Source organism: Microcella alkaliphila (assembly GCF_004216855.1).
GTDB classification, from domain to species: domain Bacteria; phylum Actinomycetota; class Actinomycetes; order Actinomycetales; family Microbacteriaceae; genus Microcella; species Microcella alkaliphila.
On the sequence record NZ_SGXT01000017.1, the window covers coordinates 168,190 to 224,242 of the forward strand.

Annotated in this window: 58 protein-coding genes (2 of these 58 running past the window's edge); 24 read left to right on the top strand and 34 right to left on the bottom strand. The window is 68.3% G+C overall.

Translation table 11 applies throughout. The annotated features are described in order from the left end of the window. The 10 genes from EV140_RS10920 to rpoB form a co-directional block, all read right to left on the bottom strand. Window positions 1–20, bottom strand: partial view of a prepilin peptidase gene (locus EV140_RS10920; protein WP_130283823.1) — the start only. It extends 841 nt beyond the left edge of the window; the window shows 20 of its 861 coding nt (coding positions 1–20); its start codon is at window positions 18–20; the stop codon falls past the left edge of the window. Continuing rightward, the gene (locus EV140_RS10925; RefSeq protein WP_130283825.1) at window positions 10–1,668 is read right to left on the bottom strand and encodes a bactofilin family protein; all 1,659 of its coding nucleotides are present in this window, start codon (window positions 1,666–1,668) and stop codon (window positions 10–12) included. The genes EV140_RS10920 and EV140_RS10925 overlap by 11 nt, the downstream gene beginning before the upstream one ends. 577 nt (window positions 1,669–2,245) lie before the next feature. Further along, a complete protein-coding gene (locus EV140_RS10930) occupies window positions 2,246–2,653 on the bottom strand; it encodes a type IV pilus modification PilV family protein (RefSeq protein ID WP_130283827.1) in 408 nt (135 codons plus the stop codon). 72 nt (window positions 2,654–2,725) lie between these two features. After that, window positions 2,726–3,145 (bottom strand): prepilin-type N-terminal cleavage/methylation domain-containing protein, encoded by a 420-nt coding sequence (locus EV140_RS13560; RefSeq protein WP_130283829.1) that lies wholly within the window; start codon window positions 3,143–3,145, stop codon window positions 2,726–2,728. A 128-nt stretch (window positions 3,146–3,273) separates the two neighbouring features. Then, window positions 3,274–4,497, bottom strand: coding sequence for a type II secretion system F family protein (locus EV140_RS10940; RefSeq protein WP_198674429.1), 1,224 nt, complete (start codon window positions 4,495–4,497; stop codon window positions 3,274–3,276). 5 nt (window positions 4,498–4,502) lie between these two features. Beyond that, window positions 4,503–5,993 (bottom strand): type IV pilus twitching motility protein PilT, encoded by a 1,491-nt coding sequence (locus tag EV140_RS10945; protein WP_130283833.1) that lies wholly within the window; start codon window positions 5,991–5,993, stop codon window positions 4,503–4,505. Between the two features lie 43 nt (window positions 5,994–6,036). After that, window positions 6,037–7,833, bottom strand: a complete 1,797-nt coding sequence (locus tag EV140_RS10955; RefSeq protein ID WP_241971418.1) for a GspE/PulE family protein — start codon at window positions 7,831–7,833, stop codon at window positions 6,037–6,039. Between the two features lie 142 nt (window positions 7,834–7,975). Further along, on the bottom strand, window positions 7,976–8,395 hold the full coding sequence (locus tag EV140_RS10960; RefSeq protein ID WP_130283835.1) for a type II secretion system protein: 420 nt from the start codon (window positions 8,393–8,395) through the stop codon (window positions 7,976–7,978). Between the two features lie 182 nt (window positions 8,396–8,577). After that, window positions 8,578–12,444, bottom strand: a complete 3,867-nt coding sequence (gene rpoC / locus EV140_RS10965; protein ID WP_130283837.1) for a DNA-directed RNA polymerase subunit beta' — start codon at window positions 12,442–12,444, stop codon at window positions 8,578–8,580. 45 nt (window positions 12,445–12,489) lie between these two features. Next, the gene (rpoB, locus tag EV140_RS10970) at window positions 12,490–15,984 is read right to left on the bottom strand and encodes a DNA-directed RNA polymerase subunit beta (protein ID WP_096420483.1); all 3,495 of its coding nucleotides are present in this window, start codon (window positions 15,982–15,984) and stop codon (window positions 12,490–12,492) included. Between the two features lie 309 nt (window positions 15,985–16,293). Between rpoB and EV140_RS10975 the strand changes: the two genes are divergently transcribed. Then, window positions 16,294–17,145, top strand: coding sequence for a spermidine synthase (locus EV140_RS10975; protein WP_130283839.1), 852 nt, complete (start codon window positions 16,294–16,296; stop codon window positions 17,143–17,145). Between the two features lie 12 nt (window positions 17,146–17,157). On the opposite strand, the gene EV140_RS10980 is transcribed toward EV140_RS10975, so the two are convergent. Next, the gene (locus EV140_RS10980) at window positions 17,158–17,526 is read right to left on the bottom strand and encodes a group I truncated hemoglobin (RefSeq protein ID WP_130283841.1); all 369 of its coding nucleotides are present in this window, start codon (window positions 17,524–17,526) and stop codon (window positions 17,158–17,160) included. Window positions 17,527–17,709: 183 nt separating this feature from the next. Here EV140_RS10980 and EV140_RS10985 point away from each other — a divergent pair, with 183 nt between their 5' ends. Together EV140_RS10985 and EV140_RS10990 are read left to right on the top strand one after the other, a co-directional pair. Beyond that, window positions 17,710–18,078, top strand: coding sequence for a PQQ-dependent sugar dehydrogenase (locus EV140_RS10985; RefSeq protein WP_130283843.1), 369 nt, complete (start codon window positions 17,710–17,712; stop codon window positions 18,076–18,078). Between the two features lie 70 nt (window positions 18,079–18,148). Next, complete coding sequence (locus EV140_RS10990) at window positions 18,149–18,604, top strand: SprT-like domain-containing protein (RefSeq protein ID WP_130283845.1); 456 nt, start codon at window positions 18,149–18,151, stop codon at window positions 18,602–18,604. Window positions 18,605–18,654: 50 nt separating this feature from the next. Here the strand turns inward: EV140_RS10990 and EV140_RS10995 are convergent, their stop codons facing one another. Next, entirely contained in the window at window positions 18,655–18,957 is a 303-nt protein-coding gene (locus tag EV140_RS10995; protein WP_130283847.1) for a DUF427 domain-containing protein, read from the bottom strand. Between the two features lie 10 nt (window positions 18,958–18,967). Next, window positions 18,968–19,528, bottom strand: coding sequence for a hypothetical protein (locus tag EV140_RS11000; protein ID WP_130283849.1), 561 nt, complete (start codon window positions 19,526–19,528; stop codon window positions 18,968–18,970). A gap of 35 nt (window positions 19,529–19,563) precedes the next feature. Between EV140_RS11000 and EV140_RS11005 the strand changes: the two genes are divergently transcribed. From EV140_RS11005 to EV140_RS11015, 3 genes are all read left to right on the top strand, one after another. After that, on the top strand, window positions 19,564–20,037 hold the full coding sequence (locus EV140_RS11005) for a hypothetical protein (RefSeq protein ID WP_130283851.1): 474 nt from the start codon (window positions 19,564–19,566) through the stop codon (window positions 20,035–20,037). A gap of 260 nt (window positions 20,038–20,297) precedes the next feature. Next, window positions 20,298–21,848 (top strand): DEAD/DEAH box helicase, encoded by a 1,551-nt coding sequence (locus tag EV140_RS11010; RefSeq protein WP_130283853.1) that lies wholly within the window; start codon window positions 20,298–20,300, stop codon window positions 21,846–21,848. 70 nt (window positions 21,849–21,918) lie between these two features. Further along, window positions 21,919–22,437, top strand: a complete 519-nt coding sequence (locus EV140_RS11015; RefSeq protein WP_157985647.1) for a GNAT family N-acetyltransferase — start codon at window positions 21,919–21,921, stop codon at window positions 22,435–22,437. Window positions 22,438–22,736: 299 nt separating this feature from the next. Here EV140_RS11015 and EV140_RS11020 read toward each other — a convergent pair whose 3' ends face one another. Further along, window positions 22,737–23,279: an NUDIX hydrolase family protein gene (locus EV140_RS11020; protein WP_130283857.1), complete on the bottom strand. Its 543-nt coding sequence runs from the start codon at window positions 23,277–23,279 to the stop codon at window positions 22,737–22,739. A 133-nt stretch (window positions 23,280–23,412) separates the two neighbouring features. Between EV140_RS11020 and EV140_RS11025 the strand changes: the two genes are divergently transcribed. The 3 genes from EV140_RS11025 to EV140_RS11035 are packed head-to-tail and all read left to right on the top strand — an operon-like array spanning window position 23,413 to window position 29,528. Continuing rightward, on the top strand, window positions 23,413–24,093 hold the full coding sequence (locus EV140_RS11025; protein WP_130283978.1) for an alpha/beta hydrolase: 681 nt from the start codon (window positions 23,413–23,415) through the stop codon (window positions 24,091–24,093). Further along, a complete protein-coding gene (locus EV140_RS11030; RefSeq protein ID WP_130283859.1) occupies window positions 24,086–28,747 on the top strand; it encodes an ATP-dependent helicase in 4,662 nt (1,553 codons plus the stop codon). Before EV140_RS11025 ends, EV140_RS11030 begins: the two co-directional genes overlap by 8 nt. A gap of 4 nt (window positions 28,748–28,751) precedes the next feature. After that, window positions 28,752–29,528 (top strand): DNA-formamidopyrimidine glycosylase family protein, encoded by a 777-nt coding sequence (locus EV140_RS11035; RefSeq protein ID WP_130283861.1) that lies wholly within the window; start codon window positions 28,752–28,754, stop codon window positions 29,526–29,528. 12 nt (window positions 29,529–29,540) lie between these two features. Here the strand turns inward: EV140_RS11035 and EV140_RS11040 are convergent, their stop codons facing one another. The 4 genes from EV140_RS11040 to EV140_RS11055 form a co-directional block, all read right to left on the bottom strand. Beyond that, window positions 29,541–30,437 carry a WD40/YVTN/BNR-like repeat-containing protein gene (locus EV140_RS11040; RefSeq protein ID WP_130283863.1) on the bottom strand — a complete coding sequence of 299 codons (897 nt, stop codon included), beginning with the start codon at window positions 30,435–30,437 and terminating at the stop codon, window positions 29,541–29,543. Next, window positions 30,434–31,048, bottom strand: a complete 615-nt coding sequence (locus EV140_RS11045; protein WP_130283865.1) for a DUF305 domain-containing protein — start codon at window positions 31,046–31,048, stop codon at window positions 30,434–30,436. The genes EV140_RS11040 and EV140_RS11045 overlap by 4 nt, the downstream gene beginning before the upstream one ends. A 67-nt stretch (window positions 31,049–31,115) precedes the next feature. Continuing rightward, the gene (locus tag EV140_RS11050) at window positions 31,116–31,508 is read right to left on the bottom strand and encodes a hypothetical protein (RefSeq protein ID WP_130283867.1); all 393 of its coding nucleotides are present in this window, start codon (window positions 31,506–31,508) and stop codon (window positions 31,116–31,118) included. 51 nt (window positions 31,509–31,559) lie between these two features. Then, on the bottom strand, window positions 31,560–32,090 hold the full coding sequence (locus tag EV140_RS11055; protein WP_130283868.1) for a hypothetical protein: 531 nt from the start codon (window positions 32,088–32,090) through the stop codon (window positions 31,560–31,562). A 101-nt stretch (window positions 32,091–32,191) separates the two neighbouring features. Here EV140_RS11055 and EV140_RS11060 point away from each other — a divergent pair, with 101 nt between their 5' ends. Continuing rightward, entirely contained in the window at window positions 32,192–32,707 is a 516-nt protein-coding gene (locus EV140_RS11060) for a thermonuclease family protein (protein WP_130283870.1), read from the top strand. A gap of 198 nt (window positions 32,708–32,905) precedes the next feature. On the opposite strand, the gene EV140_RS11065 is transcribed toward EV140_RS11060, so the two are convergent. The 3 genes from EV140_RS11065 to EV140_RS11075 are packed head-to-tail and all read right to left on the bottom strand — an operon-like array spanning window position 32,906 to window position 34,202. Further along, complete coding sequence (locus EV140_RS11065; RefSeq protein ID WP_130283872.1) at window positions 32,906–33,637, bottom strand: SOS response-associated peptidase; 732 nt, start codon at window positions 33,635–33,637, stop codon at window positions 32,906–32,908. Between the two features lie 17 nt (window positions 33,638–33,654). After that, a complete protein-coding gene (locus tag EV140_RS11070; RefSeq protein ID WP_096420449.1) occupies window positions 33,655–33,951 on the bottom strand; it encodes a Dabb family protein in 297 nt (98 codons plus the stop codon). Beyond that, window positions 33,948–34,202, bottom strand: a complete 255-nt coding sequence (locus EV140_RS11075; RefSeq protein WP_130283874.1) for a glutaredoxin family protein — start codon at window positions 34,200–34,202, stop codon at window positions 33,948–33,950. Before EV140_RS11075 ends, EV140_RS11070 begins: the two co-directional genes overlap by 4 nt. A 36-nt stretch (window positions 34,203–34,238) precedes the next feature. Between EV140_RS11075 and EV140_RS11080 the strand changes: the two genes are divergently transcribed. Then, complete coding sequence (locus tag EV140_RS11080; protein ID WP_130283876.1) at window positions 34,239–35,030, top strand: HAD family hydrolase; 792 nt, start codon at window positions 34,239–34,241, stop codon at window positions 35,028–35,030. A gap of 52 nt (window positions 35,031–35,082) precedes the next feature. Here the strand turns inward: EV140_RS11080 and EV140_RS11085 are convergent, their stop codons facing one another. The 3 genes from EV140_RS11085 to EV140_RS11095 all read right to left on the bottom strand — a co-directional run bounded on the left by EV140_RS11085 (window position 35,083) and on the right by EV140_RS11095 (window position 36,111). After that, on the bottom strand, window positions 35,083–35,181 hold the full coding sequence (locus EV140_RS11085) for a 30S ribosomal protein bS22 (protein ID WP_003792170.1): 99 nt from the start codon (window positions 35,179–35,181) through the stop codon (window positions 35,083–35,085). Window positions 35,182–35,287: 106 nt separating this feature from the next. Beyond that, window positions 35,288–35,482: a helix-turn-helix domain-containing protein gene (locus EV140_RS11090; protein ID WP_130283878.1), complete on the bottom strand. Its 195-nt coding sequence runs from the start codon at window positions 35,480–35,482 to the stop codon at window positions 35,288–35,290. Window positions 35,483–35,607: 125 nt separating this feature from the next. Next, window positions 35,608–36,111, bottom strand: coding sequence for an ArsR/SmtB family transcription factor (locus EV140_RS11095; RefSeq protein WP_130283880.1), 504 nt, complete (start codon window positions 36,109–36,111; stop codon window positions 35,608–35,610). Between the two features lie 69 nt (window positions 36,112–36,180). Here EV140_RS11095 and EV140_RS11100 point away from each other — a divergent pair, with 69 nt between their 5' ends. Then, entirely contained in the window at window positions 36,181–37,638 is a 1,458-nt protein-coding gene (locus tag EV140_RS11100; RefSeq protein WP_422386121.1) for a TrkH family potassium uptake protein, read from the top strand. Next, the gene (locus tag EV140_RS11105; RefSeq protein WP_130283882.1) at window positions 37,631–38,302 is read left to right on the top strand and encodes a potassium channel family protein; all 672 of its coding nucleotides are present in this window, start codon (window positions 37,631–37,633) and stop codon (window positions 38,300–38,302) included. The genes EV140_RS11100 and EV140_RS11105 overlap by 8 nt, the downstream gene beginning before the upstream one ends. A 327-nt stretch (window positions 38,303–38,629) precedes the next feature. On the opposite strand, the gene proC is transcribed toward EV140_RS11105, so the two are convergent. Beyond that, window positions 38,630–39,460: a pyrroline-5-carboxylate reductase gene (gene proC / locus EV140_RS11110; RefSeq protein ID WP_130283884.1), complete on the bottom strand. Its 831-nt coding sequence runs from the start codon at window positions 39,458–39,460 to the stop codon at window positions 38,630–38,632. Between the two features lie 43 nt (window positions 39,461–39,503). On the opposite strand from proC, the gene EV140_RS11115 reads away from it, so the two are divergent. Together EV140_RS11115 and EV140_RS11120 are read left to right on the top strand one after the other, a co-directional pair. After that, on the top strand, window positions 39,504–39,875 hold the full coding sequence (locus tag EV140_RS11115; RefSeq protein ID WP_130283886.1) for a cation diffusion facilitator family transporter: 372 nt from the start codon (window positions 39,504–39,506) through the stop codon (window positions 39,873–39,875). A 45-nt stretch (window positions 39,876–39,920) separates the two neighbouring features. Further along, complete coding sequence (locus EV140_RS11120; RefSeq protein ID WP_130283888.1) at window positions 39,921–40,280, top strand: hypothetical protein; 360 nt, start codon at window positions 39,921–39,923, stop codon at window positions 40,278–40,280. A 27-nt stretch (window positions 40,281–40,307) separates the two neighbouring features. Here the strand turns inward: EV140_RS11120 and EV140_RS11125 are convergent, their stop codons facing one another. Then, window positions 40,308–40,775: a nucleoside deaminase gene (locus tag EV140_RS11125; protein WP_241971419.1), complete on the bottom strand. Its 468-nt coding sequence runs from the start codon at window positions 40,773–40,775 to the stop codon at window positions 40,308–40,310. A gap of 24 nt (window positions 40,776–40,799) precedes the next feature. On the opposite strand from EV140_RS11125, the gene upp reads away from it, so the two are divergent. Beyond that, complete coding sequence (upp, locus tag EV140_RS11130; RefSeq protein WP_130283890.1) at window positions 40,800–41,435, top strand: uracil phosphoribosyltransferase; 636 nt, start codon at window positions 40,800–40,802, stop codon at window positions 41,433–41,435. Between the two features lie 264 nt (window positions 41,436–41,699). Further along, window positions 41,700–42,392, top strand: coding sequence for a winged helix-turn-helix domain-containing protein (locus tag EV140_RS11135; RefSeq protein WP_130283892.1), 693 nt, complete (start codon window positions 41,700–41,702; stop codon window positions 42,390–42,392). Here the strand turns inward: EV140_RS11135 and EV140_RS11140 are convergent. The 6 genes from EV140_RS11140 to EV140_RS11165 all read right to left on the bottom strand — a co-directional run bounded on the left by EV140_RS11140 (window position 42,389) and on the right by EV140_RS11165 (window position 46,125). Beyond that, window positions 42,389–42,808, bottom strand: coding sequence for a DUF1003 domain-containing protein (locus EV140_RS11140; protein WP_241971420.1), 420 nt, complete (start codon window positions 42,806–42,808; stop codon window positions 42,389–42,391). The two genes, EV140_RS11135 and EV140_RS11140, sit on opposite strands and share 4 nt — an antisense overlap. A gap of 124 nt (window positions 42,809–42,932) precedes the next feature. Then, window positions 42,933–43,184 (bottom strand): addiction module protein, encoded by a 252-nt coding sequence (locus EV140_RS11145; RefSeq protein ID WP_130283896.1) that lies wholly within the window; start codon window positions 43,182–43,184, stop codon window positions 42,933–42,935. Between the two features lie 43 nt (window positions 43,185–43,227). Continuing rightward, complete coding sequence (locus tag EV140_RS11150; RefSeq protein ID WP_130283898.1) at window positions 43,228–44,091, bottom strand: metal ABC transporter permease; 864 nt, start codon at window positions 44,089–44,091, stop codon at window positions 43,228–43,230. Continuing rightward, complete coding sequence (locus EV140_RS11155) at window positions 44,088–44,876, bottom strand: metal ABC transporter ATP-binding protein (protein WP_130283900.1); 789 nt, start codon at window positions 44,874–44,876, stop codon at window positions 44,088–44,090. The genes EV140_RS11150 and EV140_RS11155 overlap by 4 nt, the downstream gene beginning before the upstream one ends. Further along, complete coding sequence (locus EV140_RS11160; protein WP_241971421.1) at window positions 44,873–45,805, bottom strand: metal ABC transporter substrate-binding protein; 933 nt, start codon at window positions 45,803–45,805, stop codon at window positions 44,873–44,875. Before EV140_RS11160 ends, EV140_RS11155 begins: the two co-directional genes overlap by 4 nt. Window positions 45,806–45,852: 47 nt before the next feature. After that, on the bottom strand, window positions 45,853–46,125 hold the full coding sequence (locus EV140_RS11165; protein ID WP_130283902.1) for a hypothetical protein: 273 nt from the start codon (window positions 46,123–46,125) through the stop codon (window positions 45,853–45,855). 236 nt (window positions 46,126–46,361) lie between these two features. Here EV140_RS11165 and EV140_RS13565 point away from each other — a divergent pair, with 236 nt between their 5' ends. The 5 genes from EV140_RS13565 to EV140_RS11185 all read left to right on the top strand — a co-directional run bounded on the left by EV140_RS13565 (window position 46,362) and on the right by EV140_RS11185 (window position 50,583). After that, window positions 46,362–46,496: a hypothetical protein gene (locus EV140_RS13565; protein WP_277871112.1), complete on the top strand. Its 135-nt coding sequence runs from the start codon at window positions 46,362–46,364 to the stop codon at window positions 46,494–46,496. A 270-nt stretch (window positions 46,497–46,766) separates the two neighbouring features. Beyond that, the gene (locus EV140_RS11170; RefSeq protein WP_338418550.1) at window positions 46,767–47,204 is read left to right on the top strand and encodes a MarR family winged helix-turn-helix transcriptional regulator; all 438 of its coding nucleotides are present in this window, start codon (window positions 46,767–46,769) and stop codon (window positions 47,202–47,204) included. 63 nt (window positions 47,205–47,267) lie between these two features. Continuing rightward, complete coding sequence (locus tag EV140_RS11175; RefSeq protein ID WP_130283906.1) at window positions 47,268–48,641, top strand: cryptochrome/photolyase family protein; 1,374 nt, start codon at window positions 47,268–47,270, stop codon at window positions 48,639–48,641. A gap of 473 nt (window positions 48,642–49,114) precedes the next feature. Next, window positions 49,115–49,540 carry a hypothetical protein gene (locus EV140_RS11180; RefSeq protein WP_130283908.1) on the top strand — a complete coding sequence of 142 codons (426 nt, stop codon included), beginning with the start codon at window positions 49,115–49,117 and terminating at the stop codon, window positions 49,538–49,540. 119 nt (window positions 49,541–49,659) lie between these two features. Next, entirely contained in the window at window positions 49,660–50,583 is a 924-nt protein-coding gene (locus EV140_RS11185) for an EamA family transporter (RefSeq protein ID WP_130283910.1), read from the top strand. Here the strand turns inward: EV140_RS11185 and EV140_RS11190 are convergent. Continuing rightward, window positions 50,549–51,451 (bottom strand): carbohydrate kinase family protein, encoded by a 903-nt coding sequence (locus tag EV140_RS11190; RefSeq protein ID WP_157985648.1) that lies wholly within the window; start codon window positions 51,449–51,451, stop codon window positions 50,549–50,551. The genes EV140_RS11185 and EV140_RS11190 overlap by 35 nt on opposite strands. After that, complete coding sequence (locus EV140_RS11195) at window positions 51,448–52,359, bottom strand: pseudouridine-5'-phosphate glycosidase (protein WP_130283914.1); 912 nt, start codon at window positions 52,357–52,359, stop codon at window positions 51,448–51,450. Before EV140_RS11195 ends, EV140_RS11190 begins: the two co-directional genes overlap by 4 nt. Window positions 52,360–52,441: 82 nt before the next feature. Here EV140_RS11195 and EV140_RS11200 point away from each other — a divergent pair, with 82 nt between their 5' ends. Together EV140_RS11200 and EV140_RS11205 are read left to right on the top strand one after the other, a co-directional pair. Further along, window positions 52,442–55,771: a type ISP restriction/modification enzyme gene (locus EV140_RS11200; protein ID WP_198674430.1), complete on the top strand. Its 3,330-nt coding sequence runs from the start codon at window positions 52,442–52,444 to the stop codon at window positions 55,769–55,771. 18 nt (window positions 55,772–55,789) lie between these two features. Further along, window positions 55,790–56,053 carry the 5' end (the start) of a DUF3800 domain-containing protein gene (locus tag EV140_RS11205; RefSeq protein WP_130283916.1) on the top strand. It continues 474 nt past the right edge of the window, so the window shows 264 of its 738 coding nt (coding positions 1–264); it begins with the start codon at window positions 55,790–55,792; the stop codon falls past the right edge of the window.

Here is a 56,053-nt window from a genome sequence, read left to right on the forward strand (position 1 = left end):
ACGCTAAGCTCACCCGCCACTCGACAACTCGCGGATGCTGATCCGGTCGCCGAGGTACGCGCCGACGAGGACCTGCTCGTTCGTTGTCCCGCCCGAGAGGTCGATTCCGGGCGGGGACGTCGGCACGAATGTCAGCTTCGCCTGCTGGTTGAATTCGACCTGCCCGCCGTAGAACTGTCCGCGGAAGCCGTCACGGTTACTCTGGATCTTGCACGGCGTGTAGAGGAAGCCAGAGATGCCTGGGCGGAAGTCAGACTCGCTCGTCAGGAGGATGTCACCTTGCCCTGCACCGCAGTCCGGCCTCGGGTTGGTGGCGCTCACGACGTTGTCGGGAACGATCAAGTAGATCTTGCGCTGCGCCGTCGAGGGGTTCGGCTCGGCGCGGAACTTGTCGAGCTTGAACTGGTTCGCGATGATCGCGATGTCCGCTTGCAGCGACAGCGGTGAACCGATGTTGTTACGCAGCTCAATGCCGCTTGCGCCACAGCTCAGGGCGTTCACGACAGTGCTCGAGGTGCGCGTGGACAGCGTGGGCCAGAACGGGTGGCTGCCGTCGACGACGCACGGCCCCGACCACAAGACCTCGGTGTAGCCCTCGGACTGCCACGTCGAGCCGGCAAAGCTCGTGTAGGGAATGTCGACCCAGTTGGGCACGTCAGGCGCGGGCGGAAGCTGAAGCGACGTGACGGCGCTAGAGCGAGTTCCGTTGACGGTCCCCTTGATGTCGAGAGTGCCAGAAGAAAGTACGTTGCCGCGCACCTCCGCGTTGTTGGCGACTTCGAGCACCGTACTCGTGTTTCGCGCAGCCGTGACGTTGCCATCGACGCGCGCACCGCTCGACGCGAGGATGCGGGTGTTGCCGCCGGCGAACACGCTCCCGTTGACGATTGCACCGGATGCGACCCGCGCCGTGTTGGCGTTGCGGGTGCCCGTGGCGGGGTCTCCACCGGCGGCAATGACATCACCCTGAACGCGCGTCCCGTTCCCGCTGACGTGAACGTGCTGCGAGGCGTAAACGGTTCCCGAAACATTGCAGTTGGTGAGGTTGGCGAAGCCATTGGCGAGGATGACGTCGCCGGCGATTCGAGCAGCGTTCTGACAGAGAAGGTTGCCCTCCTTGATCTGAATGTCAGCCGCCACGTTTTCCGCCGAGTCGAGAACGAAGTTCTTGATCTCACCCTCGATCGAGTAGGCATAGATTGCCGGGTCGACCGATGGGATGCTGACGTACTCGGGGATGTACTGGTAGACCGCCTCAACAGTCACGTCGGCAACGCTGCTACCGGCGCCAAAGATGGGCCGTTGGGCGAACCCTTCGGACACGAATCTCACCTGGGTAGCCTCGGCAGGCGGACACCCTTCCACCCAGCCCGCGCCAGCGTCGTAACTGGTTGTCACTCTGTAGGCGGGGTTTCCTGACGACTCGAACACACCGTCTTCGGCGTCACAACCCTCTGCGCGGAGAGCCAGCTCCGCAACGACGACACCGGCATCCGCCGCGGCCCGCGCCTCGACCGAGCCGGCCGTGCTGTTTGTGAACTGCAGGCTGTTCACGGTTGCGACACCGACGGTGATGGCGATAACAGCAGTGACCGCGGCGAGAGATATAACGGCGATCAGGGCGCTACCCGAATCATCGTTTCTGCTGTTCTTTACGAACCGAAGCATGGGAGTGAGACCCTTCCGGTAGCAGGTATGGGTTGGCGAGACACCGCGGTAGTGTCGATAAGTATGGGTGCACCGTCACCATTCGCGATAGTGAACGCGAAATCGACCGCGCGATCAGCAGGGTTGACTGAGAAGAACGGCTTCCCGGTCGCAGGCTGAACGCTGTCTACGATGAGCGTCCAGCTCGCGATGACTTCCGCACTAATCGGAATGGAGTCCGGGCTGATTGTCCACCGGAGGTCGCCGTTCTGGATGGCCCAGGCTTGGCAAAACCAGGCACTTTCATCACCGCCACCGATCGAGCGAGTGCGCAACACCAATAGTCCTGGTTCGGGCTCTGTGAGGTCGACGGCGCTGGCATTTCGGATGCCTTGGCCTATCGATGCCGCAGCGACCTGGGCGTTGCTCGCAGCGGCCGCGCCATCGCGGACCTGCGCGTCCACTCGAAGGGAGTTGATTAAGAATTGGCCGACAAGAGTCAAGACGATGATGGCCAAGAAGCTGTAGATCAAGAGCTCAGCGAGAGTGATCCCAGCGTCACTTCGGGCTCGTTCCAGCCGCGTCCGTAAGCCGTCCATCAGTTGGCACTTTCCACGATCGCGAGCGTTGTCGCCTCCACGCGGACCGCGGTGTCAGGCGTGACGGCGACCGAAACGGTGACGGTGACGGTGCTGGGAAATGTCGTTGCCGGCGTGCACCCGGATACCGTTCGACTCGCCTGATAGCTGGACTGACGGTCGTCCGTGATGGCCGTGATGGTCTGGCTCGCCCAGCTTGCGTAGGCGGCACATGTTCGGTCGACGACCTGAAGCGAATCGAGTTGCTCGCTCAGAACTTGGGTAGCCGTTGCAATTGTTGCATTCCTGACCGTGATGCGCAGCGACTCGATGAGCAGAGGAAGAAATGCTACTGCAAGCAAAGTCAAAAGAAACATGGAAATGACAACCTCAACGAGGCCGAATCCCGCATCATCACTATTTCGCATTTGCAATTCTATCCTCCGAACGGAATGGGGCGTTGCTCAATTCAAGATGAGCAACGCCCCACCGCTGTTCGACTACGGAGCGCAGGCCGTGGTCTGAACGCCGCCGGTGTCAGTAACGGAACGCGTCTCGCCGGTAACTGCCGTGTGGGTTCCCTGCAGACAGAATGCGGTGCCCGAGACCGTCGGAGCCGTCAACTGGACCCCATCGACAGAATAGGAGGTCAGGATCGGCCCGACGAGCGCGGCATCTAGCGTGCCGTTGGGCGAGCCGACCAAGGCCGCGACGACCTCTGTCTTGGCGTTGGTCAGCGCGGACTCTACTGCACTCATTCGGGCTTGCTGCTGCTGGCCAAGGAAGATCGGGATGGCGATCGCTGCGAGAATGCCGATGATGATGACGACGACGAGGAGTTCGATGAGCGTGAAGCCCTTCTCGCCCTCCTCCTCGCGACGAGCCCGGGCCGCGGCCTGGATGTCGTGAAGCTTGAGCATGATGGTTTTCCAATCCTGTTCGTGATTCTTGATTGACAGGTGGCCCCCCAATGATGAAAACAGGCCCCCTACAGGAACTCTCTCAACCCGCGGCGAAAGCGTCACGCCCCAGAACGGGGGGGGTCTGCCTAAATGAGCGTGAAGATGTTGAAGACAGGCAAGTAAAGCGCCAAGATCATGCCGCCCAACAACACACCCATGAAGGCAATCATTAGGGGTTCAATAAGAGCGGTAAGCTGTTCAGTCGTCGATTCAACTTCAGCATCGTAAAAGTCACTGACTTTTGCGAGCATGGTCTCAAGCGAACCCGAGTCTTCGCCCACAGAAATCATTTGCGTGACCATCTGTGGGAAGATCGGCTCGTCGGCAAGGGGAGCAGCGATCGACCGGCCTTGGCGCACGGATTCCTGAACATTTACCAGCGCCTTTTCGATGACGTAGTTTCCCGACGTTGCGCCGACAATCGACAGAGCCTGCAAGATTGGCACGCCCGATCTCATCATCGTGCCGAAGTTGCGGGTAAATCGTGCAATGGCAATCTTGGTTATCAGTTGACCAAAGACGGGCATTTTGAGCTTCAGAGGATCAACGACTTCTCGGACGCGTGGTTGATGCTTGTTTCGGCCCCACCACACGCTAAAGGCAACGAGTGACACGATCAGGGTCGGTAGCCAGTAGATCGCGCTCTCGGACAGGATGACAAGGAACTGGGTGGGCGCCGGCAGCGAACCGCCTAGGCCCTCGAACATGTTCTTGAAGACTGGCACGATAAACACGATCATGCCGATCACACCCAGAATCGCCATGATGAGCACCACAATCGGGTAGGTCAGCGCCGACTTGATAGTGCCGCGCAGCTTGACCTCCTTCTCGTAGTTCTCAGCTACTGACTGCAACGAGCTTTCGAGGAAGCCGCCGGTCTCGCCGGCGCGAACCAGGTTGATGAACAACGGCGGGAAGATCGTGTCGTGCTTGGCGATGGCCTCGGAGAGCGACAGGCCCTGCTCGACGTCTTTGCGAACCTGATCCAACGTTTCTCTCAGCAGCTCATTCTCACTCTGCTCGGAGAGGATCGTCAGCGCCTTCAGCAGAGCCAGTCCCGACGAAATCATCGTCGCCAGCTGCCGACTCATCACCGCGAGGTCTTTGAGGCCGACCTTCTTCTTGAATAGGCCCCCGAGGTTGATCTCGGCATTCAACCCCGTGCCGGCCTGACGCACCGATTCTGGAGTCACGCCCTGCGCGCGCAACTTGGCGCTGACGATGGCCTCTGACGGGCCGTCCATGACGCCGGTGACCTTCTTGCCGGTCGCGTCTTTGCCTCGGTAGGTGAAAGTGAGTGCGGTCGCCATGTCGATCAGCCTGCCACCGAGTGCACATCGCCGAAGTCCATCGCGGCGGCGAAGGTTGCTCCGTCTTCGCGGGTGATGAGGCGACTCAGCGTCTCGTGGTCATGGGCCTTCTCATGAGCGGCCGTCGACGTGATCTGACCGGCGTTGACGAGCTCGGCGAGGTGCTGGTCCATCGTGTGCATTCCCATTCCACGGCCGGCCTGCATCGCCGAACCGATCTGGTAGGTCTTGCCCTCGCGGATGAGGTTGTTGATCGCGGGCGTCGCCACGAGCACTTCGGTGGCGACCACACGGCCGCGACCGTTCGTCTTTTTCACCAGCGTCTGACAGACGACGCCCTGCAGGGTGGCCGCCAACTGTTGACGCACCTGCCCCTGCTGGTGCGGCGGGAAGACGTCGATGACACGGTCGATCGTCTGGCCGGCGTCCTGCGTGTGCAGGGTGGCGAAGACGAGGTGCCCTGTCTCGGCCGCGGTCAACGCGGTCGAAATCGTCTCGAGGTCACGAAGCTCACCGATCAGAATGACGTCGGGGTCTTGACGCAGCACGTGCTTGAGCGCGTTCTGGAACGAATGCGTATCGCCGCCCACCTCGCGCTGGTTGACGAGCGCCTTCTTGTTCTTGTGAATGAACTCGATGGGGTCTTCGACGGTCATGATGTGGTCGGCACGGTTCTCATTCACCATGTCGATGAGCGCGGCCAGCGTGGTCGACTTACCCGAACCCGTCGGGCCCGTGACCAGCACCAGGCCGCGGGGCAGCGTCGAGAATCGACCGACCGTGTCGGGCACACCGAGCGCCTTCAGCGTCTTGATTTCGGTCGGGATGATACGGAAGGCGGCACCGACCGAGCCGCGCTGACGATAGAAGTTGACGCGGAACCGCGCATCCTCGCTCAGCGTGTAGGCGAAGTCGAGCTCGTGCTTCTCTTCGAACTGCGCCAGCTGCGACGGCGTAATGATCGAGTACAGCGCCTTCGTCACGCGGGTGCCGTCCCAGATGCCGCCCGTGTGCGACTGCGCGTTGCGCAGGCTTCCGTCGACGCGGATCATGGGCGGCGCGTTCTTCGAGATGTGCACGTCGGAACCGCCCAGCTCGAGCAGTTCCTGCAGCACACGAATTAGTTCAGGGTCACCCTTCGCCGTGACGGCAGACGCGGCAGACGGAATGTGCTCGACCGCGACGTCGGGCATGATCGGCGCGCGCTCGCGGGGGCGAGTGAGCGGGGCGTCACCCGCGGGCGGCGGAGCCTGGAACGGGGCCTCGGTTGCAGGCGGAGGGGCCACCACGGGCGCAGCCGCGGGAGGAGGCGCACTCGTCGCCGGGGGCGGGGCCTGCAGCGGGGCACCCGTCGCGGGCGGGGGCGCCGACAGCGGCGCGCCGGAGTCGGGCGGCGGAGCCGACAGCGGGCTCGCGCTCGGCGGCGGCGGGGTGGAACCGCCGGACAGCGACCAGCCGCCCGCGTTTCCGAGATCGTGTACGGGTCGGTCGGTCATCGGGTCCCCTTTTCACCGCAGCGCGTGGCCAGCATAAGCACGCTCATGCCACCACTCGCAAGATTTCCTCGACCGACGTCAGGCCAAGAAGCGCCTTCTGCCAGCCGTCTTCGCGCAGGGTGCGCATGCCCTGCGAGCGCGCGACGCGCGCAATCTCCGTACTGGATGCACGGGCCACCGCCAAACGCTCAATCTCTTCCGTGACCACCATCACCTCGTGCAGCGCGATGCGGCCGCGGTAGCCGGTGCCTGAACACGCCGAGCACCCCACCGGACGCCACAGCGTCGGCCCGCCGAGGCTGACCTCCGTCGACGTGGACGGCGTGATGCCCGGAGGCGGTGCTGTAGCCAGGCTCGTCGGGAAGGCGGAGGGGGCATCGGCCGGTGCCGAATGGGCTCCAGACGGAGCGGCCGGTGCGCCCGCGTCTCCCGCCACCGAGAGCCCCTGAGTGATGTCCATGCCCGGGTCGCCCTGGTACTGCTCTTTGCAGCGGTCGCACAGCCGTCGCGCGAGACGCTGAGCGACCACGCAGTCGAGTGCCGAGCCGACGAGGAACGGCTCGATGTCCATCTCTGTCAAACGGGTGATCGCGCTGGGCGCGTCGTTCGTGTGCAGGGTCGACAGCACGAGGTGACCAGTGAGCGACGCCTCGACGGCGATCTGGGCCGTCTCTTTGTCACGGATCTCACCGAGCAGCACCACGTCGGGGTCAGAACGCAGGATCGAGCGCAGCGCACTGGCGAACGTGAGCCCTGCTTTGACGTTGACCTGCACCTGGTTGATGCCCTCCATGCGGTACTCAACCGGGTCTTCGACCGTGATGACGTTGATCTCGGGCCGGGCGACGGCGTGCAGGGTCGTGTAGAGAGTGGTCGACTTACCCGACCCCGTCGGGCCGGTGACGAGGATCATGCCGTACGGCTTCGTGTACGACTGCTTGAACATCTCGAGGTTGTGGTCGAGTAGCGCCAGCTGGTCCATGCCCATGCGCGTGGCGTTGTTGTCGAGAATACGCATCACGACTTTTTCGCCATACACGGTCGGCAGTGTCGCAACGCGGAGGTCGATCTGGCGACCACCGTGGCTGACCGACATGCGGCCGTCCTGCGGCTTGCGGCGCTCGGCGATATCGATGTCGCTCATGATCTTCAGGCGCGAGATCACGCCATTCGTGACGTTGCGCGGCGCCGACTGCATCTCGTGCAGCACACCGTCGATGCGGTAGCGCACGCGCATCTCGCGCTCGCCCGGCTCAATGTGAATATCGGAGGCGCTGTCCTGAATGGCCTGGCCGATGATGAGGTTCACGAAGCGAACGATCGGAGCGTCGTCGGGGTCGGCCTCGCGGGAATTGACCAGGGCGAGGTCTTCGCTCTTGTTCTCTTCTTCGAGAACGTTGGTGAGCTCACCGATCTCGCTGTCCGCACGGTGAAACTTCTCGATCGCCTGCATCAGGTCGTCGTGCTCCGCAACCACGGGCACGATGCGCATGTGCGTGGATGCGCGCACGTCGTCGAGCGCGAACACGTCGTCGGGGTTCACCATCGCGAGCGTCAGCATTTCGCCCTGCTGGTGAATGGGAAGCACGCGGTGCCGGCGACACATCGCGGCCGGGACGAGCGCGACCGCCGAGCGGTCGATCGGATACTCCGACAGATCGATGAACGACAGACCCATCACCTCGGCGCGAGCCGACGCGATCTGGCTCTTCGTCAGGCGGCCCGACTCGAGGAAGGACTGGATGACCTGGTCTTCGGCGGCCGGGTCACTGTCCATCACATCGATGGTCTCGATGGGCATGATGCCGCGGATGATGAGCACCTCGGTCAACGATGGCACTGTTACCCCCCAGGTCATGCGCGGACGACGAGACGACATGGCACATGACGCCCCCCGCTTGAGGCTACGACACGCCTCTACAGCGGCATACCCCCGCAAAAGGGGGTAACCCCATGAGTCACACTAGTCACACGCGTTGCAGCTAGCTACGGATGATCGTGCCGCCGGGATCGCACGTCGCCTCAACGACAACGCCCTCGCGGTCGTCCGCCGCCCATGTGCGCGACAACTGTGCGTGATCACCCTGAATACAGAATCGGTTCTCGTTGCCGAAGAGGGTCAGGTCGATGTCGGGGTCGCCGTGTGCCGCCAAGACGGCGTTTCGCGTTGCCTCGTCGGGCCACGATCCGTCGGCCATCTCGGCGACCAGCCCGATACGCGCGTTAGCGACGGCGGAGGCGACGGAGGCACCCAGTGCCTGATCGCGCTGACCCAGGAACGCGGGGATCGCGATCGCCGCGAGGATCCCGATGATGATGACGACCACCAGCAGCTCGATCAGCGTAAAGCCGGCATCGCGGCGCGCTTCAGGCGCGGTGGTGCCGGTGTCGTGCGCGAGCATGGCGAAGTCTTTCGTCAACAGTCGGCCCCACGGTACGCGGCGCCGGGCACGCGAGGCAGTCCCCCGTTCGCGCGCCCCCACTCTGCGGGGCAGAACAGTCACGCCCACCCGAGCGCGGCAACGCCAACGGCCCCGGCCTGCCAGAAGCAGGGCCGGGGCCGCCGAGGTGGAACGACTGCGGGTTAGCTGTAGGTGCCGCCCGAAGTGTTGTTCGAACCGCCCGTGAACTCGTCGCTCGAGAACGAGTCGAAGTCGACGAACGACAGGTCAGCCTCGCTGAACGACGAGTCGTCGGCGAAGATGCGGTTCGGGTAGCGCTCCGCCTTCGCCTCCTCCGTCGCGTCGACCGACACATTGCGGTAGGCCGACAGGCCGGTACCGGCCGGGATCAGCTTTCCGATGATCACGTTCTCCTTCAGGCCGAGCAGCGGGTCGCGCTTGCCCTCCATGGCGGCCTGCGTGAGCACGCGGGTCGTCTCCTGGAAGGATGCGGCCGACAGCCACGACTCGGTCGCGAGTGAGGCCTTGGTGATACCCATGACCTCCTGACGAGCCGACGCGGTCTTCTTGCCCTCCGACAGCGCCTCGCGGTTCAACGAGTTGTACCGCGAGCGGTCGACGAGCTCACCCGGCAGCAGCTCGGTCTCGCCGTGGTCGACCACGGTGACCTTGCGCAGCATCTGGCGAACGATGACCTCGATGTGCTTGTCGTGAATCGGCACACCCTGCGAACGGTAGACGCCCTGCACGCCCTCGACGAGGTGCTGCTGCACGGCGCGCACGCCCTTGACGCGCAGCACCTCCTTCGGGTCGACCGGGCCTTCCAGCAGCTGCTGGCCGAGCTCGACGTGCTGACCGTCCTCGACGAGGAGGGCGGCGCGCTTCGTGACCGGGTACACGACCTCCTCGTCGCCGTTGTCGGGCGTGAGGATGATGCGGCGCTGCGCCTCCGAGTCGTCGATCGTGATGCGACCGGCGCTCTCGGCGATCGGGCTCGCACCCTTCGGGGTGCGGGCCTCGAACAGCTCGGTCACGCGGGGCAGACCCTGCGTGATGTCGTCGGCCGACGCCGAACCGCCCGTGTGGAAGGTACGCATCGTCAGCTGGGTTCCGGGCTCACCGATCGACTGCGCCGCGATGATGCCGACGGCCTCGCCGAGGTCGACGCGCTGACCGGTTGCGAGCGAACGGCCGTAGCAGGCCGCGCACACGCCGACGGCGCTCTCGCACGTCAGCACCGAACGGACCTTGATCGAGCCGACGCCCGCGGTGACGAGCTCGGTGATGAGCACGTCGCCGACGTCAACGCCGGCCTCCGCGACTACGGTGCCCTTCGCATCCACCGCGTCAGCGGCGAGCGTGCGAGCGAACACCAGGTTCTCGACGTTGTCGTCGCGCACCCACTGACCGTCGACCTCGTGCGCGATCTCGAAGTCGAGACCCTTCGAGGTGCCACAGTCGTCTTCGCGGATGATGACGTCTTGCGCCACGTCGACCAGTCGACGCGTCAAGTAGCCCGAGTCGGCCGTACGCAGAGCCGTGTCGGCGAGACCCTTACGCGCACCGTGGGTGGCGATGAAGTACTCGGCGACCGACAGGCCCTCGCGGTACGAGTTGATGATCGGGCGGGCGATGATCTCACCGCGCGGGTTCGACACAAGCCCTCGCATACCGGCGATGTTTCCCACCTGTAGCCAGTTACCGCGGGCACCAGAGGTGACCATGCGGTTGATGGTGTTGTCGGTCGGGATGTTCTCGCGCATGGCCTCGTTGACGGCCTTGGTGCCCTCGCTCCAGAGCGCAACCAGTTCGCGGCGGCGCTCGTCGTCGGTGGTCAGGCCCTTGTCGAACTGCGCCTGGATTTTCGCCGCCTTCTTCTCGTACTCGGCGACGATCTCCTTCTTCTTCGGCGGCGTCACGACGTCGCTGAGGGCGACGGTGACACCGGAGCGCGTGGCCCAGTAGAAGCCGGCGTCCTTCATCTTGTCGAGCGTCGCGGCGACGATCGTCTTCGGGTAGCGCTCGGCAAGGTCGTTCACGATCTGCGAGATCGTGCCCTTGTCGGCAACCCGGTCGATGAACGGGAAGTCTTCCGGCAGCAGGTCGTTGAAGAGGGCACGACCGAGGGTCGTCTCCTTCAGCTCGCGGCCGTTGTACTTCTCGCCGGTCAGACGGATGCGCACGGTCGCGTTCAGGTCGAGCGCGCCCGAATCCATGGCCATGATCGCCTCGGACGTGTTCGTGAACGCGCGACCCTCGCCGGCGGCACCCTCACGAACGGTCGTGAGGTGGTGCAGACCGATGATCATGTCCTGCGTCGGAACCGTCACCGGGCGGCCGTCGGACGGCTTCAGGATGTTGTTCGACGCGAGCATGAGGATGCGCGCCTCGGCCTGAGCCTCGACCGACAGCGGAAGGTGCACGGCCATCTGGTCACCGTCGAAGTCGGCGTTGAACGCCGCACACACGAGCGGGTGAAGCTGGATGGCCTTGCCCTCGACGAGCTGCGGCTCGAACGCCTGAATGCCGAGACGGTGCAGGGTGGGCGCACGGTTCAGCATGACGGGGCGCTCGCGGATGATCTCTTCGAGCACGTCCCACACCTGCGGGCGCGACCGCTCGACCATGCGCTTGGCGCTCTTGATGTTCTGGGCGTGGCCCAGGTCGATCAGCCGCTTGATGACGAACGGCTTGAACAGCTCGAGCGCCATGATCTTCGGCAGACCACACTGGTGCAGCTTCAGCTGGGGGCCGACGACGATGACCGAACGGCCCGAGTAGTCGACGCGCTTGCCGAGCAAGTTCTGGCGGAACCGACCCTGCTTACCCTTCAGCATGTCGCTCAGCGACTTCAGGGCGCGGTTGCCGGTACCGGTGACCGGGCGACCACGACGACCGTTGTCAAACAGCGCGTCAACGGCCTCCTGCAGCATGCGCTTCTCGTTGTTCACGATGATCTCGGGAGCCCCGAGGTCGAGCAGACGACGCAGACGGTTGTTGCGGTTGATCACACGGCGGTACAGGTCGTTCAGGTCGCTGGTGGCGAAGCGGCCACCGTCGAGCTGCACCATGGGGCGCAGCTCCGGCGGGATGACCGGAACGGCTTCCAGCACCATGGCGGCCGGCGAGGTGCCGGTCTGCAGGAACGAGTTGACGACCTTCAGTCGCTTGATGGCGCGGATCTTCTTCTGGCCCTTGCCGCCAGCGATCTGCTCGTGGAGCAGCTCGCTTTCGGCCGCGAGGTCGAAGGTCTCGAGGCGACGCTTGATCGCCTCGGCGCCCATGTGCGCCTCGAAGTACAGGCCGTAGCGGTCCTGCAGCTCCTGGAAGACGGCGTCTTCGGGCTTCAGGTCGCCGACCTTCAGGGTGCGGAAGTCTTCCCACACACGCTCGAGCTGCGAGATCTGCTCGTCGAAGGACTTGCGCAGCTGCGCCATTTCCTTCTCGCCGGCGTCCTTCGTCTTGCGCTTCTGGTCAGCCTTGGCACCTTCGGCCTCAAGCGCGGCCAGTTCGCCCTCGAGCTGCTCGAGGCGCTTGGCGATGCCCGCGTCCCGCTGCTTCTCGAGCGTCTGAATCTCGAGACGCATCTCGTTCTCGAGGCCGGGCAGGTCGGAGTGACGCCCCTCCTCGTCGATCGAGATCACCATGTAGGCGGCGAAGTAAATGACCTTCTCGAGGTCTTTCGGCGCCATGTCGAGCAGGTAGCCGAGACGGCTGGGCACACCCTTGAAGTACCAGATGTGCGTGACCGGGGCCGCCAGCTCGATGTGGCCCATGCGCTCACGGCGGACGGCCGACTTGGTGACCTCCACGCCGCATCGCTCACACACGATGCCCTTGAAGCGAACGCGCTTGTACTTACCGCAGGAGCACTCCCAGTCGCGCGAGGGCCCGAAGATCTGCTCGCCGAACAGGCCGTCCTTTTCGGGCTTCAGGGTGCGGTAGTTGATGGTCTCCGGCTTCTTGACCTCGCCGTACGACCATTTGCGGATGTCGTCGGCGGTCGCCAAACCGATCTGCAGGTAGTCGAAAGTAGTTGCGTCGAGCACAGGTTCTTCTCTCTCGTAACAGTCTGTGAGTACTCGTGGGGTCGCTTAGATCTCGTCGATCGACGACGACTCGAAGCGGCTGGAGATGTTGATGCCGAGCTCTTCGGCGGCACGGTAGACCTCGTCATCCGTGTCCTTCAGGCTCAGCGCGGTGCCGTCGGCCGAGAGCACCTCGACGTTCAGGCAGAGCGACTGCATCTCTTTAATCAGAACCTTGAAGCTCTCGGGGATACCCGGCTCCTGGATGTTCTCGCCCTTGACGATCGACTCGTACACCTTGACGCGGCCGAGGATGTCGTCGGACTTGATGGTCAGGATCTCTTGCAGAGCGTAGGCAGCGCCGTACGCCTCGAGGGCCCAGACCTCCATCTCACCGAAGCGCTGTCCACCGAACTGCGCCTTACCACCGAGCGGCTGCTGGGTGATCATCGAGTACGGACCCGTCGAACGCGCGTGGATCTTGTCGTCGATGAGGTGGTGCAGCTTCAGGATGTACATGTAGCCGACCGAGATCGGTGCGGGGAACGGCTCGCCCGAGCGACCGTCGAACAGTCGCGCCTTACCGGAGGAGTCGATCATGCGCTGACCGTCGCGGTTGGGCAGGGTCGAGTCGAGAAGACCGGCAATCTCGTCCTCGCGAGCACCGTCGAACACCGGGGTGGCGATCTTGGTGCCGGGGGCCGCCTCGCGAGCGGCCTCGGGGATTCCGGCCGCCCACTCGGGGTTGCCTTCGATCTTCCAGCCGCGCGATGCCGCCCAGCCCATGTGGATCTCGAGGATCTGGCCGAAGTTCATGCGGCCAGGAACACCGAGCGGGTTGAGCACGATGTCGACCGGGGTTCCGTCTTCGAGGAACGGCATGTCTTCGACGGGCAGGATCTTCGAGATGACGCCCTTGTTGCCGTGGCGGCCCGAGAGCTTGTCACCCTCCGAGATCTTGCGCTTTTGGGCGATGTAGACGACAACGCGCTGGTTGACGCCCGAGCCGAGCTCGTCGTCACCGTCTTCGGCGTCGAACACCTTGACGCCGATGATGGTGCCCTGCTCACCGTGCGGAACCTTCAGCGACGTGTCGCGAACCTCGCGGCTCTTCTCGTTGAAGATGGCGCGCAACAGGCGCTCTTCGGCCGAGAGCTCGGTCTCACCCTTCGGCGTGACCTTGCCGACGAGGATGTCGCCGGGGCGAACCTCGGCACCGATGCGGATAATGCCGCGCTCGTCGAGGTCGGCGAGCAGCTCGGGGCTGACGTTCGGCAGGTCGCGAGTGATCTCTTCCTTACCGAGCTTCGTGTCGCGCGCGTCGACCTCGTACTCCTCGATGTGAATCGAGGAGAGGGTGTCGTCCTTTACCAGGTTCTGGCTGAGGATGATCGCGTCTTCGAAGTTGTAGCCCTCCCACGACATGAACGCCACGAGGAGGTTCTTGCCGAGCGCGAGCTCGCCGTTCTCGGTCGCGGGGCCGTCGGCGATGACCTCGCCGGCCTCGACGCGGTCGCCCGCCGACACCACGACGCGGTGGTTGTAGTTGGTGCCCTGGTTCGAGCGGTCGAACTTGCGCAGGAAGTACTCCTGCGTTCCGCCCTCGTCGAGCTGCAGCACGACGCGGTCGGCCGACACCTCGGAGACGACACCGGCCTTTTCGGCGGTGATCACGTCACCGGCGTCGACGGCGGCGTAGCTCTCCATGCCGGTACCGACGAGCGGCGACTCGGAACGCAGCAGCGGCACAGCCTGGCGCTGCATGTTCGCACCCATGAGGGCGCGGTTCGCGTCGTCGTGCTCGAGGAACGGGATGAGCGAGGTCGCGACCGACACCATCTGGCGCGGCGAGACATCCATGTAGTCGACCTGGTCCGCGGGCACGAGCTCGACCTCGCCGCCCGGCTTACGCACGAGCACGCGGTCGTCGGCGAACGAGCCGTCGGCCTTCAGCGGAGCACCGGCCTGGGCGACGATGAAGTCGTCCTCCTCGCTCGCGGTGAGGTAGTCGATCGTGTCGCTGACCTTGCCCTTGATGACGCGGCGGTACGGCGTCTCGATGAAGCCGAACGCGTTGATGCGGGCGAACGACGCGAGCGAGCCGATGAGGCCGATGTTCGGGCCTTCCGGGGTCTCGATCGGGCACATGCGGCCGTAGTGCGACGGGTGAACGTCACGCACCTCGACGCCGGCGCGCTCACGCGACAGACCGCCCGGGCCGAGCGCCGACAGGCGACGCTTGTGGGTCAGGCCCGCGAGCGGGTTGTTCTGGTCCATGAACTGCGACAGCTGCGAGGTGCCGAAGAACTCCTTGATCGCGGCCACGACGGGGCGCACGTTGATCAGGGTCTGCGGCGTGATCGCCTCGATGTCCTGCGTCGTCATGCGCTCGCGCACGACACGCTCCATGCGCGACAGGCCCGTGCGGACCTGGTTCTGGATCAGCTCGCCCACGGCGCGGATGCGACGGTTGCCGAAGTGGTCGATGTCGTCGACGTCGAGGCGGATGCTCGCCTTCTTGCCGGCGCGCACACCCTCCAGCTCGGTGCGACCCTCGTGCAGCGACACCATGTACTTGATCGTCGCGACAATGTCGTCGACGGTCAGCACCGAGTCGCTGAGCGGCGCGTCAAGACCGAGCTTGCGGTTGATCTTGTAGCGACCCACCTTCGCCAGGTCGTAGCGCTTGGGGTTGAAGTAAAAGTTATCGAGCAGCGCACGCGCGGCCTCGGCGGCAACCTGCTCGCCCGGACGGAGCTTGCGGTAGATGTCCTTCAGCGCCTCTTCCTTGGTGAGGACGGTGTCCTTCTCAAGGGTCTGCTCGATCGACTCGACACCGGCGAACGCCTCGCGGATCTCGTCGGTCGTCATGCCGAGCGCCTTCAGGAAGACGGTGACGGACTGCTTGCGCTTGCGGTCGATGCGCACGCCGACCTGGTCGCGCTTGTCGATCTCGAACTCGAGCCACGCGCCGCGGCTCGGAATGATGCGGGCCGTGTAGATGTCTTTGTCGCTCGTCTTGTCGGCGGCACGCTCGAAGTAGACGCCGGGCGAACGCACGAGCTGCGACACGACGACGCGCTCGGTGCCGTTGATGATGAACGTGCCCTTTTCGGTCATGAGCGGGAAGTCGCCCATGAAGACCGTTTGGGTCTTGATCTCACCGGTCATGTGGTTCATGAACTCGGCCTCGACGTAGAGCGGGGCGGCGTAGGTCTTGCCGCGCTCTTTGCACTCGTCGATCGAGTACTTCTGCTCTTCGAGGTAGGGGTTCGTGAACGACAGCTGCATCGTCTCGCCGAGGTCTTCGATCGGGGAGATCTCTTCGAAGATCTCCTCGAGACCACTGCGACCGGGAACGTCGGTGCGGCCGGCGGCTTCTGCCTCCGCGACGCGGGCCTGCCACGCCTCGTTACCGACGAGCCAGTCGAAGCTCTCGGTCTGCAGGGCCAGCAGGTCGGGGACGGTCAGCGTGTCACTGATCTTGGCGAACGACAGACGGGATGCGGTCCGGCCGTTCTTGGGGGTGGGGTTCGAGCGAGTGGTGCGCGCAGCAGCCAAGGATCTTCCTCCGTGGGCAGTACAGCCCGTTGCTGTCGGTGACGGTGTCGTCAGCGACAGTGTGCGGTCGGTGTGAATGCGCAAGTCAAAGCCTCGAGGAACCGGGGGTACCGGCTCCACCCCGCCGCTATTCTCGGGGCACGTCAAGCCGACCACCATTTGAGGGCTCGGACGTTCGGGGAGCGCAAACCTCAATACTAGGCCCGCACGACGCGCCCTGTCCAGTCTGATTCTTGACCGATTGCGGTCGCTGCGCTATAACCGCGCGATCGGCCCCGTGCATCCCCCGGTCTGTGGCACGCTGTCCGCATGTCCGCGCCCATCGAGACCCGGTTGTCGAACGGGATGCTCGCCCGCATCGACGAGGACCGCTGGCAGCAGGGCGCGTACCAACTGGTCGTCGACGGCACCCCGCAGTCGCACGTCGACCTCGACGACCCGAGCCGGCTGTTCTTCGAGTACGTGCAGCGCATTGGGCACGTCATTGATGAGTGGGGCGGCCCCGGGCAGCCGATGACCGCCCTGCACCTGGGGGCGGGCGCGATGACGCTCCCCCGCTACATTCACGCGACCCGGCCCGGCTCCCGCCAGCAGGTCGTCGAGCTCGAGCGCGACCTCGTCGACTTCGTGCGCGAGCACCTGCCGCTGCCGCGCGGGGCGAGCATCCGGGTGCGGTACGGCGATGCGCGCGCGACCCTTGCGCAGCTGCCCGCGGGCCTGACTGGCGCGGTCGACCTCGTCGTCGTCGACGTGTTCGGCGGCGCCCGCATTCCGGCGCACGTGACGAGCGTCGAGTTCTACGAGAGCGTGCGCGCACTGCTCGCCCCGAACGGCATCGTGTGCGTCAACGTCGCCGACGGGCCGGGGCTCGCCTTCGCCCGCTCGCAGGCGGCGACCCTGCAGTACGTCTTCTCGGACGTGGTCGCGCTCGCCGAGTCGGGGGTGCTGAAGTCGCGCCGCTTCGGCAACGTCGTCATGGCCGCCGGGATCGATGAGCTACCCACCGCGTGGCTGCCGCGGCTGCTGGCGCGCGGGCCGCACCCCGCGTCGGTGCTCGGCGGCGACGCCCTGACGAAGTGGGTTGCCGGCGCCCCGGTCGTGAGCGACCAGACGGCGGTGGCGTCACCGCCGCCGAGCAAGAGCGTCTTCACGACGCGGTAGGCGGGTGCGCAGCTAGTCTGCGCTCGACTGCGGGACGACGAGCACGGGGCGCAGCCGTTCGAGCTCGACGACGGTCTGCTCAATGTCGAGCGGCGACACGTCGAGGTCGGTGAGGGTCTCGCGCACGACGTGCAAGAAGGCATCCATGTGCTCATCGCGCAGGCCGAGGTGGCGGTGCGACTCGCGCATGCCACGCCCCTCGTACGCTTCCGGCCCGCCGAAGATCGCCACCAGGTAGTCGGCGCGGTGCTCGACGATCTGGTCGTAGTCGAGGTCGTCGAAGAACGGTCCGAGCAGGGTGTGCACGCGAATGCGGGCCGACAGCTCACGAACGGCGGCGTCGACGCCCGCAGCGCCTCCCAGCCGGTCGTAGAGGGTCATGACCTGCTCCTTCCGTGTCGAAAGCGCGTCGCTTTTTCTGCGCTCAGGCGAGAGTAGCTCTCACGTCCGACGCCGCCCACCCCCCTTTCAGGCGGCCCCGCAGGCTGGTAGACAGCCGGGGCGCGCCCGGCGCGAGGCGAATTCGGGGGCTTCCTGCTGCCGAGCGGCGACGTCGACACCCTGATGACGGGGCTCGACGCACCGTGGTCGGTCGTACCGCTCAGCGGAGCGGCGGGCTCGCTGGAGGTGGGCGAGCTTCACGAAGTCATCACGGGCATCCCGAAGGCGCGCACGCACAACGGCGGGCGCATCGTGATCGGCCCCGACGAGAAGCTGTCCGTGACGACGGGCGACGCGCGGGTGCTGGAAGCCTCGCAGGACGTCGACTCGCTCGCGGGCAAGATCTTGCGTCTCGAACTCGACGGCACCGTGCCGGCCGACAACCCGTTCGACGGATCGCCCGTGCTCTCGCTCGGGCACCGCAACCCTCAGGGGCTCGCCTTCGACCGCGACGGGCAGCTGTGGGCCGCCGAGCTCTCCCCAGCGCCGTAGTCACCCCGGTTTCCCCCGGCACGGCTGTCGCGGTCCGGCGGGGTCGGCGCTCTGACCTACCATCGGGCGCATGAGCGAGCTGGATCGGGTGCGGGTGTGGGCCGAGGCGTTGATTCGGCTGCACCTCGACGACTCGTGGAGCTTCGCGTTCGACCACGCCACCAAGCGCGCCGGCCTCTGCAACTACGGCAAGAAACGCATCTCGGTGTCGCGGCACCTCGCCGCCCGGTGGGACGACGACGAGGTGCACCAGACCCTGCTGCACGAAGTGGCCCACGCGCTCGCGGGCCCCGGCGCAGGCCACGGCCCGGCGTGGAAGGCGATCGCCGCCGACCTCGGCTACGTCGGCGGCACCACCCACTCGGGCGAGATCGCCGCCGAGCGGGCGCGCTGGGCGGGCCGCTGCCCCGCGGGGCACGAGTTCGTGCGGTTTCGGCGACCGCGGTCGGTCGTCGCGTGCGGCAAGTGCTCGCGCACGTTCCACCCCGCGAACGTCATCCGCTGGACGGATCGCCGGGCGGTGTAGGGCGGGCCGGGTCGGGTTGGCGGGGGCCGCGCGGTCTACTCGGAGACCGTCTACTCGGAGACGGTGGCCTCTTTCCAGAACGCCACGTAGTTGCTGTAGTCCTTGCCGACACGATCGAACGACGACGGGATCGGCGTCGGGTAGCTCCACGCCCGGTCGGGGTACGACGTCCCGTCAACCGTGATCGTGAAGTACTGGGTGTCGCCCTTCCACGGGCAGTGGTACGGCGTGGGCGACTCCTCGAGCAGCTCACTCTTCACGCTCGACGGCGGGAAATACCAGTTGCCCTCGATCTGAATGAGGTCGTCCTTCGACGCCTCGGCGATAACGGTTCCGTTGATGTGCGCCTTCATGGGAGGAACGCTACGACGGGATGCTGAACTCTCGCAGGATGTGCAGGCTCTGCTCGTCGAGACGGGCGCGCACCGCGCGCACGGCGTCCGGGCCCTCGTGTGCGGCGAGCCGACGCCCCGCGACGGAGGCCGTGAGCATGTGGCCCACGGCGCCGCGGAGGCCGGAATACGCGGCGGCGGACGCGGCCGCCTCGGGGCTCGTCGCGTCGATGCCGACCGTGCCGAGAGCATCCACGATGGCACCGGCGAGCAGGATGTCTTCGACAGGGAAGCCGTCGGGGGTTTCGATCGGGGCGCCGGCCGCGACGACCGCGACCATCGTGCGCTCGCCGCGCGCCGCCTGCAGCTCGAGCAGGCGCTGAGCGATGGCCGACGCGGCGCCGAGCCGGGCATCGATCACTTCGACGTGCGGGGGCAGGGCGTTCAGCGGCACGTCTTCCGTCGCGATCGCGTCGCACCACACGACCAGGTGCGCCGTCTCGCCGATGCGGCGAGCGCCGTCGAGGCCGACGTCGACGCGCACCTGGTAGCGCTCTTGGGCGTCGGGGTTCTCGTCATGCGGCTGGGTCACAGCCCGATGGTAGCGAGGGGCCGCACACTGGTTCCATGCGTGTGACGCTGGATCTCATCCTCGACTGTTCGCCCGACGCGGCGTGGGAGGCCGTGCACTCCCCCGCCGTTTTTCGCGCAGTGTCGGGGCCGTGGACGACCGTCGAGTCGCTCGAGCCGGGTGGATTCCCGTCGCGGTGGCCGGGCGGCGACCACCGCGTGAAACTGCGGATGCTCGGGGTGCTTCCCATGGGCACGCAACTGATCCGACTCTCCGACGAAGTCGCCCCCGGGGTGCGCACGGTGCACGACACCGGCGGGCCGCTGTCGGGGCCGATGCGCACCGTTCGGAGTTGGCACCACCAGATGGCGATCTCGGCGGCGCCGGGTGACGGGGGCCGCACGCGGTTTCGCGACACCCTGACCGTCAAAGCAGGAGTGCTGACGCCGTTCGTGACGGCCGGGTTTTGGGTGTTCTGGCAGCTGCGCGGGCGGGCGCTGAAGCGCCTCGCCCCGGGGTGGAACACCTGACCTGCTAGGGTTGAGGAACTGGCGGCCCCGTTGTGGCGCCGCCCGCGTCGTAGAACGCTTCCTCTTCTCGCACATCGCGCACTGACTCGCGCGCAGCGATTCGACACTTTCTGACGGCGAAATGATTGCGGCCACCGCCGCCGTCGCCACCCGACTCACTGAGCCGTCCGTTTGAGACGTGCGCCGTGCATCCAGCCCGCTGACATCAGCCGTGGCCGCGTGCGCCCGGGAGTCACCGCAAGCCTGAAAGGCACCACTCCATGACCACCACGTTCAGCACGCTCGGCGTGCCGTACCCCCTCGTCGAAGCCCTCACCGAGCAGGGCAAGACGAGCGCGTTCCCGATTCAGGTCGACACGCTGCCCGACACTCTCGCCGGGCGCGACGTGCTCGGCCGCGGCAAGACCGGCTCGGGCAAGACCCTCGCGTTCGCCATTCCGATGGTGGCGCGCATCGGCATGCGCACGGCGGCCCGCCGCCGCGCCGGCCACCCGCTCGGGCTCGTGCTCGCCCCCACCCGCGAGCTCGCCAGCCAGATTCTCGCCACGATCGAGCCGCTCGCGAAGGCGTACGGCCTCACCGCGATGACGATCTTCGGCGGCGTCTCGCAAAACCCGCAGGTGGCGACCCTGCGTCGCGGCGTCGACATCGTCGTGGCCGCGCCCGGCCGCCTCGAAGACCTCATGAAGCAGGGCCACGTGTCGCTCGCCGACGTCGAGATCACCGTGCTTGATGAGGCCGACCACATGGCCGACCTGGGATTCCTGCCCGGTGTGACGCGCATCCTCGCGGCGACGCCCGCGAACGGTCAGCGCCTGCTGTTCAGCGCGACCCTCGACAACGGGGTCGACAAGCTGGTGAAGCGCTTCCTGAGTGATCCGATCTTGCACTCAGTCGACGAAGCGCACTCGCCGGTGGTCGACATGACCCACCACGTGTTCGACGTGGCCGGTGTCGACGAGAAGAAGGCGCTCGTGACGCGACTCGCGTCGGGAGCCGGGCGGCGCATCCTGTTCTTGCGCACCAAGCACCAGGCGAAGAAGCTCGCCCGCACGCTGACCGCGGCGGGGATTCCCGCCGTCGACCTGCAGGGCAACCTGTCGCAGGCCGCGCGTGAGCGCAACCTCGCCGCGTTCGGCGACGGAAGCGTGCGCGTGCTCGTCGCGACCGACGTCGCCGCCCGCGGTGTGCACGTCGACGACATCGAACTCGTCGTGCACGTCGACCCGCCCACCGAGCACAAGGCGTACCTGCACCGTTCGGGCCGCACCGCCCGCGCCGGAGCCTCGGGCGACGTCGTCACCGTCGTCTTGCCCGAGCAGCGTCGCGACACCGCGGCCCTCTTGCGCAAGGCGTCAATTCAGGTTCAGCCCGTTGCGGTGAACGCCGACTCGCCCGCGGTTGCGGCGCTCGTCGGCGAGGTGGCGCCGCGCGTCGCGGCCGCCGACATGCCGGCCGTGCTGCGTCCGCAGCCCCAGGGCGGAGGACGCTCGACCGGCGCGAACGCGCAGCGCAAGCGGGCCGCCCGCGGTGGGCAGGGTGGGCAGGGTTCGCAGGGCGGCCAGCGTCGCCAGCGTTCGACCCAGGATGCTCCGCGCACCGCGCGTGGGACCGGTCGCGGCACCGACGTGGCCGCGCACCGCACGGAGGGGCACCGCAGCGCTGAGGCGCCGGCGGCCCCGCGTGCCCGCCGAGGCGGGTCGCGGCGGGCGTCGGCCCCCGCAGGCTCGGGCTCGGGCGGCACCGGCGGCGGGATGCGCGTCGGTCAGGTCGTTCGCCAGAACGGCGGCGGCCAGCGTCGCGGACGCTAGTTCCGCGCATCCATTCTTCTGATCGCCCATGCGGTCAGCGTCGATCAGCGGCGGCACCTAGATTGTTCGGGTGCCGCCGCTGATTCGTTCCGCTACCGCTGACGACGTCGAGGCGATCGCCCGGCTGCACCTGCAGTGCTTCGCCGAGGTGTACGAGGGCGTGCTGAGCCCGCGCTTTCTGGCGTGCAACACGATCGAGACGGCGCGCGCCGAGTGGGCGTCGTACCTCTCGGCGGGCGACGCGGATGCGACCGTGCCGGGCTCGGTCGTGGTCGTCGCCGTGGAGCATGACCCGATCACCGGCGCACGCGAGCTCGTGGGGCTCGCCCGCAGCGCACCCTCGATCGACGCGGAAGCCCCGCGCGACACGAAGCTCGACTCGCTGTACACGCGGCGCTCGACGTGGGGGTCGGGGCTGGGCGCGCGACTACTCGACGCCGTTCTCGGCGAGCGCCCCGCCTACCTCTGGATCGTGACCGCGAACACCCGCGCCGCCCGCTTCTACGAGAAGCACGGCTTCGCGTTCGACGGTTTTGGCCGCCCCTACGAACCGTGGGACGGCACCCACTGCTCACGCATGGTGCGCTGAGCCCGTGTGCACGCGGGGCAGCGCCGCCGGCAAGGCCGGGCGCGGCGGGTTTCGGCCAGGCTCGCTACGTGCATCCGCGGGGATGTGTGCCGGGGTCCCCGCGACTACTCCGCTGTAGGAGTTCCTACAGTTTGCAACCGCGTGCGGGACCGCGGGCGGATGCTCGCGTGTAGGAGTTCCTACAGTTGGCGGCGCCGCGCACGGGTTCGCTCGGCTACTCGGGTGTAGGAGTTCCTACAGCGGAGTAGTCGCTGGGGTGGGCGGGTGAGTTGCCGCGGGTCCGCCGCGAAAGAAACTCTCTACGGCAGGACGCCGACCGAGGCGAGGGCCGTGCGCAGCAGAGCGCCGCGTCCGCCCTCCATCTCGTTCGAGACGCGGTCGCTGGCCGCCTCCTCGGGGGTGAGCCAGGTGAGCTCGAGCGCATCCTGGCGGGGGTCGCACGTTCCCGTCACGGGCACGACGAACGCGAGCGAAACCGCGTGCTGACGGTCGTCGTCGAACCGGGTCGGCGACGGGAACGGGAAATACTCCGCCACAGAGAACGGCACCGGCGACGCGGGCAACTGCGGGAAGGCCATCGGGCCCAGATCCTTCTCGAGGTGACGGTACAGCGCATCGCGCAACGTCTCGCCGTACATCACGCGCCCCGACACGAGCGTGCGCGTGATCGACCCGGCCGGATTGACCCGCAACAGCGCTCCCACCTCGGTAACAACGCCCACGCCGTCCAGCCGCACCGGCACCGCCTCCACGTAGAGAATCGGCAGGCGGCGGCGCACCTCGGCGAGCTCCTCGTCAGACAGCCAGCCAGAATCCGGGTCGGGGGTGCGCGTCGAAGCCATGCCCCATTCATACCGCAGACAACCAAACGCACCCGCAGGCGCCCGCGTGCGCGCCGGGGGTCGATCCTGAACCGGGGCCGAGCATCCCGAACCGGCTGTCAGATGCGACTGCAAGGATGGGCCCGTGAGCGGCATGCAGCTGATCGACCCCAGCGCGATCATGTGGTCGGCGCCCGAAGCCGACCGGGCGGGGCGGCCGCTCATCGTGCTGCTGCACGGGTACGGCAGCAACGAGGGCGACCTGTTCGGGCTCGCCCCCTACCTGCCCCTCGACGCCGTGATCGCCTCCCTGCGGGCGCCACGCGCCGCGGGCCCCGGCTTCGCCTGGTACGACCTCGACCCCGAACTCAACGCCTCGCGCATCGACGGAGGCGACTCCGCCGCCCGCGGAATCCTGCACTGGCTCGACACCCAGAACCCCTCCAGCGTGGGCGTCATCGGCTTCAGCCAGGGCGGCGCCATGGCCGTGCACCTCATGCGCCACGCCCCCGAACGCTTCGCGTGGGCCGTCAGCCTCGCCGGCTTCGTCCTCGACGGCGATGCCCCGGCGGATGCCCGACTCGCCGCCCGGCGCCCGCCCGTCTTCTGGGGGCGCGGCACCGCCGACGAGGTGATTCCGCCCCGGTTCGTCGAGCACGCCCAGCGCTGGCTGCCGAAACACGTCGAGTTGACCGAGCGCATCTACGAGGGGCTCGGGCACGCCGTCAGCGAGTCGGAGCTCAACGACGTGCTGGCGTTCCTGCGCCAGCAGTCGGACGCGGGCGCGGGCCACGCGACCGGCGGCGCGGGCGGCACAGGCGACGCCCGTGACTGAGGCACCCGACGCCGACACCGTCCTCGGCCGCTTCACCCCCGCGACCCGCGAGTGGTTCACCGGCGCGTTCCCCGGCGCGACGGCCGCGCAGCTCGGAGCGTGGGACGCGATCTCCTCCGGACGCCACGCCCTCGTTGTCGCCCCCACCGGCTCGGGCAAGACACTCGCCAGCTTCCTGTGGGCGATCGACCGCTTCGTCGCCGACCCGACGGCACGCGCCGCCGAGGCCGAGCGCAACGACGAGGGCGCCGCGCGCACCCGCGTCATCTACGTCAGCCCGCTCAAGGCGCTCGGCGTCGACGTCGAACGCAACCTGCGTGCCCCGCTCATCGGCGTCACCGCGACCGCTGCCCGGCTCGGCACACCTACCCCGCCGATCACCGTCGGCGTGCGCAGCGGCGACACCCCCACCCAAGAGCGTCGGGCCCTGCAGCGCACTCCGCCCGACATCCTCATCACGACCCCCGAGAGCCTGTACCTGATGCTCACCTCGTCGGCCCGCGAGACGCTCAGCGGCGTGACGACCGTCATCGTCGACGAGGTGCACGCGGTCGCCGGCACGAAGCGCGGAGTCCACCTCGCCCTCACTCTCGAGCGGCTCGACGCCCGGCTCGCCCGCCCCGCGCAGCGCATCGGACTGTCGGCGACCGTGCGGCCGGTCGACGAGGTCGCGCGTTTCCTCGGCGGACAGACCCCCGTGCAGATCGTGCAGCCGCCGAGCGCCAAGACGTTCGACCTGACCATTTCGGTGCCGGTCGACGACATGACGCAGCCGCCGCGAGCATCCGACGATGACGATGACCCTGACGCCTCCGGCGCGCCCGCGAACCCCTCCATCTGGCCGCACGTCGAAGAGTCGATCGTCGACCGGGTGCTCGAACACCGCTCCACCATCGTGTTCGTCAACTCGCGGCGGTTGGCCGAGCGGCTGACGGCGCGGCTCAACGAGATCTACGCGGAACGCGCGCTGGAGCTTGAGGCGAACGCATCGCGTTCGCGCGACGCCAGCGCCGACGAATCTGCGATTCGTCGAGTCGGCACCGAGCCGACGGCGGCTGCTCCGCCGCTGCTGGCCCGCGCCCACCACGGCTCGGTCAGCAAAGACCAGCGCGCCGAGATCGAAGACGACCTGAAGGCCGGGAGGCTGCGCTGCGTCGTCGCGACGAGCAGCCTCGAGCTCGGCATCGACATGGGCGCCGTCGACCTCGTGATCCAAGTCGAGTCGCCGCCGAGCGTCGCGAGCGCCCTGCAGCGTATCGGCCGCGCCGGCCACCAGGTCGGCGAGGTCAGCCGCGGCGTGCTCGTGCCCAAGCACCGCATGGACGTGCTGCACGCGGCCGTCACCGGCGAAAGGATGCTCGCGGGCCTCATCGAGGAACTGCGCGTTCCGGCGAACCCGCTCGACGTACTCGCCCAGCAGACCGTCGCGCACGTCGCGCTCGAGCCGGCCGACATCGACGACTGGTTCGACGCCGTGCGCCGCACCGCCCCCTTCGCCTCGCTGCCCCGATCCGCCTACGAGGCAGTGCTCGACCTATTGAGCGGCCGCTACCCGAGCGACCGCTTCGCCGAACTGCGGCCCCGCATCGTGTGGGACCGCGTGCACGGCACCCTCACCGGGCGGCCCGGAGCGCAACGCCTCGCGGTGACGAGCGGCGGCACGATTCCCGACCGCGGCCTGTTCGGCGTTTTCCTCGCCGGAGACGGTCCCGGCCGCCGCGTCGGCGAACTCGACGAGGAGATGGTCTACGAGTCGCGCGTCGGCGACGTGATCGCGCTCGGCGCGACCAGCTGGCGCATCGACGAGATCACCCGCGACCGCGTCATCGTCACCCCCGCGTTCGGCCAGCCCGGCAAGGTGCCGTTCTGGAAGGGCGACGGGCTCGGCCGCCCCGCCGAGCTCGGGCGCGCGCTCGGGGCGACCACGCGCGAGCTGGGGGCCGCCGACGCGGGCGAGCGCAGCATCCGCCTCGCATCCGCCGGCCTCAACGAGCGCGCGATCACGAACCTCGAGGCGCTGCTCGTCGAGCAGACGGCCGCGACCGGGCATCTGCCGAGCGACACGACCCTCGTCGTCGAGCGCTTCCGCGACGAGCTCGGCGACTGGCGGCTCGTCATGCACTCGCCGTACGGGCTCGGCGTGCACGCGCCGTGGGCGCTCGCGGTATCGGCGCGCATCCGCGAACGGCACGGCGTTGACGGCGCCGCGATCGCCGCGGATGACGGCATCGTCGTGCGCCTGCCCGACACCGACGCCGAACCGCCCGGCGCCGAGCTGCTGCTGTTCGACGCCGACGAGCTGACGCAGATCGTGACCGCTGAGGCGGGGGGATCTGCGCTGTTCGCCAGCCGCTTCCGCGAGTGCGCGGCGCGCGCGCTGCTGCTGCCGCGCCGCGACCCGGGGCGCCGCAGCCCCCTGTGGCAGCAGCGCCAGCGCGCCGGGCAGCTGCTCGAGGTCGCGCAAGAGTTCCCCGACTTCCCCATCACACTCGAGACGCTGCGCGAGGTGCTGAGCGACGTCTACGACCTGGATGCGCTCACCACACTCGCGACGCAGATCGCGCAGCGCTCGGTGCGCGTCGTCGAGGTCGAAACGCCGTCGCCGTCGCCGTTCGCCCGCTCGCTGCTGTTCGGCTACGTCGCCGCGTTCCTGTACGAGGGAGACAGTCCGCTCGCGGAGCGCCGGGCGGCGGCGCTCAGCATCGACTCGACGCTGCTCGCCGAACTGCTCGGCCGCGCCGAGCTGCGCGAGGTGCTCGACGCCCGCGTCATCGCCGATGTCGAGGCCGAACTGCAGCGGCTCGCCCCCGAGCGGCGGGCGCGCGATACGGAGGGCGTCGCCGACCTGCTGCGCCTGCTCGGTCCGCTGTCGGTCGACGAGGTGCGGCTGCGTTCGGTGGACGGGCTCGATGTCGAGGCGGCGCTTGCCGAGCTGACGCGCGCGAACCGGGCGGTCGCGGTGACGATCGCCGCGCATCCCCGATTCGCCGCCGTCGAAGACGCGGCCCGCCTGCGCGACGCTCTCGGCACCCCCGTGCCCATCGGGGTGCCGACCGCGTTCCTCGAACAGGTGCCCGACCCGGTCGGCGACCTCGTTGCGCGCTATGCCCGCACCCACGGGCCGTTCGCGCTCGCGGACGTCGCCGAGCGCTACGGCATGGGAACAGCGGTGGTGCGGGATGCTCTGCGTCGGTTGGGCGCGGATCGTCGCGTCATCGAGGGCGAGTTCCGTCCCGACGCCGCGGGTTCCGAGTGGATCGACGCCGAAGTGCTGCGCCGGCTGCGCACCCGCAGCCTCGCGGCCCTGCGCAAAGAGATCGAGCCGGTCAGCGCCGGGTCTCTCGGGCGGTTCCTGCCCGCGTGGCAGCACATCGGCGGCAGCCTGCGCGGCATCGACGGGGTGCTGCAGACCATCGAGCAGCTGCAGGGCGTCGCGCTGCCGGCAAGCGCCTGGGAGTCGCTCGTTCTGCCCGCCCGCGTGCGCGACTACTCGCCGGCCTGGCTCGACGAGCTCACCGCATCAGGTGAGGTCGTGTGGGCGGGCGAAGGCTCGCTGCCAGGTAACGATGGCTGGCTGAGCCTGCACCTCGCCGAGCTCGCACCGCTGAGCCTGCGGCCTCCCGTCGGCGACGAGTTGAGCGAACGGCAGCAGCGCATCGTCTCGCTGCTCGAGGGCGGCGGCGGATACTTCTTCCGACAGTTGGCCGGCGCACTGCACGACGCCGACGACGCGGGGCTCGTTACCGAACTGTGGAGCCTCGTCTGGTCGGGGCACCTCACCAATGACACGATCGCCCCCGTGCGCGCGTTGCTCGGGTCGACATCGAGCCGCACGGCGGGGAAGCGGCGGGCGCCGCGGGCTCGCTCGCGCACGATGAGTGGGTATGCGCGGCCGTCGGGCTCCGGGATGCGCGGATCGGCGGCGGCAGGCGGCTCGGCTCTGTCGGCCCGCACCGGCCCGCCCACCGCGGCCGGGCGCTGGGCGCTGCTGCCCGAGCGCGACGACGACGTCACGCGGCGCACCGCGCACCTGGCCGAGAGCATGCTCGAACGCCACGGCGTCGTCACCCGAGGTGCCGCCCAAGCCGAAGACGTCGCCGGGGGCTTTGCCCTGCTCTACAAGGTGCTCGCCCAGCTCGAAGAGGCGGGGCGCGTACGCCGCGGCTACTTCGTCGAACACCTCGGCGCCGCCCAGTTCGGCACGCCGGCGACCGTCGACCGGCTGCGCACGTTCACCCGCGACCCCGACGCGGCCCCCGGTCTGCAGGCGGTCGTGCTCGCCGCGACCGACCCCGCCAGCCCCTACGGCGCGGCCCTGCCCTGGCCCGACGCGCGCGTCGACGCGGCCGCCGAGGCTCGCGGCGAGTCGACGAAGCACCGCCCGGGGCGCAAGGCCGGCTCGCTCGTTGCCCTCGTCGACGGACACCTTGCCGTCTACCTCGAACGCGGCGGCAAGAGCGCCCTGACCTTCACCGACGACGAGGCCGAACTCGCCGCCGCCGCGACGGAGCTCGCCGCGACCGTGCGGGCGCGGCTTCGAAGCCTGCGGGTCGAACGGATCAACCAGCACAGCGTGTTCGGCACACCCCTCGGCGAGGCGCTGCTGGCGGCGGGGTTCGTGGCGACCCCGCAGGGCCTCCGATTGAGGGTGTGACGCCGTGCCCGAGGGAGACACCGTCCACCGCGCTGCCCGGCGGCTCGACGCGGCACTCACCGGCAGGGTGCTCACGCGCTGCGACGTGCGCGTGCCGCAGCACGCCACCGTCGACCTGAGCGGCGAAACCGTCGAGGGCACGGAGGCGTTCGGAAAGCACCTGGTGACGCGGACGTCGACCACGAGCATCCATTCGCATTTGAAGATGGAGGGCGTCTGGCACGTATACCGGCGCGGCGATCGGTGGCGACGCCCCGCCTTCGAAGCGCGCATCGTGCTCGAGGCGGACGACGTGCAGGCCGTCGGCTTCGCGCTCGGTCAGCTCGACCTCGTGCCGCGCGCCGAGGAGGGCACGCTCATCGACCACCTCGGGCCCGACCCGCTGCGCGACGAGTTCGACCGGGACGAGGCGCTCGCGCGGCTGACCGCCGACCCCGAGCGGCCGATCGGGCTTGCCCTGCTCGACCAGCGGGTGATCGCCGGGCTCGGCAACGACTACCGCAACGAGACGCTCTTCCTTCGCGGGGTGCTACCCGAGACCCCGGTCGGCGCGACTGACGCGGCCGCCGCGCTCGACCTCGCCGTGCGGCTCATCCGCGCCAATCGCGACCGCAACGAGCGCACCACCACCGGCGACACCCGGCGCGACACGCGCCTGTGGGTCGCCCACCGCGACCGCAAGCCGTGCCGGCGCTGCGGAACGCCGATCCGGCGCGGGCTGCTCGGCGAGGACGCGCTCAGCGAGCGCATCACCTGGTACTGCCCGAGCTGCCAGCGGTAGGCGACCCCGCCACTAGTAGCGGAACAGGCTCTGCCAGTTGCGACCGTCTGCGTCGGAGACGAGGGCCAGGCTCGTGTCGGCGATGGCGATGCGGCCGCTCGCGGTGACGGCGATCGCTTCCGGCAGGATCGGTGACTCTCCCACCGCCGACCACTCGCGGCCGTCTGTCGACACGTGAATGACGCCCTCCGTGTCGATGCCGACCACGCGCGGGAGCGCCGCATCCGCCTCGTTGTTGGCGAGCAGCACGAGCAGCGGAGCACCGTCGACGAGGTCGAAGGTCGCGCCGCCGTCGGTGGAGGCGACGAGTCCGTCGGCCGTGGTGCCGAGTAGCGTCACGCCGTCCGCCGCCCAGGCCAGACTGCGAATCGGAGTGACAGCGCCCGTGCTCCACGTCGCGCCGCCGTCATCGCTCAGGAAGACGGCGCCGGTGGCCGAATCCCAGCCGGCCACGCGGCTACCGTGCGCCGCCATGGCGTGGAAGTCGACCTCGCCGTCGAGCGCGATCACCGAGGTGGTGCCGTCGTCGGCGAACGCCACAACGCCCAGGTTCGCGGGGCCCGGCTCACCCTCGGCCGGGTGGCCGGAAAACAGGATGCTGTCGCCCGCGCGAGCCATGCCCATCGCGTCACCCTGCCACTCGCCGACGCGCGCCGCCTGCGCCGACCCGTCGTCAACAAGCTCGGCAGCGTAGATGCCGTAGTGCGTCGCGATGCGGGCGACACCAGCGCGCTCGTCGACGTCGAGGGCGTGGACGTGCGTGACGCCGGGGTCGGCGACGACGGCGTCAGGCGCGGGGCCGAACGCGTCGGGGCTCAGCCCGGCGGGAGGCGCACATGCGCCGAGCACGAACGCGGTCGCGGCCGCCGCTCCGAGCGCGGCGAGGGTCGAGGAACGGCGCGGGGTCACCGGTCCAGCCATTCGGTCATGAGCTCGATCTCGGCCTGCTGCGAGGCGATGATGTTGTCGACGAGGGCGCGCACATCCGGGTGGCGGCCGTTGTCGATCACGTCACGGGCCATGTCGATCGCACCCTCGTGGTGGGCGATCATCTGCCGCAGGAACAGGTCGACGGCCTCATCGCCTTCGGCGTCACGCAGCTCGTCGAGTTCGCCCTGCGACAGCATGCCGTCCATGCCGCCGTGGCCGCCATGATCGCCATGACCGCCGGCCATGTCACCCATCTCGGGCATGCCCCAGTCGCGCAACCACGAGCGCATCCGTTCGATCTCGGGGCCCTGCTCGGCGGCGATCTGCTCGGCAAGCTCGCGCAGCTCGGCGGGCATACCGTCCTTCGCGAGCAGGATCTCGGACATCTCGATCGCCTGCTCGTGGTGCGGAATCATCATCTGCACGAACATGACGTCGGCCGGGGCGGGCGAGGGGGCACCGTCGTCGACGGTCGGGGTGGGGGTCGCGGAACCCCCGGGGCTTGCGGCGGGAGTGCACGCCGCGAGCACGGGAGTGAGGGTCAGCGCGGCGGCAAGAGCGAACGCCGCAGACGTACGCGAAATACGCATGGGAACAACCTTTCGTGGGAGGGGAGGTGACAGGTCGGTGGCTCGAGCGCGTGCTCGAGAGCCACCGTCACCTCCGCAGCACGCAGAGTTGATCGAGAGGAGGCGGTGCGGGCTCGGCGCTGGAGTGCGGTGTCACGGTGCGCGGAGCGTCCACGGGATGTGACCCGACGAGCCCGGGTGCGGGAGGGGCGTAGCGCACCGACGCGAGCAGCGCGACGACGAGCGCCGCGCATCCCATGAGCAGCAGGCTGTGATCGTGCCCGTGCTCGTGCTCAGATTCGAGGCCGTGGTGATGGGGCTCGTCGATGGGGGACTCGCTGGTCATCGCGGCGGGATGCTCGTGGACGGCCACGACGTGGCTGTCGCTTCCGACGTGGTGCGACACCATCGCGACGCCGGCGACCGCCAGCGCGATCGCAGCGGCCAGTCGCGCGATGCGCGTCAGGATCGACATACCCACGGGAGGTACTATGCCACGCTGCTCTGGGTGTCGACAGCGGCGGCAGTCGTGTCAGTCACCGTCGAGCTCGCGCACCGCGGCCGGGCGCCAGGCGACGATGCGCAGCACCGTCGCGGCGACCAGGGCAACCGTGCCGGCGATGGCGAACGGCAACGCCAGCACCTGGGCGATGCGCGGAGGCAGGAAGGCCTCCGGCTGGTAGGGGCCGCTTGCCTGCACCGCGCTGAAGCCGAACTCGGCGGTGACCGCGAGGGCCAGCCCCGCCGCGAAGGCGAGAGCACCAACGGCCCAGAGCGCGCGCATCCACGGATTGCCGACGACGATCAGTTCGAGCGGTGGGCGGCCGGGGGCGGCGGTCGCTGCGCCCGGGGCGAGTGCACCGGGGTCGACTTCGGGGGCGCGCGGTGCGGCCGATCGCTGGGCGCGAGGCGAGGACGCGGACGGCGCGCGGGACGCCGCCGCCTGCACCGAGTTCTGGCCCGACGGCGACACGCCCGCTGCCAGCTGCGCCGGGGCGACGCCCTCTCCCCCGCGCTGGAACACCCGCGGGTACCGCGGGTCGAGCGCAGACTCGTCGGGCATGCGGGCTCCTGGGGTGCGGGGCGGTCGGCGAACGGGGCCAATTGAGGTCAGAGTAACCCGCATGCCCGGGCGTGAGGCGAACGGGCCGGTAATCTCACGGGATGCCGCGTGCCCGCCTGCGCCCCCTTCTCGGGATGCTCGCCGCAGCCCTTACGATCGGCCTCGGCGGCTGCGCCCTCCTCACCGAGTTCGACCAGCGGTCGAACGGAATCGACGGCCGCCCGACCGGAGTGGTGGCGTCGATCACCGACGGCGACACGTTGCGGCTGGTGGTCGACGGCGAGGAGTTGCGCGTGCGCCTCATCGGGATCGACACCCCCGAACTGCGGCCGACTCCCGAGTGTTTCGCGGACGAGGCGACGGACGCGCTCGCCCGGCTGGCGCCGGTGGGCACCCTCATCGGCTACGAGTACGACGAAGACCCGCAGGACCGCTTCGAGCGTGAACTGATGTACCTGTTCGCCGCCGACGGCACGTTCATCAACCTCGCCCTCGTCGAGGAGGGCTACGCGCGCGAGCTGCACTACGCGCCGAATTTCCGCTACCGCGACGAGATCCTCGCCGCCGAGGCGGCCGCCCAGGCGGGCGGGCTGGGGCTGTGGGGCGCCTGCCTGTAGACACGGAATGAGCCGGCTGAGCGCCGCGAGCTAGTGGTAGTGGGCCGGGAAAGGTGCGCCGGGGTCACAGCGACTACTCCGGTGTAGGAACTCCTACAGCAGAGCAGTCGTGCGAAGTGCGGGAGCCGGCGCTGAGGGCACCACGTTTGGTGCCGAGCATGCGCAACATTGCACGTGCGCGGCAACGTTCGGCGTGCGTCAGCGGGCGACGGGCTCGATCAGATGCGGACCGTCGCCGCGCAGCGCCGCGACCGGGTGCAGCTCGAGCCGCTCGAGCACGGCCTCGCTCTCAGCGACCATCGCATCCACCAGCGCCTGGTCGCCCTCGACCGTCGGGTCGAGCCACTCGTCGACCAGCTCGCGCGGCAGCATCACGGGCGCCCGATCGTGGATGCTCGCCGCCGGCCCCGACGCGGCGCGCGTCAAGATCGTGGCCGTCAGCATCCACGGCGCCGGCTCCTGGCCGTCGGCCACCGGCGGCCGCCACCACGAGTACAGCCCCGCGAACGACAGCTCGCCCTCCACCGGGTCGTGAATGTAGTGCGGCGTCTTGACCGGCTTGCCGTCGACTCCCGTCACCGTGTGCCACTCGTAGTAGCCGTCCGCCGGCAGCACCGCACGCGACCGCACGAGCGCGCCCTTAAACGTTGACTTCTCGCTGACCGTCTCGCTGCGGGCGTTGAAGGTCGGGTACGTGCTCGTCAACTCCGTCGCCCAGCGCGGCACGAGCGACCACCGCGCGCTCGTCACGAGCCGACTGGGCGGCACCTCGTCGGGGTCGGTCTTCGACAGCCGGTCAACGACGATCGGCACCTGCTGGGTGGGCGCGATGTTCCAGCTCGCCGGTATCGCGACGTCGGCAACCTCGTCGGCATCGAAGTAGCGGCCGAGTTCCTCGCCGCTCTTCGTGTTCGCATACCGGCCGCACATCGCGCGAAAGCCTGCCCTCAGACCTCGTAGTCGACGGTCGCGCGGTCGATCATGAGCGAGCGCACGATGGTCGCCGCCTCGATGTGCGCGGGGTGGTTGGCGTACACGGCGAGCGCCTCACGGTCGTCGTGCTCGCTGATTAGCACGGCGTGCCAATTGGCCTCGAGCAGGCCGATGTCGGCGCCGACCGTCAGCGACCGCAGCCCGGGGATCACCCCCACGAGCGCCTCCAGCGGCGCGGCAAAACGCCGGATATCGGCGGCCCGCTCAGCCTCGCTCGACCCCAGACGGAAGAACACCACGTGGCGGATCATGCTGTTTTCTCCTTCAGCGCCAGGCGCAGGCGCGACTCGTCGACGCGCCAGATGGAATGCACGGCACCATCGACCATCACCACGGGGATCTCGTCCCAGTGGCGGGCGTTCAACGCCTCGTCGGTGGTGATGTCGCGCTCAACCAGCTCGGCCTGGGGCTCATCTGCGACGACCCGCTCGACGATCGGGCGGGCGTCGTCGCAGAGGTGGCACCCGGGCTTCGTGAGCAGGAGGACCTCGATGCGCGGCACAGGGCAAGCCTACGCCCGTGCCTAGACTGGACGCTGATGGCCGCTATCGACGACGACGCGACGACCGGGGAAACTCCGAGCGCTCCCCCGAGCCCAACCCCGATTCTCGCCTTCTTCGACGTCGACAACACGCTCATGCGCGGTGCGAGCGTGTACCACCTCGGCTGGGCGGCGTGGAAGCGCGGCTACGTGACGTGGCGCGACATCCTGCGCTTCACCTGGAAGCAGCTGCGCTTCATCGCCGTCGGCGAGAACCACCGCCACCAGCTGGCGGTGCGCGACCGGGCGCTCGAGTTGATCGAGGGCCACACGATTGAGGAGCTCGAATCCCTCGCGGTCGAAACCTACGAGAAGCGCATCGAGAGGCTGCTACTGCCGGAAACCGTCGGCCTCGCCCAAGACCACCTCGACAAGGGCCATGAGGTGTGGCTCATCACGGCGACCCCGGAGGCGTGTGCGCGCGTCATCGCTGAGCGGCTGGGGCTCACCGGGGCAATCGGCACGCGAATCCGCGACGTCGACGGCATCTTCACGGGAGAGTTGCTCGGCCACGTGATGCACGGCACCGAGAAGGCTCTCGCCGCCAAAGACCTCGCCGTCGACAAGCACGCCCGACTCGACGATTGTTGGGCGTACTCCGACTCGCGCAACGACATCCCCCTCCTCGAACTGGCCGGCAACCGCGTCGTCGTGAACCCTGATGCGGCGCTGAAGCGCTACGCGCGCGCCCGAAGCTGGCCGATCATCACAGCGGGTGCGGCGAGCATCCGTGCCCAGCGGCGACGGGTGCGCCGCGAGGCGCGCGCCGTCGCTAACGACGCCCGCTAACGCCGAAGCGCCCCGCCGGATCGGCGAGGCGCTGGCTGTCGGGCGCTCGGCCCTACTTCTTGTTGCGACGCTGGTGACGCGTCTTGCGCAGCAGCTTGCGGTGCTTCTTCTTGGCCATCCGCTTGCGGCGCTTCTTGATAACAGAACCCATACAAATCCTTTGATCGAATGAACGAACGGACTCACGGTCCGTTCAGAACCGCGTCGATAACCGGGAGAGTCTATCGCAGTCGGGAGGCGCGCCGCAGACGGGGCGGTCAGCCGACGTCGCAGAGGCCCGGGCGAATCGCGTCGGCGACGGCCGACTCGGGGATGCGGAACGACCGCCCGAAGCGGATCGCCGGCAGCTCGCCCGCGTGCACCATGCGGTAGACGGTCATGGTCGACACGCGCATCATCTCGGCGACCTCAGCCACCGTGAGGAAGCGAACCTCCGAGAGATCGCGAGTCATCTGTCGTCCTGTCGTCAAACCGACGGCGCGGGCCTGCATGCCCGTGCACCGTGTTCACGGTAGGGGCTGGTGTGACGGAAGTAAAGACGCCACAACAGGGGGGGTGACTCGGCCGACCGCGGAGGTCAGTCTTTGCGCCAGGGCAGGCGCTTCGCGACCGTCTCCTGTGCGTCGTGAAGCTTGTCGCCCACGACGTGCAGGCGCTCCTGCGCCTCGTGGATAACCGTGCGGGCCTGGTGGGAGGCGTCCGCCGCCGCCCGACCGATTGTGCTCGCCGGGCCGGTCAGGTCGACGCCCGCCCAGGCCGCGAACGCTGCGCCGCCCTCGCCGTGTTCCTCGTCGAAGTCGACCGACAGGAAAGGAATCAGGAAGTCTTCGACGTCTTCCAGCGGCGTCGAGTCGAGGCGGTAGTAGCGGTGCTGGCCTTCCTCACGCACCTGGACGAGGCCGATGTCGCGCAGCACCTTCAGGTGCTTTGACACCGTCGGCTGGGTCGCATCCATGCGGTCGACCAGCTCGCTGACCGCGAGCTCACCCTCCTTGTTGTCGGGCGACAAGGTTGCGTCGAGCAGGTGCCCGAGCAGCTCGCGGCGGGTAGCGTCGGCGATCACAGTGAAAATGTCGGCCATGTCACCAGGCTAGTTGAGCCGGGGCGGGAGTACCATGGCGACCGGCCGAATGGGCCAAGGAGGCACAGGATGGCCGCAGGTCCGCACGTGCGACCGGTGATGACACCGGGACGCGGCGTTCCCGCTTCGGTGCCCGCGCGCATCCAAGCGTTTGTCGATCGCCACCTGGTGTCGTCGCCCGCCCGCTTCGCGATCGTCATCTTCACGGGGCTCATCCTGATCTTCACAGCGCTGCTCGCGTTGCCCATGTCGAGCGCAAGCGGTGAGCCGACACCGATTGCGGATGCGCTGTTCACGGCGGTCTCAGCGATCTGCGTCACCGGGCTGGTCACCCTCGATATGTCGACCCACTGGTCGGCGTTCGGGCATGGCGTTGTGCTGCTCGGGTTCCAGGTCGGCGGAATCGGCGTGCTGACCCTCGCGAGCGTCATGGGCCTCATCGTGTCGCGCCGCCTGGGGCTGCGCGCGAAGCTGCTCGCGGTGAACGACGCGAGCCAGTCGCGCGTCACCTCGGGCGCCGGCAACGACTCGCAGGCAATCCGTATTGGAGAGATTGGCGGCCTGCTCGGCACGGTCGCCCTCAGCACGCTCGTCATCGAGCTAGCGCTGTTTGCGTCCATCTTCCCCCGCCTGCTCACGGCCGGCTTTTCGCTCTGGGACTCGACGTGGCAGGGCTTTTACCTGGCCGCATCCGCTTTCACGAACACGGGCTTCGTCCCTCTGGTCGACGGCATGGAGCCGTTCGTCTCCGACCCCTGGATGCTGCTGACGATCGCCGTCGGGGTCTTCCTCGGCTCCCTGGGCTTCCCGGTGATTTTCGCGCTGTTCCGCCTCGCGCGGTTTCGGGCACGGCTTGGCGTGCACGCCAAGCTGACGCTGTTCACGACGCTCATTCTGATCGTGCTCGGCACGATGCTGATCATGGTGCTCGAGTGGAACAACGGCAGCACCATCGGCGGGCAGTCCCCCGTCGATCGGCCTCTCAACGCCTTCTTCCTGTCGGTCATGACCCGCTCGGGCGGCTTCAGCCCGATCGACGTCGGCGCCATGAACGGCTCGACCCTGCTCGGCATGAACATGCTGATGTTCGTCGGCGGCGGGTCGGCGTCGACCGCGGGCGGCATCAAGGTGACGACGCTCGCCGTGCTGTTCTTGGCGGCCTTCGCCGAGGCACGCGGTGTGAAAGACATGGAGGCATTCGACCGACGGATTCCTGTCGATGTGCTGCGCGTCTCCGTGTCGATCGTGCTGTGGGGCGCGACGATCGTGGCGACCTCGTCGATCATTGTGCTGCACATCACGAAGGCACCGCTCGATTACGTCTTGTTTGACGTCATCAGTGCGTTCGCGACGTGCGGCCTGTCGACCGGGCTCACGAGCAACGAGCTGCCCGACGCCGCGAAGTACACGCTGGCCGCGACCATGTGGGCGGGCCGCGTTGGTACAGTGACGCTCGCCGCCGCGCTCGCCGCGAGCCAGCGACGCCAACTGTTCCGCCGAGCAGAAGAGAGGCCCATCGTTGGTTGAACGCATTCGGCACGACGCTCCCGTCATCGTGATCGGGCTGGGGCGATTTGGCGCCGCCACCGCCGGCCAGCTGCAACGTCAAGGCCGCGAGGTGCTTGGTGTCGATGAAGACCCCGTGCTCGTGCAGAAGTGGGCCGACCGCATCACCCACACTGTGCAGGCCGACGCCCGCTCGATTGACGCGCTTCAGCAGATCGGCGCGCAAGACTTCTCGATCGCCGTCGTCGCGACGGGGTCGTCAATCGAGTCGAGCGTGCTCATCACGGCGAACCTCGTCGACCTTAAGGTGCCGCAGATCTGGGCCAAGGCGATCAGCCAGTCCCACGGCAAGATTCTGGCCCGCATTGGCGCGAACCACGTGATTTACCCCGAGCGCGAGGCCGGCGAGCGGGTGGCCCACCTGCTGTCCGGGCGCATGATCGACTTCATCGAGTTCGACGACGACTTCGTGCTCGTGAAGATGTACCCGCCGAAGGCGATTCGCGGGCTGTCGCTCACCGAGTCGCAGGTGCGCACGAAGTACAACATCACCGTGGTTGGTGTGAAGAGCCCCGGCAAGCCGTTCACGTATGCCACCGAGCAGACGATCGTGTCGAATCACGACCTCATCATCTGCTCGGGCACCGAGCACGACATCGACCGCTTCGCGTCCCTCGACGACTGAGGGGCTACGGACGCCGGTCGGGCGGTAAGCCCTAGGGCTCAGCTCGCGCCCCGGGCGTGTAGGCGTTTCGCGTAGGTGCCTCGCACGGCACGTGCCGTGAGCGGCACTTACAGTCAGCCCACATGGAGGTCGTGCCGTCGGCGGCGCACTGACGTGACGCAGCGCTGAGCCTCGCCGTGTGCACATGGGGCTCGAGTTGGCAGTTGTGGTTGGCAGGAAGGAGTCTTTACATCCACAAGTGCGAACTCGAGCGCGATAGAGCAGCCGCGCCTGAACTCGGCTGGTGCGCGCTGGGCCGACTGGTGCGGGCGCGGCCGGGTCCGCACCCTACGCCCCGGCGGCGAGCTCGCGGGCGCGGGCGAGTGCCGCCTCGGCCGCGCGGGTGAATAGCGCGCTCAGCTTGGCGCCCTGCAGCACGCCCACCGCCTGCTCGGTCGTGCCCTTCGGGCTCGTGACGCGGCGGCGCAGTTCCTCGGGATCCTCCCCCGACGCCTCCAGCAGCGCCGTCGCGCCGATGAACGTCTGCTCCGCCAAGAGCCTCGCCACGTTTTCGTCGAACCCCATCGCCTGCGCGGCGCGGGTGAACTCCTCGATCAGCAGGAACACGTAGGCCGGGCCCGACCCCGAGATGGTCGACAGCGCGTCGATCTGCGACTCGGGCAGCTCGACCACCGTCCCCACGAGGCGGAACAGGTCGTCGGCAAGCGCCAGGTGCGTGGCCGTCGAGCGGGCTCCCCCGCTGACCCCCGTCACCCCGCGACCCACCAGGGACGGCGTGTTTGGCATGGCCCGCACGACCGGGTTGGGCGCCGCGGCCTCCATGGCCGCGGTCGTGATGCCCGCCGCGACGCTCACCACGAGCGCCGCCGGGTCGAGCGTCGGCGCGAGTTCCCCGAGCACCGCGACGATCTGCGCCGGTTTCACCCCGAGCACCACAACTCCGGCACCGGAGACCGCCCATGCGTTCGCGTCGCTGTCGTGCTCGACGGCGCGCGCCTCGACTCCGTCGGCGCGGAGGGCCGCCGCCGAAGCCTCCGACCGGGTGGTCACCCGCACTCGAACGTCGGGCGCGCCCGCCCGCAGGCCGGCCAGGATCGCACCGCCCATCGAACCGGTGCCGATGATCGCGATCGGGGGAAGGCTGCCAGGTGCACTCATGCCACGAGTGTAGGTTGGGGGCACTCGAACGGGAGGATGCGGAATGACCGACCACGACGGCCGCGAGACCACGACCGAGACCACGACGGCAGCAACGGGCTCGAGCGCCCGGCCAGTCGACCCCGACCAGGCCATGGCCATTCGCGAGGTGCTCGTCGGCACGGCCGGCGTGCAGAGCGTCGGCGAGGTCGTCGTGCACCGCCTCGAAAAGGGCGACGTGCTCGTCACGGCAACCCTCGGTTTCGGCCGCCGCACGCCCGTCGCCGACATCGTCGCCGTGCTCAGCGAGGTGAAGGCCGGCATTCGCGTCGCCCTTCCCGACGCGCGCACGATCGTGCTCGAGCCCGAGGTCGCCGCCCCGCGCGCCGACGTCGACCCGCCGACCGACACGATCATCATCCGCGGGGCGGACTGACGCGGCGCACCCCACTTTCTGAACCACGCTCGCTAGGCTTGAGGCATGGAGTTCCTCTACCAGTTCCTTGTCGTCGGCCACTTCATCGGCCTGGCCGCGATCGTCGGCCCCTTCCTCGTGCAGATGCGCAAGAACAGCGACTTTGCGGTCACCGCCGTGTTCGGGGGTGCGATTACGCAACTCGTCACGGGCATCCTGTTGACGGGGGTCGCGGAGGGCATCGACCGCGACCTCGACTACACGAAGATCATCGTGAAGCTCGCCATCGCGCTCGTCGTCTTCGTCGCCGCCCTGCTCGGCTGGCTGCGCGCCCGCAAGAACGGCAACGATCGCACGATCAAGCCGTTCTTCCACGCGGCTGGCGGCCTCGCGCTCATCAACATCGTTCTCGCCGTCTTCTGGTGAGTGGATGCGCGGCGCACGCCCTCGAGGTCAGCGCCGCGTATCGAAAAACTCGCGCAACAGCGTCGCCGCGTCGTCGGCGAGAACCCCGCCGACGACCTCGTTGACACGGAACGGCAGCCGGCGTTCGCGGAGTAGGTCGACGACCCCGCCCGCGGCGCCGGCCTTGTCGTCGTACGCGCCGAACACAACCCGCGGCATCCGCGCGGCGAGGATGGCGCCCGCGCAGAGGACGCACGGTTCGAGGGTGACGACGAGCGTGCATCCATTCAGCTGCCAGTCGCTGGTCGCGGCGGCCGCCTGACGCAGCGCAACCACTTCGGCGTGCGCGGTCGGATCGACCAACGCCTCGCGCTCGTTGCGTCCTCGGCCGATGATCTGACCCCGAGCGTCGACGACGACGGCGCCCACCGGAACGTCGCCGGTCGTGAGCGCTTCGCGCGCCTCCGCGAGCGCCTCACGCATCGCGGCCAGCTCGGCGTCGGACACCGCGGTCATGGCCACCTCCGTTAGATTGAGCCTATGCGAGTGCACGTTGCGGACCACCCTCTGATCACCCACAAGCTGACGGTTCTCCGCGATGAGCGCACGCCGTCGCCCACCTTCCGCGCGTTGACGAGCGAACTCGTCACCCTGCTCGCCTACGAGGCCACGCGTCAGGTGCGCACCCACGAGGTGACCATCCACACCCCCGTCGCCGAGACGGTCGGGCTCGCAATCAGCGAACCGCGACCCCTGATCGTGCCGATCTTGCGCGCCGGGCTCGGCATGCTCGAGGGCATGACGGCGCTGATGCCCAGTGCCGAGGTCGGGTTCCTCGGCATGGTGCGCAACGAAGAGACCCTCGAGCCGAGCGTGTATGCCGAGCGCCTGCCCGACGACCTGTCGAACCGGCAGTGCTTCGTGCTCGACCCGATGCTCGCGACGGGCGGTTCACTGCTGTCGGCGATCCAGTACCTGTTCGACCGGGGCGCGGTCGACGTCACCGCGGTGTGCATCTTGGGGGCCCCCGAGGGCGTTGCCGCCGTCGAGAAAGCGGTCGAGGGCCGCGATGTGACGCTCGTGCTCGGCGCGCTCGACGAGCGCCTCAACGAGCACGGCTACATCGTGCCCGGCCTCGGCGACGCCGGCGACCGGCTGTACGGCACAGCCGGCTGAACGGCGCGCGCTCACTTCTCGCCGGCTGCGCGTCTAGACGGATGCACGGCTCGGCGACTTGACGCTCTGCTTGGATAAACGAAATACTCAGAAGCATGACCGCCCTCGCTCTCGCCCGCACCGCCGTTTCGGCCGGGGAGACCACGCGCATGATGATGCGCGCTGCGGTCGTGCACGCCTGTCGAATGTGCTCCTGATGAGATCCCGCGCGCCGCGACCGTCGCCTGCGCGCATCCATCACACTTTTGAAGGACGCATCGACCCATGACTTTTTCGCCCACTCCCCCCACGTCTGGCCCCGCCGCGACCGCGCCCGGGGTCAACCCGCAGCGTCGTGCCGCCGCCGCGCCGCCGCAGACCGAGCCCCGCGGGTTCGTGCTCTACGTCGGCCTCGACGAGAAGAAGGCCGCGGCCGCCGGCATCGACCTCGGCCGCCTCGTGACCGAGCTGAAGAAGGTGACAAGTCAGCTTGCGCCCGCCGCCGAGACGCACGCCGCCGTCGCCCTGGCCCCCGTCGGCGCGGGCGGTCGCGACCTCGAGGTGGTGCGCCTGGCCATGCAAGACCCGGCCGCGCTGTCGCGCTACCGCGGTGAGAGCGAGAAGACACCCGTCGATGAGGGCGTCATCGTCGACATCTCACGCAAGCGCGTCGTGCTGGACGGCGAGACAGCGCAGCTCACGTACAAGGAGTTCGAGCTGCTGCAGTATCTCGTGCTGCGCGAGGGTCGCACGATCGACCGCAACGAGCTCATCTCGGCGCTCTGGGCCGAGGGCGTCGAGCACGAAGGCGAGGTGCCGAACGAGCGCACCATCGACGTGCACGTGCGGCGACTGCGGGCGAAGCTCGGGGCGTACGAAGAGATCGTGCGCACGGTGCGCGGAGCCGGGTATCGCTTCGACCGGCACGCCGACGTCACAGTGCGCTACGCGTCGACGCCGTCGCCCGACACGTTCTAGGCGGGCAGCCCCCTGCCGTTTCCACCGTCTCGGTCGGCGACGAGCCGCTCGATGAGCTCGAGCTGGCGGCGGTTGATCATCAGCAGCTCATCGATCTCACGCGCGGCGGCGACGTTCGTCTCGTAGTCGTGCTGGGCGAGGGAGGCCGAAATCGCGTCCTGCCGCTTCGCCGCAATCAGCAGAATCGCTCCCTGCAGCCCCGCGAGCGCACTGAGGATCAGGTTCAGCAGGATGAACGGGTACGGATCCCAGGCCAGGGTGCCGAACTGCAGGGTTGCCCACACGACCATCAGCCCGAGGAACGAGAACACGAACGGCCAGCTGCCCATGCCGTTGCGCAGGATGTCGGCCGCCCGCTGACCGGTCGTCCGGTCACGGGTGGTGCGGGAGTGCCAGTTTACGAGTGGTCGCGTCATGCCGCTGACGCTAGAGGCCTCCGGATGCGCGCGGCAAGACCCCTCGTCGGGTGCAGCAGGTAGACGGCGAAGCGACTAACCGGTGCGGTCGGCCCACCAGCCGGGTGCTGCTGCCACGAGCGGCTCACGCTCGACGTGCGGCGATTTCGGCGCGGAGTTGCTGGAGTTGAGCGGGACCGTCGAGTAGGTCAGCCCGGCTCTCGACCACGTCGGACAGGCGTCGCGCGATCTCGTCGTCCCACGCAGCGTCGATAGCGCTCTGATCGGCGTCGATGTCGCGGTCGACACTCAAGCGCAGAAGCCGTGCCGCCTCGAGCCGCTGCTCGGGCGTCAGGGCATACCCCGCCTCGACGTAGTCAGTCAGCTTCGGGTTCATGCCGGGAGTGTACGCCGATGGTCCGACAATCGGGCGGCTCGTGTCACGATGCCGTGGACAGCGGGGCGGGGCGGCGGATGCGCGCGGCAAGACCCCGCGTCGGGTGCAGCAGATAGACGGTGAAGAACACGATCGCGTTGACCACCACGACGGCGCCGCCGGAGGCGATGTCGAGGTAGTAGCTGGCGGCGACGCCGACCAGGCTGGAAGCGGCGGCGATGAGCGGGGCGATGACGAGCATCCTCTGGATGCGGTCGGTGAGGAGGCGCGCGGTGGCTCCGGGGATGATGAGCAGCGCGACGACCAGCACGACGCCGACGATCTGCAGGCCGACGACGGCGGTGAGGGCGAGCAGGCCCAGCAGCAGGGCGGAGAGGCGGCGGGGCGACAGGCCGATCGAGTGGGCGTGTGCCGGGTCGAAGGCGAAGAGGGTGAGGTCGCGGCGCTTCACGATGAGCAGGCTGAGGGCGATGGCGCCGATGATGGCGATCTGCAGCAGGTCGGCGGGGCCGACGCCGAGGATGTTGCCGAACACGATGTGGCCGAGGTCGATCTGGCTGGGCGTGATCGAGACGAGCACGATGCCGAGTGCGAATAGGCTCGTGAAGACGATGCCGATCGCCGCATCCTCTTTGATGCGGGAGGTGTCGCGCACGACGCCGATGAGCAGCACGGCGAGCAGGCCGAAGACGAGGGCGCCGATCGCGAAGGGCGCGCCGACGAGGTAGGCGAGCACGACGCCGGGCAAGACGGCGTGCGCGACGGCGTCACCCATGAGTGACCAGCCGATCAGAACGAGCCAGCAACTGAGCACAGCGCAGACGACGGCCGCGATCGTCGTCGCCGCGAGGGCGCGCAGCATGAACTCGTAGGTGAACGGTTCGAGGAGGAGGTCGAGCCAGGTCATGCGCGGGTCTCCCCGGGGTCGGCGTCTCGCGTGAGATCTGTGTCGCTGGCCGGGTCGGTGTCGCGCGGCAGCCCGAACGCGCGGGAGAGCACCTCGGGGGCGAGCACCTCGTCGGGCGGCCCGTCGGCGACGAGGCGTCGGGCGAGAAGCACGACCCGGTCGGCCCGGTCGGGCAGCGTGGCGAGGTCGTGGGTCGAGACGAGCACGGTGGCTCCCGCGGCGGCAAGGTCGGCGAGCACGTCGGCGATGAGCCGCTCGCTGACGACGTCGACCCCGGCGTAGGGCTCGTCGAGCAGCAGCACGTCGGCCTGCTGCGCCAGCGCCCGGGCGACGAAGACGCGGCGGCGCTGACCGCCCGACAGCGCGCCGATGGGCCGGTTGGCGAGGTCGCTTAGCTGCACGCGCGCGAGGGCGTCGGCGACGGCGTCGCGATCAGCCGCGCGCAGCCGGCGGGTCACGCCGAGCCGCCCGTATCGCCCCTGCGCGATGACGTCGGCGACGGTGAGGGGGAAGTCGGGGTCAACCCCGTCTGACTGCGGCATGACGGCGACCCGGCCGGCGCGGCGCGCGGCGTCGGGGGCGCCGCCGAGCACCTCGACCCGGCCGCGGCGGGGGCGGAGGCGACCCGTGATCGCGCCGAAGAGGGTCGATTTGCCGGCCCCGTTCATCCCGACGAGCGCGGTGACCGCCGCCGGGGCGACGGCGAGCGTGACGTCGTCGAGGGCGGTGACCGCGCCGTAGCGCACGGTCACCGATTTGAGGCGGATGCTCGCGGTCGCGCTCACGACGCCAGCCCCGTCGCGATCGTGTCGGCCGCGTGGCGCAGCAGGGCGAGGTAGCTGGGCACGGGCCCGTCGGGGTCGGAGAGGGAGTCGACGTAGAGGGTGCCGCCGAATCGCGCGCCCGTGTCGGCGGCGACCTGCAGCATCGCGTCGGCCGAGACGGTCGACTCGCAGAACACGGCGGGAACCTCGCGCTCGCGCACCGTGTCGATCACGGCGGCGACGCGCTGCGGGGTGGCCTGCTGGTCGGCATTGACCGGCCACAGGTAGGCCTCGTCGAGCCCGAGATCGCGGGCGAGGTACGAGAAGGCTCCCTCGCAACTGACGAGCACGCGCTCGGCGGCCGGCACCCGTTCGATCGACGCCGCAAGCTCTGTGGCGACGGCGTCGAGCTCGGCCGAGTAATCGGCGGCGCGGTCGGCGTAGTGCTCGGCTCCGGCTGGGTCGAGCTCGGTGAGGGCCGCCGCGATGCGCTCGACATAGTGCTGGCCGGCGAGCGGTGACATCCACGCGTGCGGGTTCGCCTCAGACGTGCCCGCGATCGGAACGGGGTCGAGGCCGTCGCTGAGGGTGACGCTCGGCGCGTCGACGTCGGCGATGAACTGCGCAAACCACGCCTCGAGGCCGAGGCCGTTCTCGATGACGAGCTCGGCGCCGCGCGCCTGGCGCAGGTCGCCCGGCGTCGGCTCGTAGCCGTGAATCTCGGCGCCGACGCGCGTGATCGAGCGCACCTCGACGCGGTCGCCGGCGACCTCGCGCACCATGTCGGCGATCACCGTGAAGGTGGTCAGCACGAGCGGGCGGTCGGACGCCGCGTCATCGGATGCGCGGGGATCGTCACCGGCGGACGGCCCCGTCGGCGCGCACCCGGCCGCGAGCGCGACGAGCGCGGCGGTCGCACCCGCCAGCATCCCGCGCAGATTTTTCGGCATACCGAAAAATATACTCCGCTTACGCTGGGCGCGCGATCTATGCGGGCTCAGGATGGGGCGTTGTTGCTGACGTCGCGAAGGGCTGTCTCGATCGCCACATCAAAGCCAAGCGAGTCATCGGCGCTCATCGCCACCGTCGCGACCGCGTGCGCGCGGGCATGCGGGTCGGTCGTCTCAGTGCTCGCGGCGAGGGCGCGGCCCGCGGCGTCACCGAGATAAAGCAGAGCGTCGGTGAGGGCGCCCCGCTGACGCACCGAGGCGGCGGTCGCCGTAAGTGCTCCGGCGAGGCGGCGTGCCGCCGGATCGTCTGTCGCGCGCATCTGCCCAGTCTGCGGTCACCTCCTGACCGATGCGTGAAATCGACGCCGTTGCTATCGTCGACTCAGGCGCCTTGGCGCCCTCGCGCAGTCGATGACGAAGTGCTCGTCTGACACATTCGCGGAGAGGACTGACCCGGTCAGGACACGTCCGCGGTGGAGATTGCGCAATCGGCCCGACCCCGGGCCGGTTGTGTACACCCAGCCGCGAATGCGGCGCGAGAGAAAGGCGGGCACCCATGCCCACGACCGACAGAGGCACCTCCGTGCGTGAAGACGGGTCGCTGCTGCGGCCGGCCGCCTGGTACGTCGACGAGATGGATGCGCGCACCCTCGACCGCGTCGCCGACCTGGTCCGCACAGCCTTCGCGTGACGAAGGGACGAGCGTGACCGGGCCAGCCCCGCGCATCCACTCTCAGCAGATTCATCGAAAAATAACGTTCCCATAACTAGACACCGTTATCGTCCCGTTATATCTTCTAAGCGCGTCAATCGTTTGCTGTGGCGGTAGACGCGGAATGTGATTGCAGGACACTCTTGGTGCAAGGGAGAGGCCCGACCGTTTGCCTCGACGGTCGGGCCTCAATCACGTTAACGGCGCCCTGCATCGCGCACACCCATGCGGGTGAATAGAGTTGTCCTCGTGGTGGACACATCGGTTGCGGTCGACGCATGGGAAGCGCTGTTTCGCGCCCAGGTGTCGGTGCTCCGTCAGCTCAGTACAGAGTTTCCGACCACGGAGATCTCGTTCACCGAATACGACGTGCTCTTCAACCTGAGCCGGGCACCCGAGCGCAGCCTGCGCATCCGTGACCTGATCCCCCACCTGCTGCTCAGCCAGCCGAGCGTGAGCCGCCTGCTCGAACGCCTCGCCACGCGCGGGCTCGTCACCAAGCAGACCGACCCCACCGACGCCCGCGGCACCATCGTCACCCTCACCGACGAGGGGCACACGCTGTTCCGAAGGGTCGCGGTCGCGCACGCCGACTCGATCTCGCGCCGCGTCGGCGGATCACTCGACGCCGACGAGCTCGCGCAGCTGACCGCGCTGTGCCGGAAGCTGCGCGACGGCGCGAGCTGAGCATCCCGTCGACGGGTCGCGGGTCGCGGCGAACTGTCGGAAAGCGTGCATACGGTGAGCGGCATGGCCGCTGACACCTCCCCGACCATCGTCTGGTTGCGCGACGACCTGCGCGTCGCCGACAACCCCGCACTGAACGCCGCCGTCGAGCGCGGCGGCGACGTCGTCGTGCTCGACGTGCTCGACGACGAGAGCGACGAGGTGCGGCCGATCGGCTCCGCCAGCCGCTGGTGGCTGCACCACAGCCTGACTGCGCTCGCCGCCGACCTCGACGCGCTCGGCGCGGGCCTCACCCTGCGCCGCGGTCCGGCCGAGAAGGTCGTCATGGCGGTCGTCGACGAGGTCGGCGCTGGGGCCGTGCACTGGAACCGCCGCTACGGAAAAGCGCGCGAGGTGGATGCTCGCCTCAAGACCGCGCTCAAAGATCGCGACATCGAGGCGGTCAGCCACGCCGCGAACCTGTTGTTCGAGCCGTGGACGGTGCAGACCGGCTCGGGCGGCCCCTACGGCGTCTTCACCCCGTTCTGGAAGGCGTGCCTGGCGCGCGATGAGCCGCGGGCTCCCCTGGAGGCGCCCGCGAGCATCCCGGGTCGCGCGGTCGAAGGCGACGACCTCGACAGCTGGGAGCTCTTGCCAACAGCGCCCGACTGGGCGGGCGGCATGCGCGACGAGTGGACCCCCGGTTCGACGGGCGGCCGCGAGCGACTCGAGCAACTTGCAGAGGAACGCCTCGCCGACTATCACCGGCGCGACGAGCCGGGATTCGAGGTCACGAGCCAGCTGAGCCCGCATCTGCGCTTCGGTGAGGTCAGCCCGTACCAGGTGTGGCACCGGCTACGCGATGGCCTGTCGGGGCTTGCGGCGAAGAATCACGCAAAGTTTCTCAGCGAGCTGGGCTGGCGCGAGTTCTCGTACCACCTGCTGTTTCACAACCCCGACCTCGCCACCGTCAACTACCGTCGCGAGTTCGACGCCTACCCGTGGAACGACCCCCATGACGCCGGCCTGGCGCGCTGGCAAAAGGGCCGCACGGGTATCCCGATCGTCGACGCCGGCATGCGCCAGCTCTGGCACATCGGCTGGATGCACAACCGCGTTCGCATGATCACCGCCAGCTTCCTGACGAAGAACCTCCAGATCGACTGGCGGGTCGGCGAGGAATGGTTCTGGGACACGCTCGTCGACGCCGACGAAGCGTCCAACGCAGCGTCGTGGCAGTGGGTCGCCGGGTCTGGTGCTGATGCGGCACCGTACTTTCGGGTCTTCAACCCGGTGCTGCAGGCACAGAAGTTCGACCCGCGCAACGAGTACGTGGCTCGCTGGGTGCCCGAGGAGGGCACCGACGACTACCCCGAGCCGATGGTCGACCTGAAAGAGTCGCGGCAGGCCGCGCTCGACGGGTACGAGGCCGTCAAGGCGGCCAAGAACCGGGCGTAGTCGCGCGGGTTGGCCAGGCGGGCACGGGGGGTGTGTCGAAGCATGCCGCTCGTCCTGCATCGACAGCTCTGGAGGGGGTTAGCGCGATTTGGGTGTGTGCCTCTCATGGCACACAGCCGTGGTCGCGAGGCGGGGACGCGCATCGGTGCGGCGCGGCACGGGGCGGCGCGATGGCGCGAGGCGCTGCAGCCCGGCGGCGCGGCAACGCGGCAACGCGGCAACGCGGCAGCGGAGAGGCTTTTCGGACGGGACATGCTGTGTGCCGTGAAAGGCACATTCGCCGTGCGTCAACACTCTCCCAGCGCGGCCACCTTCTCCCGGGTGAGAGGTTCCTCATCTGGGCCGGCCCCAACATGAGAGGCCCCTCACGCACACCTCCTTGTCGTCTCATGCACGGCGCCGAGAGTTATCTCATCGTGAACGACCGCTCGGGTCGGTCGCTCGAGAAGCAAGAACATTCAAGGAGTCAGATCATGGCAACGAACCTCAGCCACAAGAACTGGATCGCCATCGGTGCAGCCAGCGCCCTCAGCCTCGGCGTGATGGCCGGCGGCGCGGTCACCGCGGCCAACGCGATGCCCCTGTTCACCAGCGACGGCGACCGCACCGGCGCCACCTCGGCCGACGTGAATGGCACCGGCGGCGCCGATGTCACCTTCCGCGTGTCGAGCGACAGCATCGTGAGCCCCTCGCCCACCTCGCCGGTCTCGGTCAACTCGCCGAACACGGTGTCGCCGATCAGCCCGGTCTCGGCGCAGTCGCCGATCTCGCCCGTGAGCGTTGACGTTGACTCCCCGCCGAGCCCGGTGTCGCTGCCGTCGCCGCCCAGCGCTCCGTCGCCCGCGAGCATCGCCTCGCCCGCCAGCTGGTCGCCGCCGAGCGTCGACTCGGTCGACTAGCCGCAGCTGTCGACCGCCGCGTCGTCGGGGGACGGCGCGTCTTCACCCCGGTTCCGCCGATATTCGGGCGGTGGAACCGGGGTTTTCACGTGCGCCCCGCTGTGCGGCATACTCGCCGAGTGAGCCCCGCCGCCCCACCGCGCGTCCCCGCCACCGCGCTTGCCGTCGGGGCCATCGTCTCGGTCCAATTCGGTAACGCGATCGCTGGCAGCACCTTCAGCGAGGTGGGCAGTCTCGGGGCCGCGACGTTGCGGCTCGTCTTCGCCGCGATCATCCTCATGGCCGTGATTCGGCCGCAGGTCCGCGGCTGGTCGCGGCGCACCTGGGGCGGGGTGGTCCTGCTCGGACTCGGTCTCGGCGGCATGAACTCCCTCATGTACCTGTCGATCGACCGCATCCCGATCGGCATCGCCGTCACCGTCGAACTGCTCGGCCCGTTGGCCGTCGCCGTCGCCGGCACGCGCCGAGCACGTGACCTCGTGTGGGTCGCGCTCGCCGCGCTGGGCGTCGTCATGCTCGGCTTCGACCCCGACGCGACGCTCGCCGTCGACGGCATCGTCTTTGCGGCGATCGCCGCCATCTTCTGGGCGCTCTACATCGTCTCGTCGTCGCGTCTCGGCAGCGTCGGACCGGGTCGTCATCCGCCGCGCGGGGTCGACGCCCTCGCCGTCGCCATGGTCGTCGCGGCGCTCCTCGTCACGCCGTTCGGCGCCGCGCAGGCTACCAGCGCCATCGTCAGCAACCCGACCGTGATCGCCGTCTTTCTCGGCATCGCCGTCATGACCTCAGCCGTGCCCTACGCGCTCGAATTCGTCGCCTTGAAGACGATGTCGACCCGGGTCTTCGGCATCCTGTCGAGCCTTGCGCCCGCAGCGGCGGCCATCGCCGGCCTTCTCGTGCTCGGTCAGGTGCTGACCGTGCTACAGGTCGTCGCCGTCGGAGCAGTCATCGTCGCCAGTGTCGGCGCTGTCGCCGGCGCCCGACCGCCGCGCGGTGGTCCCGAGCCGCTCACCGAGCCGGGGGTCGTCCCCCCGCCCGGCTGACGGCGAGCGCTGCCGCGCGCATGCCCTGGGCGGCGGCGGCCCTCACGGCCTGACCGCTCGCGAGAGCCACCAGGACGCCAGCGCCGAACGCGTCCCCGGCTCCCGTCGAGTCGACGACGGGCACGGCATCGACGGCGAGCTCGTGCACGACGCCCGACTGTTTGGCGATGAGAACGCCGCGCGCACCGTCGGTGAGCATGACGAGCGGGGCGACGTCGAGCAGCACGACGGCAGCGTGCGCAGGCGGAGCATCCGGTTGCCCGATCAGCATCCGCGCCTCGGCGAGATTCGGCAGCAACAGATCGACGCCGGTCACCGCCTTCCGAAACTCCTGCGGCCCGTAGTCGGTGATGAAACCCACCGACCCGGGGTCGAGCGACACCGTCACCCCGTGCTCGCGGGCGCGCGCGATGAGACGTGCCACGTCGTCGGCCGTGAACGCGTTGACGAGCCCGTAGCCGGTCAGGTGCAGGATGCTCGCCGACGCCAACAACTCGTCCGTGACCGACGCAGGATCGAGCTCGTCGTTCGCGCCGCGGTCGGTGAGCATGGTGCGCTGCTCGCCCTCGGCGATGATCACGATCGTGCCGGTGCCGCGCGTCGTGGACTCGTGAAGGTGCGGCGTGACTCCCGCGTCGCGGAAGACGCGGCGGTGGTGGTCCGCGTCGCCGGCGCCCACGAGACCGACGAAGTCGACGGGCGTACCGTGCCAGCCGATCCATGCTGCCGTGTTCGCCGCCGACCCCCCGGGCGTCGCGATGACCGTCGACGGGGTGTCGGTGTCGGCCCGCAGCGGCTGCGACGGCAGCACGACGATGTCGTTGATGACGTCGCCGACGACGAGGATGCGCGGGGCCGCGTCACTCACACGCGCCGCCCCGCCCAGGCGGTCGCGATGCGCCCCGCGGTCGCCACGTTGTTGCGGGCGAGGTCGAGGTTGACCTCGAGGCTACGGCCGTGGGAGGCCTCGACGATGTAGCCGAGCAGGAACGGGGTGACGGCCTTGCCGCGCACGCCGGCGTCGTCGGCGGCGGCGAACGCCTGGGCGAGCACGCGGTCGTGCTCGGCCGGATCCCACTGCTGGTGGGCGGGAATCGGGTTGGCGACGACAATGCCCTGCCGGTGGCCGAGCGCGTCGTGCGCGGCCATGATCGCGGCGACGTCGTCGGGCGTCTCGACCGACCAGTCGAGCGTGTGCTCACTCTCGCGCAGCCAGAAGCTCGGAAAAACGGTCGTGCCCAAACCGACGACAGGGATCGAATACGTCTCGAGCCGCTCGAGCGTCGCCGCGATGTCGAGCACGCTCTTCACACCCGCAGAGACGACCGTGATGGGAGTCACGGCGAGGGTCGAGAGATCAGCCGACTCGTCGAAGCTCTCGCTCGCGCCGCGGTGCACTCCCCCGAGGCCGCCCGTCGCAAAGACGCGGATACCAGCCTTCGCCGCGAGGTGGGCGGTCGCCGCGACGGTCGTCGCCCCGCTCGCACCGCGCGCGGCGAGGATCGGCAGGTCGCGAACGCTCGCCTTGGCAAGGTCTTCTTCGGCGATGCGGCGCACGCCGATGGCGTCGAGCCCGATCCGCGGAACCCCGTCGAGCACCGCGATCGTTGCCGGGGTCACATCCTGCTCCCGCAGGATCTCCTCGAACTCGATCGCCGCCTCGTGGTTACGGGGCCGCGGAAGGCCGTGGCTGATGATGGTCGACTCGAGGGCGACGACGGGGCGCCCGGCGTCGAGCGCCTCGGTCACCTGGGGAGAAAGCTGCAGTGCGGTCACGCGCCCACCCTAGCGGCGACGAGGGGTGCGCTTAGCGGCGCGGTCACTCCCCAATGTCGGCGCAGCCGACCATGATTGAGAGGTGCTCGATACGAAGATTGCAGAGTTAGTTGCCGACTACGGTGCCGAGGCGAAGGCGAAACTGGCGGGCACGGGCGAGCCCGAAGAGGCGCTGCGGGTGCCGATTGAGCACCTCATCACGGCCATCGGCGACTTCATCGGCAAGAAGACGATCCTCGATGGCGAGGCGCACCTCGCCGAGCTGAGCTCGCGCCCCGACTTCGCCGTGCGGGTGAAGGGCGCAGTCGTCGGCTATATCGAGGTGAAGAAGGCAGGCCTTTCTCTCGACCCCGGCACCTTCAGCGGGCACAATCGCGACCAGTGGAACCGCCTGAAAGACCTTCCGAACCTCGTCTATACGAATGGCACCGAGTGGCGGCTCTACCGGGGTGACGCCCAACCCGCGCTTGTGGCACAACTGACGGGCGGGCCGCTCGACGTGGCCGGCGCGGGCTTGAGCCCCGACTCCGCGTTCGCGGCACTCGTCACCGACTTTCTGAATTGGCACCCGGTGCCGATCAAGACGGTGCCCAAGCTCGTCGCCACGGTGGCCCCGATCACGCGGATGCTGCGCACGAAAGTGATCGAACAGCTCGCCTACGAGACCGCGTTGGTGAAGGCGGGTGCGCCCGCGCACGAACAACTGTTCCTCGGCCTGGCGAACGACTGGCGCAAGCTCCTGTTTCCTGACGCGAGTGACGAGGTCTTCGCTGACGGCTACGCCCAGACGGTGACCTTCGCGCTGCTGCTCGCTCGCACCGAGAAGATCGACCTCGAGTCGACAACTCTTTACCAGATCGGTCAGCAGTTGGGCGCTGACCACTCGCTCATGGGCAAGGCGCTGCAGTTGCTCACGAACGATGTGAAGGGTGACTTCGTTCCGACGATCGACCTGCTGCAGCGCGTCGTCGGCGCCGTGCAATGGGATGCCGTGCGCAAGAGCAAAGACACTTACCTGCACCTCTACGAGAACTTTCTCGCCGAGTACGACCCCGAGCTGCGCAAGGCCACCGGCACGTACTACACCCCGCACGAGGTGGTCGATCAGATGGTGCGCCTGGCCGAAGAAGCGCTCGTCACCAAGCTCGGAAAGCCCAAGGGTTTTCTCGACCACAGCGTGACGACGATCGATCCCGCGATGGGCACTGGCACCTTCTTGCACTCGATCATCGAGCACGTCGCCGAGAAGGTCGAGCACACCGAGGGTCCGGGAGCCGTGCCCGGAACGATCACCGAACTCGCGTCGCGCCTCATCGGCTTCGAGCTGCAGCTCGGCTCGTACACGGTCGCCGAGCTGCGTACCACCGACCTTCTGCGTAGCTATCAGGCGAACCCGCCTAAGGGCGGCATGCAGATGTTCGTCGCCGACACCCTCTCCGACCCCAACGCGGAGCAAGCGGAGCTGACGTCTTCCTTGATGGTGATCGCCGAGAGCAAGAAGATGGCGAACTCGGTGAAGCTACAAACCGACGTCACCGTCGTTATCGGAAACCCGCCCTACAAGGAGAAAGCAAAGGGTCTCGGCGGCTGGATCGAGAATGGTCCCCTCGCGACTGCGCAGGATGGTGTTCCGCTCAACGACTTCCGAGCCGAAGGGTACTCCTCGAGTCACGAGAAGAACCTTCGCAACCTCTACACCTACTTCTGGCGATGGGCGACCTGGAAAGTATGGGAGTCCGGTGCTATCGCGCAGGGTGTGGTGTGCTTTATCTCGCCAGCCTCATACTTGACTTCCAAGGGGTATGCAGGGATGCGGGAGTACCTGCGTAGGAACTCGAGCTACGGCTGGGTCATCGACCTGACCCCAGAAGGTCAGACGCCCCCGGTCCCGACGAGGATCTTTCCCGGTGTACGTCAGCCGCTAGCGATCGGGATCTTCGTCCGACGCGCCGACGCCGACCAGTCGGCCCCTGCGGACATCAAGTACCGTGCGGTGACGGGCGGCCAAGCTGAGAAGTTCGAACAACTCGAGAATGCGAGCCTGAACGACCACGCGTGGCGCCGAGTTCGGACTGGCTGGAACGCGAACTTCACCCCCGCTCCCGAAAGCGGTTGGGACGACTGGCCCGCGTCGGACGATCTGATGCCATGGTCGAGCATCGGGGTCGCGCCCAAGCGCACCTGGGTGTACGCGCCGAGTGTAGGGATCCTTGCGAAGAGGTGGTCCGATCTCGTGCTGGAGCCAGATCAATCAAAGAAACGGGCGCTTCTCAAGGCGTCATCTGTGGCGGCCTTGAACTCGATTCCCGTCTCGCTTCCAGGTGAAGATGTGACGGCGGTCCTAGGGCCGCTCGGCGCAGAAACCTCGGTCTCGCTGGCGGCATCACCAGTGCGAGTCGGGTACCGCGCTTTCGATCGCCAGCACTTGATCCCAGATAGGCGACTCATTGACGCGCCAATTCTCGACTTGTGGTTCGCGAGGCAACCAGAGCAGGTGTTCGTCGTCGAGCAGCACGCAAAGGCTCTTTCGCATGGCCCAGGCCTGGTGTTCTCAGGTTTGTTGCCGGACATGGATCATTTCAAGGGGAGCGAGGGTGGCCGCACTCTCCCGCTCCTGCACCCCGACGGAACCCCGAACCTCGCGCCGGGGCTGTTGGAGGGGCTCGCGGTGGAGGCGAGCATCCAGGCCGATCATGAAGACCTGCTCGCCTACGTGGCCGGAGTCGTCGCGCATCCGGCGTTCACCGCCACCTTCGTCGATGAGTTGACCACGCCGGGTGTGCGGGTTCCGATCACGCGTGATGCCGCGCTGTGGCAGAAGGCCGTCGAGCTCGGACGCGAAGTGATCTGGCTGCACACCTACGCCGAGCGCTACATCGACCACGCCGCAGGGCGCGAAGCCGGCAACGTCCGCAGCAACTGGCCACTCGACGCACAACCGCTATCGCTCGAAGCCGTCACTAGCATGCCGGTGAAGGTGCAGTATGACGAAGTGCGCGGGCAGGTCGTGTTCACCGACGATGACGGGGGCCGTAACGGAGCATGGGGCCCAGTGTCGCGCGAAGTCTTCGACTACACCGTCGGCGGCATGAACGTCATCGGCAGCTGGTTCAAGTACCGCAAGAAGAACCCCGGCGGCAAGAAGACGAGCCCGCTCGACGACATCCACGTCGACGAGTGGCCGCACGAGTGGACACTCGAGTTCACCGAACTGCTGACGGTGCTCACGCGCCTGGTCAGCCTCGAACCCGCTCAAGCGGAATTGCTTGCGCAGATTCTCGGCGGAGCGTTGATCACCCGCGACGAACTTGCAGGGGCCGGGGTGAGGTGGCCCGAAACTCGTGACGACCGCAAGCCCCGACGCAAGGTCGCGGCCGACACGCTCGACATCTTCGGCGACGAGCCCGCCTAGCGAGAGGGTTTACAAGCAATGAGGCGCGGGGACTACATCGTTTACGTCGATGAAAGTGGAGATCACAACCTCGTCGACTTCGACCCGCAGTACCCCCGCTTCGTTCTCGCGTTCTGCATAGTCAAAATCGAGCACTACGTGGATCATGTCGTGCCATTCGTGCAACGGTTGAAGTTCGAGTTCTTTGGGCACGACATGGTGGTGCTCCACGAGCGTGAAATACGTCAAAGAGCCCGCCCGTTCGACAACCTCATGAATGAAGCGATTCGTACAAAGTTCATG

Coding starts and splice junctions, on each gene's coding strand:
- EV140_RS10925 (WP_130283825.1), bottom strand. CDS start 1,668: ATGCTTCGGTTCGTAAAGAACAGCAGAAACGATGATTCGGGTAGCGCC.
- EV140_RS10930 (WP_130283827.1), bottom strand. CDS start 2,653: ATGCGAAATAGTGATGATGCGGGATTCGGCCTCGTTGAGGTTGTCATT.
- EV140_RS13560 (WP_130283829.1), bottom strand. CDS start 3,145: ATGCTCAAGCTTCACGACATCCAGGCCGCGGCCCGGGCTCGTCGCGAG.
- EV140_RS10940 (WP_198674429.1), bottom strand. CDS start 4,497: ATGGCGACCGCACTCACTTTCACCTACCGAGGCAAAGACGCGACCGGC.
- EV140_RS10945 (WP_130283833.1), bottom strand. CDS start 5,993: ATGACCGACCGACCCGTACACGATCTCGGAAACGCGGGCGGCTGGTCG.
- EV140_RS10960 (WP_130283835.1), bottom strand. CDS start 8,395: ATGCTCGCGCACGACACCGGCACCACCGCGCCTGAAGCGCGCCGCGAT.
- EV140_RS10975 (WP_130283839.1), top strand. CDS start 16,294: ATGTCCGCGCCCATCGAGACCCGGTTGTCGAACGGGATGCTCGCCCGC.
- EV140_RS10980 (WP_130283841.1), bottom strand. CDS start 17,526: ATGACCCTCTACGACCGGCTGGGAGGCGCTGCGGGCGTCGACGCCGCC.
- EV140_RS10985 (WP_130283843.1), top strand. CDS start 17,710: ATGACGGGGCTCGACGCACCGTGGTCGGTCGTACCGCTCAGCGGAGCG.
- EV140_RS10990 (WP_130283845.1), top strand. CDS start 18,149: ATGAGCGAGCTGGATCGGGTGCGGGTGTGGGCCGAGGCGTTGATTCGG.
- EV140_RS10995 (WP_130283847.1), bottom strand. CDS start 18,957: ATGAAGGCGCACATCAACGGAACCGTTATCGCCGAGGCGTCGAAGGAC.
- EV140_RS11005 (WP_130283851.1), top strand. CDS start 19,564: ATGCGTGTGACGCTGGATCTCATCCTCGACTGTTCGCCCGACGCGGCG.
- EV140_RS11010 (WP_130283853.1), top strand. CDS start 20,298: ATGACCACCACGTTCAGCACGCTCGGCGTGCCGTACCCCCTCGTCGAA.
- EV140_RS11020 (WP_130283857.1), bottom strand. CDS start 23,279: ATGGCTTCGACGCGCACCCCCGACCCGGATTCTGGCTGGCTGTCTGAC.
- EV140_RS11025 (WP_130283978.1), top strand. CDS start 23,413: ATGCAGCTGATCGACCCCAGCGCGATCATGTGGTCGGCGCCCGAAGCC.
- EV140_RS11045 (WP_130283865.1), bottom strand. CDS start 31,048: ATGCGTATTTCGCGTACGTCTGCGGCGTTCGCTCTTGCCGCCGCGCTG.
- EV140_RS11055 (WP_130283868.1), bottom strand. CDS start 32,090: ATGCCCGACGAGTCTGCGCTCGACCCGCGGTACCCGCGGGTGTTCCAG.
- EV140_RS11060 (WP_130283870.1), top strand. CDS start 32,192: ATGCCGCGTGCCCGCCTGCGCCCCCTTCTCGGGATGCTCGCCGCAGCC.
- EV140_RS11065 (WP_130283872.1), bottom strand. CDS start 33,637: ATGTGCGGCCGGTATGCGAACACGAAGAGCGGCGAGGAACTCGGCCGC.
- EV140_RS11070 (WP_096420449.1), bottom strand. CDS start 33,951: ATGATCCGCCACGTGGTGTTCTTCCGTCTGGGGTCGAGCGAGGCTGAG.
- EV140_RS11080 (WP_130283876.1), top strand. CDS start 34,239: ATGGCCGCTATCGACGACGACGCGACGACCGGGGAAACTCCGAGCGCT.
- EV140_RS11085 (WP_003792170.1), bottom strand. CDS start 35,181: ATGGGTTCTGTTATCAAGAAGCGCCGCAAGCGGATGGCCAAGAAGAAG.
- EV140_RS11090 (WP_130283878.1), bottom strand. CDS start 35,482: ATGACTCGCGATCTCTCGGAGGTTCGCTTCCTCACGGTGGCTGAGGTC.
- EV140_RS11095 (WP_130283880.1), bottom strand. CDS start 36,111: ATGGCCGACATTTTCACTGTGATCGCCGACGCTACCCGCCGCGAGCTG.
- EV140_RS11100 (WP_422386121.1), top strand. CDS start 36,181: ATGGCCGCAGGTCCGCACGTGCGACCGGTGATGACACCGGGACGCGGC.
- proC (WP_130283884.1), bottom strand. CDS start 39,460: ATGAGTGCACCTGGCAGCCTTCCCCCGATCGCGATCATCGGCACCGGT.
- EV140_RS11115 (WP_130283886.1), top strand. CDS start 39,504: ATGACCGACCACGACGGCCGCGAGACCACGACCGAGACCACGACGGCA.
- EV140_RS11120 (WP_130283888.1), top strand. CDS start 39,921: ATGGAGTTCCTCTACCAGTTCCTTGTCGTCGGCCACTTCATCGGCCTG.
- EV140_RS11125 (WP_241971419.1), bottom strand. CDS start 40,775: ATGACCGCGGTGTCCGACGCCGAGCTGGCCGCGATGCGTGAGGCGCTC.
- upp (WP_130283890.1), top strand. CDS start 40,800: ATGCGAGTGCACGTTGCGGACCACCCTCTGATCACCCACAAGCTGACG.
- EV140_RS11135 (WP_130283892.1), top strand. CDS start 41,700: ATGACTTTTTCGCCCACTCCCCCCACGTCTGGCCCCGCCGCGACCGCG.
- EV140_RS11140 (WP_241971420.1), bottom strand. CDS start 42,808: ATGACGCGACCACTCGTAAACTGGCACTCCCGCACCACCCGTGACCGG.
- EV140_RS11145 (WP_130283896.1), bottom strand. CDS start 43,184: ATGAACCCGAAGCTGACTGACTACGTCGAGGCGGGGTATGCCCTGACG.
- EV140_RS11150 (WP_130283898.1), bottom strand. CDS start 44,091: ATGACCTGGCTCGACCTCCTCCTCGAACCGTTCACCTACGAGTTCATG.
- EV140_RS11160 (WP_241971421.1), bottom strand. CDS start 45,805: ATGCCGAAAAATCTGCGCGGGATGCTGGCGGGTGCGACCGCCGCGCTC.
- EV140_RS11165 (WP_130283902.1), bottom strand. CDS start 46,125: ATGCGCGCGACAGACGATCCGGCGGCACGCCGCCTCGCCGGAGCACTT.
- EV140_RS13565 (WP_277871112.1), top strand. CDS start 46,362: ATGCCCACGACCGACAGAGGCACCTCCGTGCGTGAAGACGGGTCGCTG.
- EV140_RS11175 (WP_130283906.1), top strand. CDS start 47,268: ATGGCCGCTGACACCTCCCCGACCATCGTCTGGTTGCGCGACGACCTG.
- EV140_RS11180 (WP_130283908.1), top strand. CDS start 49,115: ATGGCAACGAACCTCAGCCACAAGAACTGGATCGCCATCGGTGCAGCC.